The organism is Haloechinothrix aidingensis, from assembly GCF_013450155.1.
Classification (GTDB): Bacteria; Actinomycetota; Actinomycetes; order Mycobacteriales; family Pseudonocardiaceae; genus Haloechinothrix; species Haloechinothrix aidingensis.
This window is the reverse complement of sequence record NZ_JACCKD010000003.1, coordinates 173015-230685: the sequence shown is the minus strand read 5'-3', so window position 1 is coordinate 230685 and position 57671 is coordinate 173015. Positions and strand designations below refer to the sequence as shown.

Here is a 57671-nt window from a genome sequence, read left to right as displayed (position 1 = left end):
CCCCTTTCTCCTCGTTCGGCCTGTGCAGCGGCGCTAGTTTCCCACCTACGCCGATCGCGCCGCACGGCGACTCCCTTGCACCGCGCGGAACGTCTGGAGCACGTACAACACACCGGACCAGACGTAGAGCACTCCGCCCCAGATCATGAGCGCATAGGCCACCGGGCGGGCGAGCTCGGCGATCGCCGATTCCCCCTGGATGAGCAAGAGCAGCGGGAAGGCGTACATCAGCACGAAGGTCGCGCCTTTGCCAATGTAGCTCACCTCCGGCAGCCGGAAACCACGGCTCCGGATGATCAACAACGAGCTCGCGAGCAGGACCTCACGGCTGACCAGGACCACGATGACCCACCAGGGAAGGATGTCGCGGTACAGGAAGGCGAACAGCGTCGTCAGGATGTACAGGCGGTCGGCGGCCGGATCGAGAAACTCGCCGAGCCTGCTCATCTGGTTGAGCCATCGGGCGAGCTTGCCGTCCAGCCAGTCGCTGAACCCCGCGAAGACCAGCACCACGATCGCGAGCTCGTCGTAGCGTGGGCCGAGCAGCAACCACAGGAACACCGGCACCAACGCCAGGCGCACGACCGACAACGCATTGGGGACGGTGAACATCTGCCGGACCAGGGTCAACTCCTGCCGACCCGAATTGAAAGGCGTGCTCACCTGATCACAATACGATCGCCCACCGACGCGGGAGAATAGCCACCGGTGTGACTTCGCCCGCTTACTCGTGCCCGCCCGCTCGTACAGGGCGGCTCATCCCCCATCATCTCTGACCTCCCACGATGCGCCTCGGCCCCGTCGTACACATCACTCGCCGGTGAACTCGGGGGCACGCCGTTCCATGAAGGCCTGCACGGCCTCGCTGAGATCCTTGCTCGGCAGGAACGCCGCGTTCCATGTCGACACGTAGCGCTGGCCCGCCTCGACCTGAGCCTGCGTGTTGACCCCGAGCACCTCCTTGGTTCCCTGCACGACCAGCGGCGGGTTGGCCGCGATCTCGGCGGCCAGTTCCCGTGCCGCGGTGTACATCGACTCCCGGTCCGGATAGACGTCGTTGACCAGCCCGATCCGCTCGGCTCGCGCCGCATCGATGTCACGTCCGGTGAAGGCGAGCTCGCGGGCGTGACCCTCTCCCACGATCGTGCCCAATCGCTGCAGGGTGCCCAGATCCGCCACGATGGCCACCTTGACCTCGCGCACGCTGAACTTCGCTTCGGCACTGGCGAGACGGATGTCGGCCGCGGTGATCACGTCGATGCCGCCCCCGATACACCACCCGGTCACCGCAGCCACGACCGGCTTGCGGGTTCGCGCGATCGAGTTGACAGCCTCCTGCAGCCGCCTGATCTCGTCGAGGAAGGCCGTACGCGGACCCGCCAGCGCATCGCCACCGAGGTACTCGGACCATTGCGGCAACATCGCCTGCAGGTCGAGGCCGTAGGAGAAGTGCTCGCCGCTTCCGGTCAGCACGATCGCCCTGACCTCGGGATCGGCGTCCGCGGCGCGGAAGACCCGCGGCAGCTCGTTCCAGAAGTCCGGCCCCATCGCGTTGCCCTTACCGGGCCCCAGCAGGGTGACCTCGGCCACATGTCCCGTACGCTCCACCCGCAGAGACGCGAGCTCGTCCAGATTGTCGATCATGCGGACCATCCTCGCGCATCGGGCACGGCCCTGACCAATCGTCAACACGTGCATGCCCCGGAGTGCTGTTCACAGGTCGGTGGACGGGGCCTCCCGCATGAGGTTCGCGGCCGCCGACCACGGATGCCAGGCGATGCTCGGCGACGTGCGTGCGGGGAGCCGCCCGAGATATGAACGAGGCGCCCGGAAAACCCGTACCATGCGGGAGGACCGCTACCACCATCGTGTTCGAGCGCGGGTTCGCGCACGGCCCGGCCCGGGAGCGACCCGGTGGCTCCCGCAGGCTGCCCCGTGCCTGACCCGTCCCGCTAGTCGAGTGGAGCCGCGATCATGAATCTACCGGTGGACGAACTCACCCCGGAACCGTCGCCGGGCGCCGCCCGCCCGCACCGTCCCGGGCCTCGTTTCGAGCTGGCAGGCTCGTTCCACCACGACGGGTTCCGGCTGGCCTACACGGAGTACGGCGACGGTGACGCCCTCGTCGTGCTGACGCACGGTCTGCTGATGACCCGCCGGATGCACCAGCCGCTCGCCCGCAGCCTCGCGGACCGGGGTTTCCGGGTCGTCACGCTCGACCTTCTCGGGCACGGTGAGTCCGACCGCCCGCCGGAGTCGTGGCGCTACTCGGTGACCGCGTGCGCCAGCCAGGTACTGGCCTTGCTGGACCACCTCGGCGAGGACAAGGCCGTTGTCGGTGGCACGTCCCTCGGCGCGAACGTCGCTCTGGAGGTCGCCGTGCGCGCCCCGAACCGCCTGCACGGCCTGCTCGTGGAGATGCCCGTGCTGGATAACGCCGTGTTCGCAGGCTTGCTCGCCTTCCCACCCCTGCTGTTCGCCGCCCGGTTCACGCCACCCGTGATCAACGGTGTCGCCACGCTGACGAGGTTGATCCCGCAGCGCAACCAATGGGTCGCCGTGCTCGCCGACACCCTGCGGCAGGAGCCGGCACCCATGGCTGCCGTGCTGCACGGGATCCTGTTCGGAAGGATCGCTCCGCCACGCTCGCTGCGCCAGGAGATCGCCACCCCGACACTGGTCATCGGGCACTCCAACGACCCGGTACACCCGTTCGGCGACGCCGACACGCTCGCCAACGACATGCCGGAGGCCGAGTTCGTTCGGGCGCGCAGCCCCGTGGAGCTCCGCTTCGACCCCGCCCGGCTGACCGAGGCGATCGGGGACTTCCTCACCGACCGCTACTCGGCCGCGGGCTCCCGCATCCCCGCGTAGAGACCGGCGACGGGACCGATCACGATCACGGCAGGCGGGCGTATGCCTTCCGCGGCGACGTCGTCGGCGACGGTCTCGAGTGTGCTGTGCAGCACCCGTTCCCGGCGCGTGCTGCCCTCCTGGATGACCGCGACCGGGGTATCGCCCGGACGACCACCGCCGCGCAGGGTGTCGGCGAACTGCCTGATGCGTTCCACGCCCATCATCAGCACGATCGTGCCGCGTAGCTTGGCGAGCGCGTCCCAGTCGGTGAGCGACTGTTCGTCTCCCGGCGGTACGTGACCGGAGACGACCACGACCTCGTGCGCGACGCCGCGGTGGGTCACGGGCACGTCGCCGAGCGCGGGTGCCGAGAATGCGCTGGTGATGCCGGGAACCACCGACACGGGGACACCGGCCTCGGCACACGCGAGCGCCTCCTCGAACCCGCGCCCGAAGACGTACGGGTCGCCGCCTTTGAGCCGCACGACCGACTTGCCCTCCTTGGCGCGCTCGACCAGCGTGGAGTTGATCACCTCCTGGCTCGCCGCGCGGCCATAGGGGATCTTGGCGGCGTCCACCACCTCGACGTGCGCGGGCAGCTCGTCGAGCAGCTCGCGCGGGGCGAGCCGGTCGGCGACGACCACGTCCGCTCGTGCGAGCAGCTTGCGGCCAGCCACCGTGATCAGCTCCGGGTCCCCCGGCCCGCCACCGACCAGCGTGACCGAACCGTGTCCACCCGCGCCCGAGGGCGTGGCCCCGTCCGCGACCCTGCCCTCGCGCAGCGCCTCGACCAGACCGTCGCGTACCGCTGCCGAGCGCAGCGGGTCACCGCCGGAGAGCACCCCGAGAAGTACACCACCGTGCACCCCGCTCGCTGGGGTGACAGCACTCCCCTCCTCCCCCGCGTCGGCGCGGACACAGAACACCCGTGCCCGCTCGGCATCGGCACACACCGCGGCGTTCACATCGGGATCGTCCGTGCACGCCAGCGCGTACCAGGCATCATCGAGGTCGCCGGGTGTATAGGCGCGGCGATGCCAGACGAGCTCGCCCTCGTCGGCCAGCGCGCTCACGGCGGGAGTCGTGTGGGGTGAGATCAGTTCCACGTGGGCGCCGGCACCGATCAAGCGGGGAAGGCGTCGCTGCGCGACCGTGCCGCCACCCACCACGACCACGCGACGTCCGGCCAGGTCCAGGCCAACCAGGTAGTGCTGCTCTGCCATGCGTATAAGCATGCAGGGTGACCCAGTACACCGCGCCGCCAGGGTGTTCGGACGGGCCGCCGACCCGGCCCTCCGCCAAGGCGGGCACCTCGGACGAGCCGCCGTCGTCCGTGGCCGTCGTCCGTGGCCGCGCTCGCCGGGATCCCCGCATCGGTGTGGGAGCCGAATGTGACATTGCGTTCCATAGAAGAACCAAATGTCACATTCGGCTCCCACACGCTGTCGCCTTTCTCACCGGATCGACTTGCTCACCCCGGGCGGTTCCCGAGCGCGCGAAGTCCTGCTCCACCACCCGCACCCGGTGCGCGAGCCGGAAGGCGAGTTCCCCCGAACCGGTTCCCAGCACAGTGGACGGTGAGCGTAAGCTCGTGCCACGTAGGCTCGTCAGGTACCTTCACGCGATTGGCCGATGACCATGCCCGAAGCCGGTGAGATCTTCCATGCGGCTCACGCCGAGTTCGCCGAGTGGTCGCCGCGACTGTGGCGACCACTCGGCGAGATCACGGCCGCCGTGTCGCGCCCGCAGCCGGGTGAGCGGGTCCTCGACGCATGCTGCGGCTCGGGCGCCTCGGCGCTCCCGGCTGCCCGTGCCGTAGGGGCGGACGGTTCGGTGGACGCGCTCGACCTCGCGGAGAACCTGCTGGTCCAGGGGCGGCGAGAAGCCGAGTGGCGGAAGCTGGCGAACCTGCGCTTCATCAACGGCGACGTGACCACATGGCAGCCGCCCCAACCCTACGACCTGGTCCAATGCTGCTACGGGGTGTTCTTCTTCCCGGATATGGATGCCGGTGCCCGGCACCTGACATCCCTGCTGCGGCCCGGTGGACGGCTCGCGGTGACCACGTGGCTGGAAGGCGGTATGGAGCGGATCGTCCCGCTCGCCAGGGACGCGGTCGGCGAGGTGCGACCGGACCTCACCGAGTCGTTCGACCGGCCGAACTCGAGCGAGCGGGTGAACACCGCCGGCAAGGTCCGGGACTGGCTGGGATCGCTCGGTCTCGAGCGGATCACCGTCGAGACGGCGACCTACCGGCAGCCGCTGCACCCGGACGACGCGTGGACCTTGCTGCTCGGCGCGGCCCTGCGCGGACTGCTCGATCAGCTCTCGCCGGCCGAGCTGTCCGAGGCCCGTCGCCACTTCGAGGGCGGGATGCACAGCACCGCGATGAGCGAGCTCGATGCCAGCTCACTCGTCGCCGTCGGCCACACCGCACGGTGATCGTCCCGGTCTCGCTCGCGCGGGCGGTCACTCGGCCCAGGCACGATCGGCCGTGAACGACACCGTGAGCCACAGCTCGTAGTCCAGGTCGCTGAGCCCGTCGGTGATCTCCCGCCGGATCGCGTCGAGCACCTCGACACTGCGGTCCGGGGTGTGCTCGCCGACGATGTAGTCCACCTCGACCACCAGCTGGCCACCAACCTTCGTGCTGCGCAGGTAGGTGTCGTCGAAGCCGTGCCGCTGCTGGACCTGCCAGACGCACCGCCGGAGGCGCTCCTCCAGCTCTCGCGGCGGGGCCATGAAGAGGACCTCGCGGAAGCCGTGCATCAGCAGCCGCAGCGGCATCGCGAGGAACAGCAGGCAGACGAGCGCGACCATCGTGGGATCGACGTAGGCCGCGAACCGCTCGTAGCCGGTCCGCTCGAGCACCGCGGCCGCGATGAACCCCGCGAGCACCCCCGCGCTCAGCACCGTGTCCATCAGCCACTGTGTGGTCTCCGCGCGGACCAGGTCGGAACGCACCGCGCGCTGCTCCCGGCCGAGATAGGCGGCCACAACGCCACAGCCCACGGTCGCGGCGGCCGCATAGGCCACCGCCCAGCCCGTGTTGACCTCCCGACCACCGGTGAGCAGCTCCATCACCGCGACGCTCAACGCGTAGACGCATAGCGTCCCGATGGCGATGGCCTTGACGATGATCGTCAGCGGCTCCAGCGCGTCCCGGCCGAACGGGAAGCGCTTGCTCTGCCCCTTGCGGATGATACGGAAGCTCAGCAGCGACAGCAGGGACAGCAGCACGCTGATCAGCGAGTAGAGGCCGTCGAAGACGATCATCTGGGACCGCACGGCCAGGCCCCACCCGATCGCCAGAACGGCCCAGAACAGCGCTGCCCACACCGACAGCAGGATCAACCGGCCTGCCGAATTACCCGCGCGACTCATCGTCGATCACTCTAGCCGGGCCGGGGGCGAGCCGAAGGACTCCTCGGGTACCACATGTGTACCGAAGGAGTCCTTGGGCTCGCCCCCGGCTCGCCGTCAGGACACGATCTCGGCGGCCGTGCGCAGGAGCGAGGCGTCGCCGCGCAGCAGCAGGCTGGTCACCACCGTCTCGCGCCAGGCTTGCAGCTCGTCGCGGATCTTCGCCGGTGGGCCGATCAGCGCGATGTCCTCGACGAGCTTGGTCGGGATCGCCGCCGCGGCGTCGTTCTTGTGGCCTGCGAGGTACAGCTCCTGCACCTTGGTCGCGGTTTCCTCGTACCCGAGGCGCGCGAACACGTCGCGGTGGAAGTTCATCTGCTTGGCGCCCATACCGCCGATGTAGAGGGCGAGCGAGGGGCGGATGAGGTCCGCGCACCGTTCCACATCGTCGTCCACGATCAGCGGAACCGAGGCGGGGACCTCGAAGTCCTCCCAGCCGCGCCGTGCACCCGGCCTTGCGAAGCCCTCGGCGAGCGCATCGCGGTAGAACTTGTTGCTGCGCGGCGAGAAGAACATGGGCAGCCACCCGTCGGCGATCTCGGCGGACAGCGCGACGTTCTTCGGCCCCTCGGCAGCCAGGTAGATCGGCAGGTCGGCACGCAGCGGGTGCACGGTCGGCTTCAGGGGTTTTCCGAGCCCCGCCCCACCCTGGTACGGCAGCTGGAAGAACTCACCGTCGTAGGTGACCGGCGCCTCCCTGGCGAGCACCTGCCGCACGATGTCGATGTACTCGCGCGTGCGAGCCAGCGGGCGCGGGTACGGCTGGCCGTACCAGCCCTCCACGACCTGCGGGCCGGAGGCACCCAGTCCCAGCACGAACCGGCCGCCGGACAGGTAGTCCAGGCTCAACGCGCTCATCGCCGTCGCCGTCGGTGTACGTGCCGACATCTGCACGATGTTGGTCCCGAGCCGCACCGTCGAGGTCGACGACCCCCACCATGCCAGCGGCGTGAACGCGTCCGAGCCGTACGCCTCGGCTGTCCACACCGAGTCGAAGCCGAGCCTGTCGGCTTCCCGGATCGCCTCCAATGCCCCGTGCGGTGGACCTGAGGACCAGTACCCGATGTGGTAGCCGAGTTTCATCGCACCTCGCTCACCTGACGTCTCCGGCGGATACGGGCCATCATCGCCTGTAGCCGGCCACGACGCATCCGCACACAACGTGAAACATGTTACAGAAAGCGTCGGGTGAGTCGCGACAGCCCGCGTGAGGCCGGCTCCACCGGCGGGGAGTAGTGCTTCGGGCTGTCCCGCTCGGCACGGGGCGGCAGGTTGCGATAAGGAGTCTCGACCGTTCCGGTAGCCGCCCGTGCGCGCCGCGCCCGTCGCCACGCCGCCCTGGCGCGCGGGTGGTAACGCCACTCGAACGGGACCAGGTTCCAGCAGGCGCTGGTCACCGCGCCGACAACCCGGAAAGCCGCCTCGTCGCCGCGCCCCCACCTGTACCCCAGCCGCGCACGCACCGCGGGGTGGTACAGCCCCACGGTGAGCCAGGTGAACCCGCGCGCGACCGGCCTGCGCAGCACGCGCCACAACGGCTCGGGCAACCACCACAACGCGGGAGGCCTGCTCAGCTCGCTGAGGTCCAGCACGTCGCGGGTGGCGTTGTTGACCTCGAGCACGCTCGTGCACATGTGCTCCCAGTAGCGCTGGAACTCCTCCCAGTCGGCAGGCACGGGGCGCATGCTCATGCCGTACAACCCGTACCACCGCACGCTCTCGTCGTAGAGCGCGCGCTTGGCCTCCTCGGACAGCCCCTCCCCCAGCCGGTCCTGGAAAACGATCATGCCCATGAAGAAGGTGGCGTGTGCCCAGTAGTACGTCTCCGGGGTGAGCGCGTGGTACGCCTGGCCGTGCCGATCGACACCGCTCACCTCCGTGTGATACCCGCGGACCTCCCGCGCTGTGGTCGCCGCCCGCTCGCCGTCGTAGACCACGCCGTAGATCGGGTACAGCGAGCGGAACAACCGCGCGAACCGTTCGGTGAAGAACTGCGAGTGCTCCTCGACACCCGCGCCGAGCTGCGGGTGCATGTTCTGCATCGAGCCCGCCCACAGGGCGAGCAGGATGCCGCGCCAGTCACCGAAGTAGCGCCAGGTCAGCGACTCGGGACCGAGTGGCTCGGGTGCGGCACGCTGCGCGCCCCCACTCGCGCGCGGCCGTGCATCGGCGGGGACGTCGTACTGCACCATCGTGACCTCATCCCTGCTACACAGAAACTGACTACAGCCGTTGTCAGGTTAGGATCGGCGCCGCACGCGGTCAAGAGAGGAGACCTGACATGCCAACGGCAGGCGACGCCACGCAACGGACATGGGCAGGCACCACGCTCGCCGACCGTCGTGCCGCCCGCAGGCAGCAACTGCTCGATGCCGGCCTCGAGCTACTCGGCACCGACGGCACGAGCGCCGTGTCCGTGCGCGCGGTGTGCCGCACGGCCCGCCTGACCGAGCGTTACTTCTACGAGAACTTCGCCGACAGGGACGCGCTACTGGTCGCGGTGTACGAGCACGTCGCGCGGCAGGCGCACCACGCGCTCGTCGACGCGGTACACGGGGCGCGGCCCGACGTGGACGCACGGGCACGCGCGGCGGTGTCGGCCTTCGTCGAGCTGATCCTGGATGACCCGCGCAAGGGAACCGTCCTCCTGCTGGCACCGCAGACCGATCCGGTGCTCGGCAAGCGCGGCAACGAGCTCCTGCCCACCTTCGCCGACCTGGTCCGCGAGCATCTGCCCTCCGGAACGGACCCCGCGGAACGCAAGATGACCGCGCTCGGCCTCGTGGGCGCGCTGGCGAACCTGTTCATCGCCTATCTCGCAGGCTCCCTCGACGTGGCCCGCGACCGCCTCGTCGACCACTGCGTGCGCCTCGTCCGCAACGCGGCATCCGGCTACCCGACAGACCCGGCGCGCTGACGCCGCGCCGTACCCCGACCCGCGCGTGCCGCCCCTCGCCGCGCGACGAGTCGACCGATCTCTCCGCGAAACCGCTGGTCGCGCAATTCCGAATAGCATCGCGAAAAATTACCGGAAAGTAGCTAGAACCTGTTTCTATATGCCCTCGTTGTACCCGGCGACCGACAACGCTGCGATACGAACTATGCCGCACTGAGGCCAGATACAGCCGCACCGTGAAAGGCGCGCCATGGAATCGGGGCAACATAGAACTAGTTACATCACAATTGTCAAGAGACGGCGAGGAACAATCGCGGGCGGGCTGGGCGTCGGGTTACTTCTGAGCGGAGTTCCGGCATCAGCCGCGCCCGCGGCACCCGAAGGATGTCCGGTCCTGGCCTCGGCCCGGGGAGTACAGGTCACCGCCAGCGCGAGCGACAACATCCTGCTGGCGGCCCCGACCGGGGCGGGCGCACCCGTCGCACAGTCCTGTGTGGACTACGAGGTGCAGGACTCCTCCGCCTTCGCCAGCAGCCCGTATCCGGGAGAGACGGTCCTGACACTTCCGGGGATGCTCAGGACCGAGACCGGGCAGGACCTCCCCGACTACCCCGCCTACGTGTCCGCGCGGCATCCCTCCCAAGAGGAGTCCGATGTCGACGAAGAGGGCTACTCCCTGCACGCGCGCAGCACCGCGACGTCGAGCGCTGCCGCCGCCCGCTCGGGCCTCGACGAGGAACAGGGCCGGGCGGGCGTGACCCGTGCGCGCGCGGAGACGGCCGTCGACCCCGACGACCTCTCCTCCGAGGCCACCGCGCGCGCCGACACCCGGCCGCTGACCGTCGACGACGTACTCGAGGTCGGCACCACGCACGCCTCCGCGTCCGCGTCGGTCGACTCCGGCGGCGAGCTCCGGCGCGACTCGGCGCTGCACATCGGGCGCACGACCGTGGCCGATCAGGTCGTCACCATCACGCCGGACGGCGTGCGCGCCGCGGGCCAGGGCGTCGCGCTACCGGAAGCCGACCCCGCGGAGGCTCTCGAGGCAGCGGGAGTGCGGGTGCGCTACCTCGAGGCGGCGGAGACGCAGCGGGGTGTGCTGTCCGCGGGCATCGAGATCGTCGCCGAGCAACACGACCCGGACACCGGCGGGACCTACCGGGTGCGCTACGTCCTCGGCCGCGCGTTCGCCGCCGCGGCGCAGGTCGACGAACCTCCCGGGGACGGTGCCCCGCAGGGCGTCGCTCCGCCCGGCGACCCGGCCCGGGCGGAGCCGGCGGCTACCGCGGATGCCCCATCGGCGGGAGGCGAGGACGCACGCGGCTCCACGAGCGCGGACCCACCCGACGACGCCGGGGCGCCCCGGGCTGCGGGCGTCCCGGAGGCCGCGCCGGAGCACGAGCGGTTACTCGGCAACCCGGTGGACATGGGGATGACCGGTGTCTATCTGGTGATCGTCCTCGGCGCGCTGGCGATGGTCACCAGCGGAAGCCTGCTGCGCATGTTGGGAGTGAAGACCCGATGGACCTCATGACGAAGCTCCGGAGCCAGTGGGACCGTCTGCTGGCCGTAGCCGGCGCCATCGCGGGTGCGGCAACCCTGGTCACCGGCTGGTTCGGGGTGAGCGGTACGCCGTACCCGGCCGAGCAGCTGCCGTACATCATCAGTGGCGGGATCGGTGGCCTGTTCCTGCTCGGGATCTCCGCTGCGTTGTGGCTGTCCGCCGACCTCCACGACGAGTGGCGCAAGCTGGACCGCATCGAACGCGCCATCCGCGAGGCAGAAGCACCAGGCGGCGGCACGGGCACCACGGCCCGTACCGCACCTTCCCCGGAGCCCGAACCGGCACGTGAGCCCACGCGACAGCTACCGGAGGTGGCGGTCGGGGGTGCCTCATGACGGGGCGTACCGGACCCGACTGGCCCTGGCGGGACTCGGACGTGGTGATGGTGTGCCTGACCACGATCGTCGGCGCGGCCGCGTTCGCCGCCGGATGGTTCGGCGCCACCGTGTCGGGCACCGTGCACCACCAGGCGGCATGGCTGAACCTCGCCGTCGGCGGGTTCGCCACCTCGGCGGTCGGGGTGAGCCTGTGGCTGATGCGCGGGCGCAGAGCGGTCGGCGAGCGCCGCGTAGCGCTGGTATCCATCGACCCGCCGGATGCCGAGCCGCGGCCGGCTCCCGGCCGATGGCCGGATGCCGACGGTACGCGGGACCTGGTCCGTGCCGTGGGGATGCAGCGGGTGCACCGGCCGGACTGCCCCCTGGTCGCGGGCAAGCAGCTGGAGCGGGCCGATGAGGACGACGGCCAGCCGTGCGGGGTGTGCCTGCCATGAACGACCTGCTGCCGTTCCTCGTCGTCGGGGTGACGACCGGCTCGATCTACGGGCTGGCCGCGATGGGGCTGGTGCTGACCTACAAGACGTCCGGCATCTTCAACTTCGCGCACGGCGCGATCGCCGCGCTCGCGGCGTACGCCTTCTACGACCTCACCACGCTGCGCGGGCTGCCGTGGCCGGTCGCGCTGCTGCTGGCGGCCGTCGTGCTCCCGCCCGTGCTGGCCGTGTCGCTGGAACGGATGGCACGCGGGCTGGCCGGGGCGAGCGTGACCATGAAAATCGTCGCCACGGTCGGCCTGCAGCTGGCCATCACCGGGGCGCTGATGGCGCACTACGGCGCAGCGGGACTACCGTTCCCGACCTTCCTGCCCGTCGACACCGTCACGGTCTCCGGCGTGCACGTCGGCATCGACCAGCTCATCTCCGCGAGCGTCGCCGCGGCGGGCGCGGCAGCGTTCTTCCTGTTCTTCCGGCTCTCCTCGCTCGGCGTGCGCATGCGGGCGGTCGTGGACGACCCCGATCTGCTGGAGCTGACAGGCACCAGCGCGTTCGCGGTGCGCAGCTGGGCGTGGCTGATCGGGTCCTGGTTCGCCGCGATCTCGGGAATCCTGCTGGCACCCCAGATCGGCCTGGACGCGCTGTTGCTGACCTTGCTGGTGGTACAGGCCTACGGCGCCGCCGCGGTCGGGATGTTCGCCAGCCTGCCGCTCACCTACGCCGGTGGCTTGCTGATCGGCGTGCTCGCCGCGTTCGCGACCACGATCGCGGCCGGCTCACAGGCACTGGCCGGGCTGCCACCGGCGGTCCCGTTCCTGGTGCTGTTCGTGGTGCTGCTCGTGGCGGGACGCAGCAGGCTGGCCGACGCCGGCACCCACCGACCCGCACCGGTCTCCGCACCGCTGCTGACCCCGCGGGCCACCCGCGGGTTCGCTGTGGCGGCGACCGTCCTGGCAGCGGCCGTGCCACTGCTTGCCGGGCCGAGGCTGCCGGTCTATGCCAACGCGTTGGTGTTCCTGCTCATCTTCACCTCCCTCTACCTGCTGGTGCGGATCTCCGGGCAGGTGTCCCTCGCGCACGCGGCACTGGTCGCCGTGGGGTCGGCCACGTTCTCCCATCTGGCCGTCGGGGCGGGCCTGCCGTGGCTGCTCGCCGTGCTGCTCGCGGGGGCGGCCGCGGTACCGGTCGGGGCGGTCGTCGCCATCCCCGCCATCCGGCTGTCCGGGCTGTTCCTCGCGCTGGCCACCTTCGGGTTCGGCCTGCTGCTGGAGCGGCTGCTCTACCGCTCCGGCGTGATGTTCGGCGCCACGGGCACGCTGCCTGCCGCCCGCCCCGAGCACTTCTCCTCCGATACGGCCTTCTACTACGTGCTGCTGGCGTTCGCCGCCGGTGGCATGGTGCTGGTCGCAGCCGTCACCCGCAGCAGGTTGGGCAGGCTGCTGCGCGCGATGGCCGACTCCCCGACGTCCCTGGCCACCCTCGGGGCGGGGATCAACGTGACGCGGGTGACGGTGTTCTGCGTATCGGCGTTCATCGCGGGCATCGCCGGTGCGCTGCACGCCTCGGTCAGCCAGTCCGCCACCGGTACGCCGTTCACCGCGTACGCCTCGCTGACGTGGTTGGCGGTGCTGGTGCTGTTCTCCGTTGCTCGTTCCGCGGCGCCCGTGCTCGCGGCGCTGTTCCTCACGGTCGCGCCCGCCTACAGCTCCAGTGACACCGCGGTGGATTGGATGCCGGTGCTGTTCGGCCTCGGCGCGATGCTCGTGGCCCTGCACGAGGCCTCCGCGCGTCCCCGCACGACCACCGGGGACGGCACGGCTGGGGCATCGAGCCGCGCGCGCGAGCGCATCGGCGCACCGAGCGCGGCACGCGAGCGGCTACAGGCTGCCGCGGGCCGGGCGGGCGGCCGCGCAGGCCCGGACACCGGCCGCCTGCGCGTCGGCAGGCCACGCCAGCAGGGAGACACGCGATGACCTCCAGCGAGCACGACGGCCTGCGAGTGGACGGGCTCACGATCGCCTTCGGCGGCAACACCGCGGTGGACGGCCTGTCGTTCGCCGCGCCGCGCGGCCGGATCACCGGGTTGATCGGACCCAACGGAGCAGGCAAGACGACCACGTTCAACGCCTGCTCCGGGCTGCTGCGCCCGAGCGCAGGCAGTGTGCGGCTGTTCGGCACGGACATCACCGGCCGGGGACCCGCCGCACGCGCGCAGCACGGCCTCGGTCGCACCTTCCAGCGGATGGACCTGTTCGACTCCCTCACCGTCGAGCAGAACATCGCGCTGGGTCTGGAGGCCCGCCTGGCGCGCAGCAACCCGCTCAAGCAACTCCGCTGTCCCCGCCGCGACCGCACGTCCGTACGGGCCGCGACCGAGGCGGTCCTCGAGCTCTGCGACCTCGGTCCACACCGGGGTGATCCGGCCGGCTCGCTGTCGACCGGTCAGCGCCGCCTCGTCGACCTGGGCAGGGTCCTTGCCGGTGGGTTCGACATGCTGCTGCTCGACGAACCCTCGTCCGGGTTGGACAGCGCGGAGACCCGGCGGTTCGGCCGGATCGTGACGCGGGTCGTCGCCGACAGCGGCTGCGGCGTGCTGCTCGTCGAACACGACATGTCGCTGGTCATGTCGATCTGCGAGCACCTTTACGTACTCGACTTCGGAAAGATGATCTTCGAGGGGGATCCCGCCGATGTGCGTGCCAGCGACGCGGTGCGCGCCGCCTATCTCGGATCGGAGGCTGCCTGATGCTGCGGCTCCACGACATCACAGCAGGCTACGGCGACACCACCGTCCTGCGCGACGTCTCACTGCCGGTCCCCCGGCGCTCCGTCGTGGCACTCCTCGGAGCCAACGGCGCGGGCAAGACCACAACGCTGCGGGTGGCTTCCGGCTTGCTCGCACCGGGCTCCGGAACACTGCACCTGGACGGTACGGACCTCACCGGGCGCCGCCCGCACGTGCTGGCACGGCGCGGCGTGTGCCACGTGCCGGAAGGCCGGGGAATCTTCCCGAACCTGTCCGTGCGGGACAACATCGCCGTGCACGCCGCGGGCGCCGACACCGGTGAGGCCGTCGACAGGGCCGTGTCGGCGTTCCCGGTCCTCGGCGAGAAGCTGGGCCAGCAGGCCGGGGCGCTGTCCGGTGGCCAGCAACAGATGCTGGCGCTGAGCCGGGCCTACGTCACCGAACCCAGCTACGTCCTGCTGGACGAGGTGTCCATGGGGTTGGCTCCCGTCGTCGTCGACGAGATCTTCGAGTTCCTCGGCAGGCTCGCCGAGCAGGGCTGCGCGCTCGTGCTCGTCGAGCAGTACGTCGCCAAGGCACTCGAGCTGGCCGACTACGTCTTCCTGCTGGCGCGGGGGCGGCTGGAGTTCGCGGGCGAGCCGGGCGAGCTCGACGCGGCGCAGCTGATGGAGAAGTACATGGGCACCCACACCTAGCACGGCGTCCCGGTAGCCACACCGGCCCGGTACCGGCTCATCCAGCACCGAGGAGGTCACAACCATGCCGAGCCGCCGACGCACCGTCGTTCCCGCCGCACTGTTCACCGCCGCGGCCCTCGTGCTCGCGGCCTGTGGCACCCGGCTCGACCACGACACGATCGAGCGAGCGGCGTCCGGGCCGTTCCCCGGGGCGGAGCAGGACGCCGACGCGGGAGGTATGCCGGACCGGGCCCGCGGTGATTCCGGCGACCCCGACGCGACCGAACGGCAGGGCGACGGCGACCCGGACAGCACCGCGGGCGCCGGTGCGGACGGCCGGGATCGGGGCGCAGGCGGTTCCGACGGCCCTGCGCGCGACCGGAAGGGCTCCGCAGGGGGCGCGCCCATCGTGGTCGGCACGGTCGGCACCTACTCCGGACCGGGCGGCACCGCGTTCGCGCAGGGCGCAAGGGCACTGCAGGCGTGGGCGGCACACACCAACGACAACGGCGGCATCGGCGGCCGCCGCGTCGAGGCGATCGTGATGGACGACGGGGGTGACGCCGGCCGGGCGCGCAGCCAGATGCAGGAGCTCGTCGAGCAGCACGACGCCGTGGCCGTGGTCGCGGCCATGACCATCACCGAGACGCTCAACTCGTGGAAGGGCTACGTGACCGAGCACGAGGTCCCCGTCATCGGCGGCGACTGCGGGCCGCAGTGGTCGGACAGCCCGGTCCTCTTCCGGCAGTGCCCGTCCTCGGCGAGCGCGGTGTTCGGCACGGCCCGTATCGGCGCGCAGCGCGGCGAAAGCACGCGGTTCGGTGCGCTGTTCTGCACCGAGAGCGACTCCTGTGCGCGAGTGGAGAACCAGCTCTTCGACGAGGGCGACGCCGAGCGTGCCGGGCTGGATCCCCGCTACCGGGCCAGGATCTCGCTGACGCAGCCGGACTACACCGCGGAGTGCATCCAGGCGCGTAACGCCGGTGTCGAGCTGCTGATGGTCACCGGTGATCCCGGTACCGTCGCCCGCGTCGCGTCCTCCTGCCAGCGGCAGGACTACGACCCGCAGTTCCTGCAGATCTCCTCGACGGTCCGGGCGGACACGGTGACCAAACAAGGGCTGGGTGACGTGCTCGTCGGCATGCCGGTGTTCCCGTTCGCCGGCCTGAACACGCCTGCGTTCGAGGAGTTCGCGGCCGCATGGGACAGCTACGGCGGCGACAGCGCCCCCGGTCCTTCGGCGGCCCTCGGGTGGTCCTCGGCGAAGGTCTTCGAGGCCGCGGCGGAAGCCGCAGGCGACGACATCACCAGGCAGAGCATCATCGACGCGCTCCGCGGCTTCGACGGCGAACGCTTCGACGGCCTCACCGTGCCGTTGACCTTCGGCCCCGACGGCACATCGGACGTCTCGTGTGCCTACGCCATGCGAGGGACGGACGGCGGGTGGGACGCCCCGGACGGCGACTCCCCCGACTGCTGGTGATCGGGCGGCGGACGATCAGGCGGGACCGGTCACAGGTCCAGCACCACCCGCCCGGTCGCGCGGGAGACACAGATCATCATGGCGCTCTCCCGATCGGGCTCGGACAGCACCCTGTCCCGGTGCTCGACCGTGCCGGAGAGCAGACCGACGGCGCAGGTCCCGCAGTGCCCCTGACGGCAGGAGTACGCCACGTCCGGCACGGCCTCCCGCACCACGTCGAGGGCGCTGCGGTCGGCGGGTACCGGCAGGACCCGGCCGCTGCGCGCGAGCTCGATCTCGAACGGCGCGCCGTCGGTGATGGGCGGCGGGCCGAACCGCTCGAAATGCAGCGAGCCGACCCGGCTGGCGGGCCGGTCCACGCGCAGGCTCGTGATCATCGGTGTGGGGCCGCAGCAGTAGGCGGCTGCGCCGTCCGGCGCGCGCTCCAGCAGCTCCGCCCCGGATGCCGGGATGCCGTACTCGGTGTCCGGCCGGATCCACACCCGTCGAGGATCGATCCGGGTCAGCTCGTCGATGAACGGCATCGACCCGGTGCTGCGGCCGGTGTAGACGAGGCGCCAGTCGGCTCCCCGCGCTGCCGCGGCACGCACCATCGGCAGGATCGGGGTGATCCCGATACCGCCGGCGACGAACAGGTAGGAACGCGCGGGCGCCAGGGGGAACGCGTTGCGCGGACCCCGCACGGTGATCCGGGAGCCGGGCCGCAGCTCCTCGTGCACCTCCCCGGACCCGGTACCGTCCGGCAGGCGGCGCACGGCGATCCGGTACGCCCGCGTGTCGGCCGCGTCGCCGCACAGGGAGTACTGCCGCACGCGCCCGGAGGGCAGCACCACATCCAGGTGCGCGCCGGGCCGCCAGGCGGGCAGCTCGCCGCCGTCGGGTGCCGTCAGGCGCAGGCTCACCACGTCTTCGGCCTCGGTACGCATCCGGTCCACGGCCAGCTCGCGGTCCCGCGAGACCGGGGTCACCGGCCCGCGACGCCTCCCGCTGTACACGCTGATCCGCTGGTACAGCGACACGACCGCGTCGAGCGAGGACATCAGGCGATCCCGCCTCGGCCGCCCCCGCAGGTCGCTCGGGTAGTCCGGAACGCAGCCAGCCATCGGTTCCCCGGTGACGGTCACTGCTGCGCCTCGGCCGCCTGCGCGGCAGGCGAGCTCGCCAGGTACCCGATCGCGCGCTCCGTCGAGCCGTACCGCGAGGGGTGGAACGAGCGGGTGAAGTACGGGCGCACCTCGCCGAGCACCCCGCGCAGCGTGGGCAGCGTGCCCCGTGCGGATGCCGCCCGCAACCGCCGCAGCCGCGCCTTGTCCCGGCCGCCCAGCTGCGGGTCGTTGCGCATCAGGAACCGCGTACCGCGCACGAACAGCCACAGCATCACCGGGGCCACCACGGACATGGCACGTGCCCGGCGGGTGTACCGGCCGTCGAGGTGGCAGAAGAGGTCGTAGGCGACACTGCGGTGTTCGACCTCCTCGGCGCCGTGCCAGCGGAGCAGGTCGAGCATCGTGGGATCGGCACCCGCGGCGTCCAGGCCGGAGGCGTCGAGTATCCACTGCCCGAGGAACGCGGTGAAGTGCTCGATCGCCGCGATGATCGCCAGGCGCTCGACCAGCCACTCCTCGGCGGCCTTGCCGTGCAGGTCGCGGTCACCGAGCAGGCGCCGGAACATCCACTCGACCTGCCGGGTGAACGGGCTCGCGTCGAGGCCGTGCGCGGCGAGGTGGTCGGCCACCCCGCTGTGTGCCTCGGCGTGCAGGGCTTCCTGCCCGATGAACCCCAGGACGTCCGTGCGGAGGCGCTCATCGGCGATCAGCGGCAGGGCTTGCTTGAACACCCGGACGAACCACCGCTCCCCTTCCGGCAGCAGCAGGTGCAGGACGTTGATGGTGTGCGTGGTCTGGGGGTCGCATGGCACCCAGTGCAGGGGCAGGTTCGACCAGTCGAAACGCACCGGCCTCGGATGCAGCACCAACTGCTCCTCGCCGGGCTCGACCTCGTTGTCCGCAGCCATACTCGCCTCCCCGTTGGCATCCCGCTGCCGGCATCCCGCGGACGGCATCCCGATACGGATACTGCCCGCGTCACCGTCCGTACGTGGCCGTCGCCGAACCTGTCGCCGAACCTGTCGCCGATCCTGCAGCCGAACCAGCGCTGCCACCTCGCCCGATCACCCGGTACTCGCTGGGGTCCACCTTGCGCGTCTTCAACCAGTACCGCCAGGTGAAACCGGGCCAGATCGTACGGTTCACGCCCTGGGAGTCCAGGTACCAGCTGGTGCAGCCACCGGTGGTCCACACCCCGTTGTTCAGCTTCCGCTGGATGTCGCTCTGGAACCGTTCCTGGACATCCTTGCGCACGTCCAGCGCCGCCGCATCGTGCGCGTCGGCCAGCCGAACCGCGTCGACCACGTATTTGGCCTGCTGCTCGATCATGAACACGACCGAGTTGTGCCCCAGCGCCGTGTTCGGGCCGAGGAGGAAGAACAGGTTCGGAAAGCCCGCGACGGTGATGCCGTTGTGCGTCTGCATGCCTTCCTCCCGCCACACCTTGGCGAGGTTGCGTCCCTCGGCCCCGGTGATGTCCAGGTAGTCGAACGCATCGGTGACGTGGAAGCCGGTCCCGTAGATGAGCACGTCGGCCGGGTGCTCGACGCCGGCGCTGTCCACGACACTGTGCTCGCGGACCTCGCGCACGCCCTCGGTCACCACGTCCACGTTGTCCCTGGTCAAAGCGGGATAGTAGTCGTTGGAGATCAACACCCGCTTGCACCCCATCGTGTAGTCGGGGGTGAGTTTGGCGCGCAGCTGCGGATCGCTGACGTGTTTGCGGATGTGGCGCTTTGCGAGCAGCTCCCCTGCCTTCATCAGCGCAGGGTGCCCGTTGAAACCGAGCGCGCGCACCTCGAGCATCCAGTACAGCAGGTAGCGGTAGGCCCGCTGCACCCAAGGGACGGACCGGAACAGCGACCTCGTCCATTCCGGCATCGCGTGGTCGGGCTTGGGCATGATCCACGGTGGGGTGCGCTGGAAGACGGTCAGCCCGGCGACGTCCGGTGCGATCCGCGGGACGAACTGGATCGCGCTGGCACCCGTGCCCACCACGGCGACCCTCTTGCCCGTGAGGTCGACGTCGTGGTCCCACCGCGCGGAATGGAACGTCGGGCCGCGGAACCGCTCGATGCCGGGAAGTTCCGGGATCTGCGGGATGTGCAGCCCCCCGACGCCGGAGACGAGGAACTGCCCGACGTACTCGTCGCCGGTGGTGGAGTACACGTACCAGCGGCCCTCGTCCTCGTCCCAGCGGGCTCCCGCCATCTCGACGCCGAAGTGGATCTTCTCGTAGAGGCCGTGCTTGGCGGCGACGCCCCTGAGGTACTCGAAGATCTCCGGCTGCCCGGAGAACGCCCGGGACCACTCCGGGTTCTGCTCGTAGGAGAACGAGTACATGTGCGACTGGATGTCGCACGCACAGCCGGGATACGAGTTGTCCCGCCAGGTGCCGCCGACCTCGTGCGCCTTCTCCAGGATGATGAAATCGGTGATGCCCGCTCGGGTGAGCTGGATCGCTTGACCGAGGCCACCGAAACCCGTCCCCACGATCACGACCTTGGCCTGGGCACGCTGCGCCATGCTCTTCCTCCACGCCATGCTGGGATACACCCGCTGTCCGGTGCGCTGTCGAAACCGCACTGACGTTACCACCAGTAACAGTTACCTTTGAGTAGGATGAGTGAGCGGCCGGTTCGTGTCAAGCAGCGACCCGGATTCACACGTCAGGTGATCGTCGCCTGCGGATTCTCGGCGATCGGGCGGTCGTCGTGCCGCGGGGAGAATCTCCACGAACGGGCGGTACTCACTCGATGCGTCGAATGAGTATCGTTCCACTGGGGTAAGATGGCGGCGCGTGTGTCCAGGTGATGGTCAACCTGACGTGGTATTTCCCACGCAATGGCCACTCGGGTATGCCATTAATCCACTATTCACATTAAAGTGGGAGGACCCGGCGACCCCGGGCACTGCGATACGCACTTGAGGCGCGCAGCCTGGCCTGCGCCAATCCGGGGCCGGGTCCAGCGCCATCCGCACGACGACGTGCGCTTTCGGCTGCACAGCGAGGTGCGGCCACTCGCCCGCACAGGGTCGGCCCGGGCTTCGTGGGCAATCGTCCCGCGGGCCCCACCACCGACCGATCGGCGAGATCTGGGCATCTCGCGTCTGAAGAGCAGACCACCGCGATTCCCGGCAGAGGCAGCGCCCGCCCACACACGTGGAGCGGGCGCGATAGCGCTGCCTGGACGCACCGACACCATGGGAGGGCGGCTAGACGTGACCCGCCACAACGCAAGCTCACTGAGCGCAGCGCAACCCTCGGCGCTGCCCTCTGTCGGGGGGCTGTACGACAAGCAGTACGAGCACGACGCCTGCGGCGTCGCCTTCGTCGCCGACCTCGCCGGTCGCCGCGACAACTCCGTTGTGCGCAAGGCACTGACAGCGCTGCGCAACCTGGAACACCGCGGCGCCCGTGGTGCCGAGGCCGCCACCGGTGACGGCGCCGGGCTGCTGATCCAGATCCCCGATGCGTTCTTCCGCGCGGTCGTCGACTTCGACCTTCCGGAGCCAGGCGGATACGCGGTCGGCACAGCCTTCCTGCCGAGTGCGGAGCGGGAGCGGGACAAGGCCAAGTCCACCATCGAGCGGGTCGCCGCCGAGGAGCACATGCGGGTGATCGGGTGGCGTGACGTGCCGGTCGACACCGACCACGTCGGCCCGACCGCCGCAGGCGTCATGCCCTACTTCGCCCAGGTGTTCCTGGCCCCGAAGGAGACCGGCGCCGAGACCGCCACCGGGCTGGCGCTCGAGCGCATGGCGTACTGCGTGCGCAAGCGCGCCGAACACGCCACCGACGTGTACTTCCCCAGCCTGTCCGCGCGCACCATCGTCTACAAGGGCATGCTGACCGAGCCGCAGCTGGACAGGTTCTTCCTCGACCTCGCCGACGAGCGGGTCACCAGCGCGATCGGTCTCGTGCACTCCCGGTTCTCCACCAACACGTTCCCCTCCTGGCCGCTGGCGCACCCGTACCGGTTCGTCGCGCACAACGGTGAGATCAACACCCTGCGCGGCAACAAGAACTGGATGAACGCGCGCGAGTCGATGCTTCGCTCCGAGCTCATCCCCGGTGAGCTGGAGCGCATTTACCCGATCATCACACCGGATGCCAGCGACTCGGCGACCTTCGACGAGGTGCTCGAACTGCTGCACCTCGGTGGCAGGAGCCTGCCGCACGCGGTGCTGATGATGATCCCCGAGGCGTGGGAGAACCACGACGAGATGGACCCGGACCGCCGGGCCTTCTACGAGTTCCACTCCACACTGATGGAGCCGTGGGACGGGCCCGCCCTGGTCTCGTTCACCGACGGCACCCAGATCGGTGCCGTCCTCGACCGCAACGGGCTGCGCCCCGCGCGCTACTGGGTCACCGAGGACGGTCTCGTGGTCCTGGCCTCCGAGGTCGGCGTCCTCGACCTCGAACCGTCGAGCATCGTGCAGAAGGGCAGGCTCGAGCCCGGCCGGATGTTCCTCGTCGACACCGCCGAGGGGCGGATCATCGACGACGAGGAGATCAAGGGCGAGCTCGTCGCCGAGCACCCCTACTCCGAGTGGATCGAGTCAGGTCGCGTACGCATCGACGAGCTGCCGGAGCGCGAGCGCGAGGTGCCTACGCACGGCTCGCTCGTCCGCCGCCAGCAGGCTTTCGGCTACACCGAGGAGGAGCTGTCTGTCCTGCTCGAGCCCGTTGCCCGTACCGGGGCCGAGCCGATCGGGTCGATGGGCAACGACTCCCCGCTGGCCCCGTTCTCGGGCCGGTCACGTCAGATGTTCGACTACTTCACCCAACTGTTCGCCCAGGTCACCAACCCGCCGTTGGACGCGATCCGGGAGGAGATGGTGACCTCGCTGGAGGCTCAGCTGGGCACCGAGCCCAACCTGCTCGAAGCGGGACCGCAGTCCTGCAGGCGGATCGTGCTGCCGTTTCCCGTGCTGGACAACGACGAGCTGGCCAAGCTCGTGCACGTCAACGACGACGGGGACCTGCCCGAGTTCCAGTCGGCGACCATCGACGGTCGTTACCACGTGCACGGCGGCGGTGAAGCGCTGGTCAAGCGGCTCGAGGAGATCCGGGGCGAGGTCAGCGAGGCGATCGCGGACGGCGCACGCCTGATCGTGCTGTCGGACCGCGGCGCGGACGCCGACCACGCCCCCATCCCGTCGCTGCTGCTGACCGGTGCGGTGCACCACCACCTCGTACGGGAGAAGACCCGCACCCAGGTCGGGCTCGTCGTCGAGTCGGGCGACGCCCGCGAGGTGCACCACATCGCCCTGCTGATCGGCTACGGCGCCGCTGCGGTCAACCCGTACATGGCCATGGCCACCGTCGAGGAGATGGCCGAGCGCGGGCTGATCGAGGGCACGGATGCCAAGCAGGCCACCCGCAACCTCATCAAGGGCCTCGGCAAGGGTGTCCGCAAGACCATGTCCAAGATGGGCGTGTCCACGGTCGCCTCCTACACCGGCGCGCAGATCTTCGAGGCGATCGGCCTCGGCCCCGAGGTCGTCGACGCGTGCTTCACCGGGACGACCTCGCGGATCGGCGGAGTGGACTTCGACGTCATCGCCGAGGAGGTCGCCCAGCGGCACCGCACGGCGTTCCCGGCCGACGGTGTGCGCCCGCACCACCGCGAGCTCGAGTTCGGCGGTGACTACCAGTGGCGTCGCGAAGGCGAGCCGCACCTGTTCAACCCGCATACCGTGTTCAAGCTCCAGCACTCCACGCGGTCCGGCCAGTACGACATCTTCCGCGAGTACACCCGCGGCGTGGACGACCAGGCCGAGGAGCTGATGACGCTGCGCGGCCTGTTCTCCTTCCGGGAGGGCGAGCGCGAGCCGGTGCCGATCGAGGAGGTGGAGCCGGTCTCGGAGATCGTCAAGCGGTTCTCCACCGGCGCGATCTCCTACGGCTCGATCTCCCAGGAGATGCACGAGACCCTGGCGATCGCCATGAACCGCCTCGGCGGCAAGTCCAACACCGGCGAAGGTGGCGAGGACGCCGACCGGCTCTACGACCCGGAGCGCCGTTCGGCCATCAAGCAGGTCGCCAGCGGCCGGTTCGGGGTGACGAGCGAGTACCTGGTCAACTCCGACGACATCCAGATCAAGATGGCCCAGGGCGCCAAGCCCGGTGAGGGTGGCCAGCTACCCGGCACCAAGGTCTACCCGTGGATCGCCAAGACCCGGCACTCCACGGCTGGCGTCGGCCTGATCTCGCCCCCGCCGCACCACGACATCTACTCGATCGAGGACCTCGCACAGCTGATCCACGATCTGAAGAACTCCAACCCGGACGCCAGGATCCACGTCAAGCTGGTCTCCGAGGTCGGGGTCGGAACCGTCGCGGCCGGTGTCTCCAAGGCGCACGCCGACGTGGTGCTCATCTCCGGTCACGACGGCGGAACCGGCGCCTCTCCCCTGTCGTCGATCAAGCACGCGGGCGCGCCGTGGGAGCTCGGCCTGGCCGAGACCCAGCAGACCCTGCTGGCCAACCGGCTGCGTGACCGCATCGTGGTGCAGACCGACGGCCAGCTCAAGACGGGTCGCGACGTCATGATCGCCGCCCTGCTCGGCGCCGAGGAGTTCGGCTTCGCGACGGCCCCGCTGATCGTGTCCGGCTGCATCATGATGCGCGTCTGCCACCTCGACACCTGCCCGGTCGGGGTCGCCACGCAGAACCCGACCCTGCGGGAGAAGTTCTCCGGCAAGGCGGACTACATCGTGAACTTCTTCCAGTTCATCGCGCAGGAGGTTCGCGAGTACCTTGCGGCACTCGGGTTCCGCTCGCTGGACGAGGCGATCGGGCACGCCGAGATGATCGACACCCGCAAGGCCGTCGAGCACTGGAAGGCCGAGGGCCTGGATCTCTCGCCGATCCTGCACGTGCCCGAGCTCGAGCCGCGTGCGGCCCGCCACCAGGTCGTCCAGCAGGATCACGGGCTGGACAAGGCACTGGACAACACGCTGATCCAGCTGGCGGAAGGCGCACTGTCCTCCGGCGACAAGGTGCGTCTCGACCTGCCGGTGCGCAACGTCAACCGCACAGTCGGCACGATGCTCGGCTCCGAGCTCACCAAGCGCTGGGGCGGCGAGGGTCTGCCCGACGACACGATCGACGTCACCTTCACCGGTACCGCTGGCCAGTCCTTCGGTGCCTTCATCCCCAGGGGGATCACCCTGCGGCTGGTCGGGGACGCCAACGACTACGTCGGCAAGGGCCTGTCCGGCGGCCGCATCGTCGTGCGACCGCATCCGGACGCGCCGTTCGCCGCCGAGCACAACCTCATCGCGGGCAACGTCATCGGCTACGGCGCCACCGGCGGCGAGATCTTCCTGCGCGGCAAGGTCGGCGAGCGGTTCTGCGTGCGCAACTCGGGCGCGACCGCCGTCGTGGAGCACGTCGGTGACCACGGGTGCGAGTACATGACCGGCGGCAAGGTCGTCGTTCTCGGCGGGATCGGCCGTAACTTCGCCGCCGGAATGTCCGGTGGTGTCGCGTACGTGCTCGACCTGCCGCACCACAGGGTCAACACCGAGATGGTCGATCTCGACCCGTTGGACGAGGAGGACCTCGAGTTCCTCAAGGGCGCTGTCGAGCGCCACTACGCCGAGACGTCCTCCGAGGTGGCACGGTCGTTGCTCACCGACTGGGACTCCGCCGTCGAGCGGTTCGGCAAGGTAATGCCCAAGGACTTCAAGCGTGTCCTGCAGGCACGCGAAGCCGCGGTCCGCGAAGGCCGCAGTATCGACGAGGCAGTGATGGAGGCCGCACATGGCTGACCCGAAGGGCTTTCTCACCACCCGGCGCGAGGCCGCCAAGCCGCGTCCCGTCGACCTGCGGTTGATGGACTGGCGAGAGGTCTACGACGAGTTCGGCAACAACAAGCTCCAGGAGCAGGCCGGGCGCTGCATGGACTGCGGCATCCCGTTCTGTCACGAGGGCTGCCCGCTGGGCAACCTGATCCCGGACTGGAACACGCTGGCCTGGCGACAGGACTGGGCTGATGCGATCGAGCGCCTGCACGCGACGAACAACTTCCCGGAGTTCACCGGCACGTTGTGCCCCGCACCGTGCGAGGCCGCCTGCGTGCTCGGCATCAACGACGACCCGGTGACGATCAAGCAGGTCGAGATCTCCATCATCGACAAGGCCTGGCAGGAAGGCTGGGTCAAGCCGCAACCGCCGGTCACCAAGACCGGCAAGAAGGTTGCCGTGGTCGGGTCGGGCCCCGCGGGGCTCGCCGCCGCGCAGCAGCTCACCCGGGCCGGTCACGATGTCGTGGTCTACGAGCGCGCCGATGCTGCCGGAGGGCTCCTCCGGTACGGCATCCCCGAGTTCAAGATGGAGAAGTGGCGGCTGGATCGCAGGATCGAGCAGATGCGCGCGGAGGGCACCGAGTTCCGTACCGGGGTCGATGTCGGCGTCGACGTCACAGCCGAGCAGCTGCGTGCCGACTACGACTCCGTCGTGCTGACCGGCGGCGCGACCGCATGGCGCGACCTGCCCGTTCCCGGCCGCGAGCTGGAGGGTGTCTACCAGGCGATGGAGTACCTGCCGCCCGCCAACCGGGTGGCCAGCGGCGAGCTCGACGCATCGCCCATCGACGCCAACGGCAAGGACGTGATCATCATCGGCGGGGGTGACACCGGCGCGGACTGCCTCGGTACGGCCCACCGCCAGGGGGCGCGCTCGGTGACCCAGCTCGAGATCATGCCGAAACCTCCCGAGTCACGCCCGGAGACGCAGCCGTGGCCGACCTACCCGATGGTCTACCGGACCTCCTCGGCGCACGCCGAGGGCGGCGAGCGCGTCTTCTCGGTCAATACGCAGGAGTTCCTGGGTGACGAGGACGGCAAGCTGCGCGCGCTCAAGATCGTGGAGGTCGAGCGCTCCGGCGGGGGATTCGTCCCCGTCGAGGGAACCGAACGCGAGTTGCCCGCGCAGCTGGTCACCCTCGCGATGGGCTTCGTGGGGCCGGAGAAGGGCGCGCTGCTGTCCGACCTCGACGTGGACCTCGACGAGCGTGGCAACGTCGCACGCGGGAACGACTACCAGACCAGCGTCGAGGGCGTGTTCAGCGCAGGCGACATGGGACGCGGCCAGTCGCTGATCGTCTGGGCGATCGCGGAGGGGCGCGCGGCAGCCGCGGGCGTGGACGCCTACCTCACCGGCAGGGATGTGCTGCCCGCTCCCGTCAAGCCGACCGACCGCCCCATCTCCTGAAGCGGTCGCGCACGCACACCAAAGCTGCGGCCTACCGTCAGCGTCGCCGGTAGGCCGCTCCTACCCGTGAGTCACGGGACCGGAGTCACGGAGCCTGCGGGGCCGTCGCGCAGTGCCGGCGCACGACCATCACCGGGCACTCCGCGTGATGCACGAGTGCCTGGCTCGTCGAACCGAGCAACATGCCGCGGAACCCGCCCCTGCCGCGACACCCCACGACGACGAGGTCGGCGGCTGCGCTCCACTCGAGCAATCGCTGTCGAGGCTTCGCGCGCACCAGGTCCCGCTCGACCGGCACGTCCGGGTAACGCTCGGACCATCCCGCCAGCCGCTCGGCGAGCACCCGGTGCTCGGCCTCGGCGAGCGGCTCCCATTCGAACGTCACACGTGACTCGCTGAACAGCTCCTCCGGATCGGAGTCGTTCCACGCGTGCACGGCCACGAGCCTTGCCTCCCGGAAAGCGGCCTGCTCGAACGCGCAACCGAGAGCGTCATCGCTGAGGTCGCTGCCGTCGACCCCGACAACGACCACGCCTGCCGGTGAACGTTCCGCCGGGCCGCGCACCGTGATCACCGGGCAGTGCGCGTGCGCCGCGAGAGCGATCGTCGTCGAACCGAGCAGCGCCCCGGTGAACGCTCCCCTGCCGGACTCGCCGAGCACGACACACCGGGCGTGCGTCGAGTGGTCGATCAGCGTCACCACCGGCGAGTCCGTCAACGACTCGGCCCGGATGGGCACCTCCGGCGCGATACTCTCGGCCAGCTCACGAGCCTCGGCGAGTACCGCATCGCCGTCGCGTTCGAGGAGGTGGAACAGCTCGGTGGACGGCGAGATCGCCCCTCCGGGAAAGAAGTCCGGAACGCCGATGGCGTGCACGATGTGCAGGGGCGCGTGATGGCTGCGCGCCTCGTGTGCGGCCCACTGCACCGCGCGCCCTGCCGCCTCCGAGCCGTCCACGCCCACCACGACCGGTCCCGGCCGGGCGTGCTCGGGACCGTACTCGGACCTGTTCACCGGCCGCCTCCAGCGATCGCGACGAGCTGCTGCGCGGGAGGGATTCTTCCAGAGCTACCGGAGACCGCAAAACGGCACGGACGTACCGTTTCACCTGCTCACCGGCCCGCGGCGGCGGTACCCACGGGCAGGCGCGACACCCGCGTACGCCCGCGGCTCCGGCCCGGCCACGTGGAATCGTCGCGCATGCGATGCGAGAGCTCCGGCCGCAGGACAGCGCGACCGGAGACACGTGATACGTCCGGAATCGGGGTGCACTAGGCTGTGTCGACGGCGCTCGACATGGTGTGGCGCGTGCGCACCGTGCCGTGACCGCGGGGGACGAGAGTGGTGTGCCTCGCGCTGGGAGGGAGGACTCGTACGGATGCTGGGCGAGCCCAACGACGCGCCCGCGGACTCGCGGCAGCCCCCGGTCCGATGGCGCGCACGGCTGTTGTCGGTGATCGCCGGTGCCGCGTGGATTCTCGGGGCCGTATACCTCCTGGATCTGTTCACCTCATCGCAGCAGCTGCCACCTGCCGTATCCGTCGCCGGGGTCGATGTGGGCGGGCTCGGCAAGGAGGCTGCTGTCGAGACGTTGCGCGAGCGACTCCAGCCGCATCTCGACGACCCGGCCCGCGTACGGGCAGGCGACTCGGACCTGACGGTCGACCCCGAGCGGGTCGGGGTCACCGGCGACTGGGAAGCCACGGTCGACGAGGCAGCCGCGCGGCCGTCCTCCCCCGTCGCCTGGTTGACCTCCCTGTTCACGCGGCGAGACGTCGATCCCGTGGTGACCGGTGACGACTCGGCACTCGCCGACGAGCTGGCCGCGCTGCGCGAGGAGGTCCAGCGCGAGCATGTCGAGGGCGACATCGAGTTCGACGGTACTGAGCCGAAAGCGGTACTCCCCGTCTCCGGGCGAGAGCTGGACGTCGACGCGGCCGTGCGGACCGTGTTCGACGACTGGGTGCACGGCGAGGTCATCGCGCTACCCGTCGACGAGCAGCCGACGCGGACCACGGCCGAAGGCGTGCGCACGGCCCTGACCAAGGTCGCGCGGCCGGCCGTAGCCGGGGCCGTGGACCTGGTGGGCGACGGCCACACCGTCACCCTGGAGCCCGCCGAGATCGCGAACCTGCTGTCCTTCGAGCCGGACGGCGAGGGAGGTCTCGCCGCTGACGTCGCGGCGGAGGACCTCGACAGCGTGGTCGGCACCGAGCTCGCCGAGACGGAACAGGAGAGCCGGAACGCGACCATGAGCTTCGACGACGACACGCCTACCGTCGAACCCTCGGTCGACGGGCAGCGCCTCGACTGGGCGGACACCGCGGACGCCCTGCTCGCCACACTGCCCACCGACGGGCGCGACGTCGAGGTCGCCTACCGGGACGAACCGGCCGAGGTGACCACGAGCGAGGCCGGCGAGCTCGGCATCGAGGAAGTCGTCGGCGAGTTCTCCACGAGTGGTTTCGCCCCGGACTCGGGCGTCAACATCCGCACCGTGGCCGAGGAAGTGAACGGGGTGATCATCCCCCCGGGCGAGTCGTTCAGCCTCAACGAGTTCACCGGGCCGCGCGGCACGGATGAGGGCTATGTCTCTGCCGGGATCATCGAACAGGGTCAGCCGTCCCGGGCCGTCGGCGGCGGTATCTCCCAGTTCGCCACGACCCTGTACAACGCGGCGTATTTCGCCGCCATGACCGATGTGGAGCACACCGAGCACAGCTACTACATCAGCAGGTACCCCGTCGCCAGGGAAGCCACGGTGTACCAGAACCCCGATGGCAGCAGCGTGATCGACCTCGAGTTCCGCAACGAGCACCCGACCGGCGTCGCGATCGAGACGGAGTGGACGCCGGAGGAGATCACGGTGCGCATCTGGGGCACCGAGCACTACGAGGTGGAGTCGGTTACCGGCCCGAAAACGAACTTCACCAGCCCGAAGGTCCGCACGATCCCGTACGGCGAGGAGTGCAGCCCGAGTAACGGCTCACGGGGATTCACCGCCACGGACACCCGCATCATCCGTGACCTCGACGGCAATGAGGTGGACCGGGAGGAACGCACGGTCGTCTACAACCCGCAGCCCACCGTGCGCTGCGCACCGCCACCGGAACCCTCGCCGACACCCACTCGCGAGCCGGACGACGGCTCCGATGGCGACAGTGGTGACGAGGACTCCAGTGACGGCGGTTCCGGGGACGACGGCTCCGGCGATGGCGACGACGGCTCCGGCAACGGGGACGACGGCTCCGGCGACGGGGACGGGGACTCCGGTGATAGCAGTGGTGGCGATGGCGACGGCGGCGGGGACGCTGACGACGGCGATGGCGGTGCCGGTGCCGAGGGCGGCGGCGACGGTGACGGCGGCGCCGGAAGCGACTAACGGTTGCTCGGGGGCGAGCCGAAGGACTCCTTCGATACATATGTAGTACCCGAGGAGTCCCTCGGCTCGCCCCGGACACGGCGGGTCGACACGCCCGTCACGGGGCACTCGGCAGCTGCACCGTCACTGACAGCCCGCCGCCGACGACGGGCTCGGCCACCACACTGCCGTGGTGAGCATCGACGGCGGCCCGCACGATCGACAGGCCCAACCCGGAGCTGCCCCGGCCGGTGCGTGCCACGCCCCCACGCCGGAACGGCTCGAACAGCTCGGACACCGCCTGGGGGTCGATCAGCGGCCCCGACGAGCGCACCGTCAACGACGACGTCCTCGACTCGGCCGTGGTACGCACCGATATCCAACCACCGGCGACGTTGTGCCGGACCGCGTTCTCCATCAGGTTGCCGGCGACACGTTCGAGCAACGCCGGGTCCCCGACGGCCGGAGCGGCCGGAGTGTCGAACTCGACGCGCAGCTCACGATGCTCGCCCTCGACCCGTACGGCTTCCCACGCGCTGCGCGCCACCGCGGCCAGGTCGACCGGTTCACGCACAGCCAGCTCCGCGCCGTCCGTCCGGGCCAGCAGCAGCAACGCCCCGACCAGCTGTTCGGCACGCTGGCTCGCCGAGCGCACCACCTCGGCCATCCTGCGTAGCTCGCTGTTGTCGGCGTTCTCATCAGCCAGCGTCACATCCAGCTCCGTGCGCATCACCGTCAGCGGCGTGCGGAGCTCGTGACTGGCGTTGGCCACGAACCGGCGCTGCGCGTCGAACGTCTCCTCGAGCCGGTCCAGCATCTGGTCGATCGTCTCGGCGAGCTCGGCCAGCTCGTCGCGGGGCCGAACGGGCCCGATACGTTCGTTCATCGACTCCGCGGACAACCGTTGTGCCGTGCTCGCGATCTCGCGCAGCGGTCGCAACACATGTGCCGTCAGCGCCCAGGCGAGGATTCCCGCCGCGAGTACCACGCACGAGAACGCGGCGGCACCGACCAGCAGCACCCGGGATTGTGCCTGGTCACGTAGATACTCGGCCAGCGCGGCCGCCTCGACGTCGACCCCGTCGACGCGCACGATCGTTCCCGGCGGCATCTGCGGGACCGCGGCGACCGACTCGCTCACCAGCCGCCACGCCAGCACCAGCAGCACGGCGCTGATCGCGGCCGCCAGCAGCACGGACAGCAGGGTGATACGAGCCCGTAGCCCTTGCACGGGAAGGAGCGTGCGCCCTCTGGTCACTGTGCGTCCCACATCGGCGCCGGATGAGTCAGTTCCCTGTGACAGTAACGTCCTGGTCCGCTTCCGGAACGCGGTACCCGGATCCCACGACGGTCTCGATGATGCCGGGCTCACCCAGCTTCTTCCGCAGCGTCATCACCGTCACGCGAACCGTGGTCGTGAACGGATCGGCATGCTCATCCCAGACGCGTTCGAGTAGTTCCTCGCTGCTGACAACCGATCCCGCCGCCGAAAGCAGCACCTCGAGGACGCCGAACTCCTTGCGGGTCAACTCGATGGGGCCGCTGTCGCGTACGACGGTGCGCCTCGCCGGGTCGAGGCGCACGTCCCCCGCCTGCAGCACGGGTGGCGTCGCCGGGGTGGACCGGCGAGCCAGCGCCCGCACCCGGGCGATCAGCTCGGCGAAGGCGAACGGTTTCGCCAGGTAGTCGTCCGCCCCGAGGGACAGCCCGTCCACGCGGTCCTCGACCGTGCCGCTCGCCGTGAGCATCAGGATCCTGGTCAGCTCGCCGGAGCCGACGATCTCCTCACAGAGCGTGTCACCGGACATACCGGGCAGGTCGCGATCCAGCACCACGACGTCGTAGCGGGTGATCGTCGCCTTCTCGTGCGCGTCATCGCCGTTGAACGCGACGTCGACAGCCATCCCCTCGCGACGCAGTCCCCGAGCCACGGCCTCCGCCAGTGGCTCCTCGTCTTCGACTACCAGAACTCGCACGTCACCAGCGTGCCATACCTTCCTGAGAGGGAGGTGAGCTGTCCTGAGAGGAAGGTGAGTCGTCGAGCTCGGCATCCACCGCACTCTCCCGCGAGCCGAACCGGTCGACCACCCATTCGGTGACCCGGCGCGCGACGTGCTGCGCGGTGAGACCGAACGACGCCAACAGCTCGGACCGCGACGCGTGCTCGTGGTACTCCTGCGGTATCCCGAGGTCGCGGACCGGCACATCGCATTCCGCATCCCGCAGCGCGCCGGCCAGCGCGGACCCGAACCCACCGTGCCTGCCGCTGTCCTCCACGGTCACGACGAGTCGATGCGCGCGGGCCAGGTCCACGACATCGCCGGAGACCGGCAGGATCCATCTCGGGTCCACGACCGTGACCCCGATGCCCTGCGCGGAGAGCTTGTCCGCCGCCGCGAGACCCAGCTCGGCGAACGCCCCGACCGTCACCAGCAACACGTCGCCGGGGCCTGCGCCCTCGGGCTCGCGCAGCACGTCGGCCGTACCGGCTCGGCGGGACGCAGGCACCTCGGCGGAGACGCTGCCCTTGCAGTAGCGCAGCGCGGTCGGGCCGTCCGACACGGCGACGGCCTCGCGCAGCTCCTCGCGCAGGGTTACCGCGTCACGCGGCGCGGCGACCGCCATACCGGGCACCGTGCCCAGCAACGACAGGTCCCACATCCCGTGGTGGCTCGGCCCGTCCGGGCCGGTGATCCCCGCCCTGTCCAGCACGAACGTCACCGGCTGGTGGTGCAGCCCGACATCGAGCAGCATCTGGTCGAACGCCCGGTTGAGGAACGTGGAGTACACCGCCACCACCGGGTGCATTCCTCCCATGGCGAGGCCGCTGGCTGAGGTCACCGCATGTTGTTCGGCGATTCCCACGTCGAAGACACGCTCCGGGTACCGCGCGGACATCTTGTGCAGCCCGGTCGAGTGCAGCATGGCCGCGGTGATACCCACGACGTCCGGACGCTCGTCGGCGATCTCGACGAGGGCGTCACCGAACACCGATGTCCAGCTCGTGCCCTTGGCGGGAGGCGCTCCGGTGTTCGGGTCGATCGCATCCGTCTGATGCATCTGGTCCGTCTCGTCATTCACCGCGGGCGGGTACCCGTAGCCCTTCTGCGTGACCGCGTGCACGACGACCGGGCCCCCGAACGCCTTGGCCTTGGCCATCGCCGTTTCCATCGCCGCGAGGTCGTGGCCGTCCACCGGGCCGATGTACTTCAACCCCAGGTCGGAGAACAGCGCCTGCGGGCTCAGCGCGTCCTTCAGGCCGGCCTTGGCCGCGTGCGCGAAGGCGTACAGCGGCTTACCCACCACCGGTGTGCGCTGCAACAGCTCCTTGCCGCTCTCCAGGACGATCTCGTAACCGGGGCGTAGCCGCAGCGCGGCCAGCCGCTCGGCGATGCCTCCGATGGTCGGCAGGTACGAGCGCCCGTTGTCGTTGACGACGATCACCAGCGGCCGGTGGGACGCGGCGATGTTGTTCAGCGCTTCCCAGGACATACCGCCGGTCAACGCCCCGTCCCCGACGACGGCGACGACGCTACGCCCGCCACCGGTGAGCTCGAACGCCTTCGACAGCCCGTCCGCGTAGGACAGCGCGGTCGACGCGTGGCTGTTCTCCACGAGGTCGTGCTCGCTCTCCTCGCGAGCCGGGTAGCCCGCGATGCCGCCCCGCTGTCTGAGACCGTCGAAGCCGTCCTGCCTTCCGGTGACGAGCTTGTGCACGTAACTCTGGTGCCCCACATCGAAGACGACGGCATCCCGCGGGGAGTCGAACACCCGGTGCAGTGCCAACGTCAGCTCGACCACGCCGAGGTTGGGGCCGAGGTGACCGCCTGTCTTGCGTACCTTCTCCACGAGAAAGGCACGGATCTCGGCCGCGAGCGCCACCAGCTCGTGCCGGTTCATCCGCTTCACGTCGTCCGGCCCTTGCACCGTACTCAGCAACGCCACGGCTCCACCTCGCTTCGATCACCGATCTCGCCCCGCCCCGGAAGGCTTGTGTCAGAAGTCCGGTCGGGCACGGCTGAGCGGGAGCCGTGTTCGACCCAACCGAACGACGAACATCCCCCAGTCTAGTGGGAAGTGCTGCCGTCCCTGTCCATCGCGGCCTGCTCGGTCGTCAGCAGCGCGACACACTCCACATGATGCGTCATGGGGAACGCGTCGAACGCGCGGAGCTCACGCAGGCGGTAACCGGCACCGGCGAAGGTGGCGAGGTCGCGTGCCAGCGCGGCGGGATCGCAGGAGACGTAGACCACCCGGCGTGCCCCGGCTCCGGCGATCGACCGCACCACGCGGGTGCCCGCGCCCTTACGTGGCGGGTCGAGCACGACCACCTCGGGCGCGCGTGCGGGGCGTGCGGCGACGACCCGGTGTACGGCGCCGCGTTTCCAGCGCACCTGCGGCAGGTCGGCCAGGTTGCGCCGCCCGGACTCCACCGCGCCGCGCGCGCTCTCCACCGCGAGCACGCTGCCCGAGTGGCCGACCTGCTCGGCGAGTACCGCGGCGAACAGCCCGACACCGGCGTAGAGGTCCCAGGTGTGCGCACCCGCCGATGCCCCGGCCCACTCCCCGACCACAGCGGCGAGCGTCCCGGCGGCATGGGGGTGGACCTGCCAGAACCCGTGCGCGTCGACGCGCCACTCGCGGCCGGCGGCACGCTCGTGTGCGGTGCCGCCGCGTAGCTGCTGAGGCCGCGCACGCCCACCGGGCCCCTCGCTCGCGCTGATGTGCGTCTCGCCCGTGGAGTCCCTGGTCACCGCGACCTCGGTGCCCGGTCGCCAGCTCCGTCCGAGCACCTCGTCCACGGATCCGGGCACGGCGATCCGGCAGCCGTGTTCCTCGACCGGCACCACCCGGTGGCTGCGGTATGCGCGGAAACCGAGCCCGCCATCGGAGCCCGCAACCAGCCGCAGCCTGCTGCGCCACCCGAGTGTCCCGCCAGGCAGCTCCTCGACCTCGACCGCGCGGTCGATCCCGGCGAGCCTGCTGAGCTGCTCGCGCACCACATCGGCCTTGAGGCGCCGTTGCGTCGGCGCGTCCGCGTGCTGCCAGTCACACCCACCGCACCCGGCGGGGACAGCCAGCGGGCAGGGCGGCTGCACGCGTCCCGGCGCCGCACGCAGCACCTCGACAGCCTCGGCACGGCAGAACGACCCCCCGCGGTCCTCGGTGACCTCCGCGATGACCAGCTCACCCGGAAGCGCGTGCCGTACGAACACGACCCGCCCCTCGTACCGCCCCACGCAGTGGCCGCCGTGCGCCACGGCATCCACCTCGAGCTCGAGACGCTGCCCCGTCCAGTCGCCGCTCAACCGTTCACTCCCTCTCCGCCGTCCGACCGGGCCCGCATGCGCGTAGCGACGCCCGTAGCGTGCACGGCAGGCAACTGTGCGATCGCGGGAGGGCCGACTCCCGCACCAGCCGCACGGTATCCAGCACGCGGGGCACCGGGACCGAACAGTAGCCTGAACGTGAGCGGCACCACCACGACAGGAGGCATCGGCGTGCACGTGGTCATCATGGGATGCGGACGGGTCGGCGCGTCGCTGGCGAACGCTCTCGAACGGCTCGAGCACAGCGTCTCCGTCATCGACAAGGACCTCGACGCGTTCCGCAGGCTGAGCACGGACTTTCACGGCGACCAGATCCTCGGCAACGGCTTCAGCAAGGAGACGTTGCGGGAGGCGGGCATCGGCGAGGCCGGGGCGTTCGCGGCCGTCTCGAGCGGGGACAACTCCAACATCATCTCGGCGCGGGTGGCCCGGGAGACGTTCCACGTGGCGCACGTGGTGGCCCGCATCTACGACCAGAAGCGAGCCGCCGTGTACGAGCGGCTGGGCATACCGACGGTGGCGACCGTGCCCTGGACGACGGATCGATTCCTGCACACGCTCCTCGCGGACGGCGCGGCGCCCGCCTGGCGCGACCCGTCCGGCCAGGTGTCCCTGCTGCAGGTGCGGCCGCACGACGCGTGGGCGGGCCACACGGTCGGCCAGCTGCAGGAGGCCAGCGGCGCCCGGGTGGCGTTCCTGCACCGCTCCACCGCGCCGGTGCTGCCCGGCCACGACGAGCGGCTACTCGAGGGCGACTCGGTATACGTCGTCACGGTTTCCGAGCGCTCGCACACGGTGTCGAAGGTCATCGAGCAGGGGCCGAACGCAGGCTCGCGCGGGGAGGTGCGCTGATGTACGTGGTCATCGCCGGGGCAGGTGCCGTCGGGCGGTCGATCGCCAAGGAGCTCGTGGAGGTCAGGCACCACGTCATGCTGCTGGAACGGAGCCCGAAGAACTTCGCCCCGGAGAGCGTGGAGGAGGCCGACTGGGTACTCGGCGACGCCTGTGAGGTCGCCACGCTGGAGGAGTCCGGCCTCCTCGGCTGCGACGTGGTCATCGCGGCGACCGGCGACGACAAGGTCAACCTGGTCATCTCGCTGCTCGCCAAGACCGAGTTCTCCGTCCGCCGGGTGGTGGCCAGGGTCAACGACCCGGACAACGAGTGGCTGTTCGACGACAGCTGGGGCGTCGACGTCGCGGTGTCCACCCCGCGCATGCTCGCGGCCATGGTGGAGGAGGCTGTCGGCGTGGAGGACCTCGTACGGCTGATGACGTTCCGCCGCGGCCAGGCCAACCTCGTCGAGATCACCCTGCCGCCCGGAAGCGCCCTCGCCGGCCGTTCGGCGGGCGAGCTGCCGTTACCGTCCAACACCGCCCTCGTGGCCGTGCTGCGCGGCGACACCGTGATCACACCGCGCGGCGACGAGACGTTCAGCCACGGCGACGAACTGCTCTTCCTGGCCAACGACGAGGCCGAGGACACGATCCGGCAGATGGTGAAGAACCCCGACGGCAAGTAGCGCCTGCCCCACGACGATGCGGCGCCAGGAGAGGGTGGGCGCCGCGTATCGCCGCCACCCCGCGTGCGGTGCGAGCCGAAGGGGCCCTCCGGTACGTATGTGGTACCCAAGGAGTCCTTCGGCTCGCCATACGCGGTACCCGCGATAGGCGAAGCGATCGTGTCGGCCCCGTCCCGGCGCTAGTCCGGGCCGCTGTACTTCTCGCGGAGGCGCTGCTCGATCTCGGCGTCGGTCTCCTCGGCCTCGGTCTCGGCCTCGATCACCCGCAGGCGCTTGGTCGAACGCCGGATGGCCCAGATGGTCACCAGCAGCGCCAGGGCGAACAGCGGGAAGCCCATCGCGATACGTGCCACCGCGAGCATGCCCGTCTCGTCCTCGAGGTACAGCCAGTTCTGCACCACGAACCGCGCGGCGAAGACCACGGCGAACGACAGAGTGGCGATGTCGTAGGCGTGCAGCGAGGGCTTGTCCCTGCGCCAGGCCCGCCCCGTGCCGTTGAGGAAGTTCCAGATCACGCCGACAAGCGGCCACCGAACCGCGACCGAGACCACGAAGATCCCGCAGTACAGCAGGCTCATCCAGATGCCGTACAGGAAGAAACCCCTGGCCTCGCCCGTACGGTAGGCGATGAAGGCAGCGATGCCGGTACCGAACAGCCCGGCGACAGCCGGCTGCAGGGTTTCCTTCCGGATCGCGCGGGCCACCCCGATCACGGCGGCCGACCCGACAGCGCTCCAGATCGCCGGGATCAGCCCGAACGCGGAGTTGGCGACCACGAACACCACGATCGGCACGGCCGAGAACAGCATCCCGTACACGCCGCCGAGCTGCTCGAGAAGGGTCTGCTCGTTCAGTGCGCGCCCGGTACCGCTCCGGTGCTCATCCGGTTCCCTGGGCAGTTCACCTTCGGACTCGTCGCGTGCTCGTTCGGTTGGTTCGACCACGATCACCCTGTACTCGTCTGGACCTGTGCTCGTCCGCGCAGGTCGGATCCGGCTGGCATGGGCCGCGACAGCGTCGTCGCGCCTCGTCACCGCGTGTGCGGTCACCGCGCACCGCCCGTGCGGACGACCCGGCCACCGCCCGGTGACGAACGTTCTCGTCGCGTCTCCCCAGAGTATCTGTCGCGGCCACGGCAGTCCCGCACTGACTCGTCGGTCCGCTAGAGTTCGTGCGCGCACGGCCCGCGTACACGTTCACCCCGGCCCGTCCAGGAGCATCTCATCACCATCGAGCTCACCCTGCCGTCGAGCACAGCGGTCCTGCTGCCCGGTACCGGCTCGGACGATGCGTTCGTCCGCGCCGCCTTCGAGCGGCCGCTGCGCCTGATGGGCATCCGGTTGCTCGCCCCGTTCCCCACACCGGGTGCCGGTATCGTCGAGAACGCCTTCGCCGCGCTGGACCGCGCCGCGGAACGGTCGTCGGCTCCCCTGGTCGTCGGCGGCGTCTCCTTCGGAGCCCATATCGCCGCCGCATGGTCGCTGCGCAACCCGCGACGGTGTGCCGGGCTGCTGATCGCGCTACCGGCCTGGTCGGGAGAGCCGGACGGCGCGCCCGCGGCCCGTGCCGCGCACCTGTCGGCCCGCTGGGTCAGGGAGGACGGCCTGGACAGCGCACTGACGCAGGCGACACGCGATGTCCGGCCGTGGCTGGCACGCGAGCTGCACCGTACGTGGCGCAGGCACGGCGCCGACCTGGCCGACGGTCTGGACGCGGCAGCCAGGCACCCGGCGCCGGAACTCGCCGAACTGCGCGCGCTCGACGTGCCGGCGGGGATAGCGACCTGCACCGACGACGCCGTGCATCCCACGAGCGTCGCCGAGGACTGGGCACGCGCGCTACCCGCCGCCGACGTACGGCGCAGCACGCTCGACGCGCTGGAACACGGGCGGGACCCGCTCGGACGGGCGGCGCTGCTGGCACTCCTGCGGGCCGTCTCGCGACGGTGAACGACGTACCGCGCGGCGCGCTCAGCCGCCTTGCTGCCCTCGGCGCTCCGCGATGTGCTGGGCCACCTTCTCCGGCAGTTTGATGGGCAGCGGGTTGCGGACGGGCATGGGACCCTCACCACGCACGACGATCGTGTCCCGCATGAGTTTGCGCAGCGTCTCCGGTGCCCGCTCGGCGAGCTGTCCGGACCCGGCGATCACGCCGCGCAGCATCCAACGCGGCCCGTCCACGCCGACGAAGTGCAACGAGTTCTTGCCCATCTGCACAGCCAGCTCGGGCCCCCACGGGCCGGTGGAGCGCACCACCGTGGCGCCGTCGGTGCGTAGCTGCTGGCCCAGTTCCTCGCTGACGTCGGGCCACAGGGCATCGGTACGAGGAGCGGCATAGGCACTGATCGTCACCTGCCCGTGCGGCGTCACCACGTGCACGGCCCGTACCTTGCCGCTGGACTGGTCCATCTCGACCTGGATCTGGGCGCCGTCCGGGACCGGAACCCGCACGGACCCGAGATCCATCCGGGGAATCTCGTCCTCCGGAGCCTCGTCCACGTCGAACGGCCCCTCGCGCGGGGCGTCCTCCGGCTCGTCACGGTACCCCTGCCCGGCATCCGGCTCGACGTCCGCGCCAGCGGCGACGTCCTGGTCCGCGGGCAAGGCATGTCGCCCTCCGCGGGACTTCGCGCCACGACTCCTGCGTCCGAAAATCCCCACTAGCTCACGTCTCCGTTACTCGCGCGCCGCACCGTCTCGTCCACCCACCAGTGTCTCGTACCGCGTGGCCGGATCATGCATCGCGCCCCGCCTGCCATCCGCCGGTCGAACCGTAGCCCGCGGTTCCCCGAGCCGAGTGCTCCAACGTCTCGACCTCGACGAACCGCGCCTGCTCCACCCGCTGCACGATCAGCTGCGCGATACGGTCACCGCGGTTGAGCACGATCGGTTCGACGGGATCGTGGTTGATCAGGCAAACCTTGATCTCACCGCGGTAGCCCGCGTCGATCGTGCCCGGGCTGTTGACGATCGACAGACCCGCCCGAGCCGCGAGGCCCGAACGCGGGTGCACGAAAGCCGCGTAGCCGACCGGCAACGCGATCGCGATGCCGGTACCGAGCACCTCCCGCTGACCGGGCGCGAGCACCGCATCGGTCGTCGTCGCGAGATCAGCCCCCGCATCGCCCGGCTGGGCGTAGTGCGGGACGGGCATACCGGGGTCGATTCGAGTCAGCGCTACCTGAACAGTGGACACGGCCGATCAGGCTACCCTTGGGACATGGACGAGAGCACAGCAGCTGGCGGAACGGGGCATGGCGACCGCGGGTCGCCGCGTTACCAGGAACGCCTCTACCTCGCGTGGTGGGCCTGGCCGGTTCCCCTCGTGCTCGGTACCTCGCTTGCGGTGACGATCCATCTCGGTTACCCGGGACTGCGCGCCTGGCTTCCGTACGTACTCGTCCTCGGCATCGTGACCGCGGGGCTCGTCCTGCTCAGCCGCACCAAGGTCGCCGTCCGGCCGACGGAGTCAGGTGCCGTCCTCCAGGTCGCCGGCGCGACGTTGCCGGTGCGCTACATCTCCGGCGTGGACGTCATCGATCGCGCCCACAAGCGAAAGGCGCTCGGCCCCGAACTCGACCCGGCGGCACACATCGTCCACCGCGGATGGGTCGGCCCGGTACTTCGCGTGCACCTGGATGATCCGGACGATCCCACCCCGTACTGGCTGTTCAGCACACGCAGGCCCGGACGGCTCGCCGAGCTGCTCCGCGCGGCCACGCAGCCCGGCACGCACGCCGACGAACCCCTGCACCCGGGGCCTGCCTGACGTCCGGTGCCGGTACCGCGACGGGCCACCGGCTGTGCACTCGACGCCACCGTCGCCGCACGCCGCGCGACGCGTGCGCACGGCGTGCCGTGCCGCACTGTCAGGCACAGTCCTGGCAGATGTTGCGTCCGCCCGCGTCTTCGGCCAGACGGGTCCTGTGATGCACCAGGAAGCACACCGAACAAGTGAACTCGTCGGACTGTTTCGGAACCACCTTCACCGTGAGGTCCTCGCCGGAAAGGCCGGAGAGGTCCGCACCGGGAAGCTCGAAGTTGTCCGAAGCCGTGGCGTCGTCGTCGACGTCCACCACACCCGACTGAGTCTCGTTGCGACGCGCCTTCAGCTCCTCGAGCGAGTCCTCCGCCATCTCTTCGGCCTCGCTACGGCGCGGTGCGTCGTAGTCGGTCGCCATGTCCTTCACCCCTGCGCTCGACATCGTGTTCTCGGTCAGGTGGATGCCCGGCGAAGCCGCACATCCACACGTACTCAGCTCGCGTGCGCGCTCGACTCAGCCGCACGCGCACATGTATATGTGCCTGTGTCGCTGGACAACGATCCAGCCCCCCAGTTTGTGCCCGGAAACGCCATGAAATTGCCCGCGCCACACTCGGAATCGATCTCGATCAGCGCCCGGAGCGCGGAGAGCGTAGCTCATCCGCAGCCCGCGAAGACAACGACGCGCCCGGTAGTGCAATACAGATCACCCTACTTTTAACCCTGACGGGGTATACCCCGAGATGGCGGGCAGGTAACGCCTCGATCGCGTGTCCTTGCCCTGTTCAGCTCGACCATGGTGCTATCAAGAACGAAGGTCCCCAGCAGGGATCCCCGCCAGCGACCCAGCAGGGGCTCGTGACCGGCCTGGACCAAGTCCACCTTCTGGGGGATTTTGGGACGTTTAGGGCCGATCCCTGTAACACCGGGACTCATCGGCAACGACCTATGATTCGGGAGCCCGCGGATCACCAGCGCCTGCGGGGCCAACCGGAAGGGACTCAGTGAGGTGGCGTCGGGGAGCATGTTCAGAGTTCGGCGAGCACGCCCGTACCGCCGGTACCGCCCGGTACCGGCGCTGGTCGTGTTCACGCTGCTCGGGCTGGTCTCCGGCTACATCTGGATCTCGGTACTGACCGGCGACGCCAACATCGACCAGGCCGTCCGGTGCGAGCCACGCGCTTCCGAGCTCTCCGACGAGGAGCTCGAGTCCGTCGGTCACGACGCCCTCGACCACGTCACGCCGCTACCACCGGACAAGATCTCGGTGCAGGTCCTCAACGCGGGCAGCGTGCGAGGGCAGGCCATGCTCACGACCGACACCCTGCGCAAGATGGGATTCACCGAGGCAGGACAGCCCGCCAACGATGCGATCTACGCGGACGAGTCCGCCAACTGCCGTGGTCAGCTGCGTTACGGCGGTAACGGCGAGCGGGCGGCTCGCACGCTGAGCCTGCTCGTACCGTGCTTCGAGCTGGTGCGCGACGGCCGCGAGGACGCGAGCGTGGACTTCGTCATCGGATCCGGTTTCGGCAACATCCTCGCGCGCCCGGAGGCACACACGGCCCTCGAACAGCTCGCGGAGTTCTCGGCTCGCCAGGCGGGCACCGGCGACAACGAGCTGTCCGCCGGCCAGGCCGAGCCGGACATCGACGAGGAGCTGCTCAGCGAAGCACGCTCGGCCAGCTGCTGACGCCACCCTTGACGGCTCCTGCGGCGCTCATACCCGCCCGGCCCCGCAGGAGACGAGCAGCTCCCGCAGCCCATCAGCGATCGAGGGGGATGCGGCGAGGGTGGCGTCGGCACCGAGCGCGGTGTCCGCGCCCGGCGGGCTGACGAGTGCGCCCGCCTCCCTGGCGATCAGCGCGCCGGCAGCCCAGTCCCACGGGGAGAGCCCGTGCTCGTAGTAGGCATCGACCCAGCCAGCGGCCACCGCGCACAGGTCGAGCGCCGCCGATCCGGAACGCCTGATGTCCCGCACGCTGCCCAGCACGGCGCCAGCCAGTTCGCCCTGCCGGGCACGTCGCCGCGCATCGTAGGCGAAGCCCGTCGCCAGCAGCGTGAGCTCGATCCGCTTCGGATCGGACACGCGCAGCGGAGTGTCGCCCAACCACGCACCGTGACCCTTGCCCGCCGTCCAGCACCGCCCGCTGACGGGTTCGACCACGGCCCCGGCCACCGACTCGCCACCGACCCGCGCGGCCACGGACACCGCGAACGCCGGGTAGCCGTAGAGAAAGTTGACCGTCCCGTCGATGGGGTCGACCACCCAGGTCACACCGTCCTCGGAGCCGGCTGCCGCGTCTGCTTCCCGCACGCCGGTGCCGGTGTCCTCCTCGCCGAGCATCGGCTCGCCCGGGCGCAACCGCGCGAGCCGGTCGCGGATGCAGGCCTCCGACTCGCGGTCGACAGCGGTCACCAGGTCGGTCTGGCTGGACTTGGTGGCCACGTCCACCGTCCGTCCGGCCGTCATGTCCAGGCGCGCCGCTCGCACGAGCTCAGCCGCCTCGGACGCGACACGCGCTGCCACTTCGGTCAGCGCCGGGTAGTCGGTGGTCACCTCGTCATGGGATCACAGCGGCGCGGGCTCGCGCCCACGTGCCCTCAGCCCGGACAACCACCCGTGGCTGTGGCGGCGGCCACGCTCGCGGGCTCTAGAGTGGCCTACATCCACCACCGCGGGCGAACGCACGTCGAAGGGACATACCGCATGACCGAACTCACATTCGGAATCGACATCGGTGGCAGTGGTGTCAAGGGGGCACTCGTCGACCTCGGCGCAGGTGCCCTGCACGGCGACAAGCTACGGATGCCGACGCCGCAGCCCTCCACTCCGGAGGCGGTCGCCGAGGTCGTCACCGAGGTCGTGCAAACGCTGGACTGGGACGGCCCCGTCGGGGTCACCTTCCCCGGGGTCGTGATCGATGGTGTGGTGCACACCGCGCCGAACGTCGACGACTCGTGGATCGGCACGGACGCGCGCGAGCTGTTCGCCAAGCACCTCGGCAAGGACACCGCCGAGGTCACGGTGCTCAACGACGCCGATGCCGCTGGTATCGCGGAGGTGCGGTTCGGCGACCGGCGCGGGCGCAAGGGCTGCGTCCTGGTGCTGACGTTCGGCACGGGGATCGGCAGCGCCCTGTTCGTCGACGGCAGGCTGGTACCCAATACGGAGTTCGGGCACATCGAGGTCGACGGCCAGATCGGCGAGCGTGGCGCGGCCGCATCCGTACGCGAGTCCGCTCACCTGAGCTACCCGGAATGGGCAGGGCGCGTGTCGCGTTACCTCGGTGTGCTGGAACGGTCGATCTGGCCGGAGCTGATCATCCTGGGCGGCGGCGTGAGCCAGGACGCCGAGGACTGGGTTCCGCTGCTCGAGGCCCGCACGCCACTGTCGGTGGCCTCGCTGCAGAACACCGCCGGGATCGTGGGAGCGGCGACCGCGGTGGCCGAGGAACGCGGCGGGTAGCAGCCTCCTGCCCCCGCGACTGCTCCCGCGACGCGGCCCACCGGACTACCGCGCTCGGCGCACCTTGAGCAGCGCCATGAGCAGCGCCATGACCTGAGGCGCGGGGTAGAGCGTACAGTGGAACGCAGTGGGAGCGCCGCCACGTGCCTGGTCCACCGGCTGTGCCACTGTCGGTGCGTACCGGCCGGGCATTGATCGTGGGGTAGCATCCTCGCCTACGAACGCGCAGTAAGCCACGATCGCTTCGCCGGCTTGCTGAACATCGCCGTTACAATGGAACAAGTCCGCGCTTCCCAGTTACCACAGCTGAGGGCCGGAGGGTCATTCCCGAACTTGAGGCAGCCGGGATGCAGGCGTCTCGGCGTAAGTGATCACGAACCTGCGAAAGGGCGTACGTGGCAGCCGCAAAGACCGCAACGCGACGCGGGACCAAGACTTCGAGCGTTGACGAGACCGCCGACCCCGCGTCGGATGTCACGGATGCAGAGTCCACCGACGTAGCCGAGCCGCCCACTACGGGTGACGAGAAGGCATCGGCCGGGGATAAGGCGGGTAACGCGAAGTCCCGCGCGAAGGACGATGACGAGCCCGTCCTCGAGGACGACGTGGACCTCGGCGAGATCGAGGACGAAGCGTCCGAGATCGCGGACCTGGACAGCGTCGAGGTCGATGTCGTCGACGCGACGGTGACCGAGGAGGACGAGGAGACCGAGGAGTCCGCCGAGGCCAAGGCGCAGGCGGCCAAGGCCAAGGGCGAGCCGGACTTCATCTGGGACGAGGAAGAGTCCGAGGCCCTCCGGCAGGCTCGCAAGGATGCCGAGCTGACGGCCTCTGCCGACTCGGTGCGCGCCTACCTCAAGCAGATCGGCAAGGTCGCCCTGCTCAACGCGGCCGAAGAGGTGGAGCTGGCCAAGCGCATCGAGGCCGGCCTCTACGCCGCCGAGCGGGTCCGCGCGGCCGAGGAGGACGGCGAGCAGCTCGCCACCCAGATGCGCCGCGACCTGAAGTGGATCGTGCGTGACGGTGAGCGCGCCAAGAGCCACCTCCTGGAGGCCAACCTCAGGCTGGTGGTGTCGCTGGCCAAGCGCTACACCGGTCGCGGCATGGCCTTCCTCGACCTGATCCAGGAGGGCAACCTGGGGCTGATCCGCGCGGTCGAGAAGTTCGACTACACCAAGGGCTACAAGTTCTCCACCTACGCCACCTGGTGGATCCGCCAGGCGATCACCAGGGCGATGGCCGACCAGGCTCGAACCATCCGTATCCCGGTGCACATGGTCGAGGTCATCAACAAGCTCGGCCGCATCCAGCGGGAGCTCCTGCAGGACCTCGGGCGCGAGCCCACTCCGGAGGAGCTGGCCAAGGAGATGGACATCTCCCCGGAGAAGGTCCTGGAGATCCAGCAGTACGCCCGCGAACCGATCTCGCTGGACCAGACCATCGGCGACGAGGGCGACTCCCAGCTCGGCGACTTCATCGAGGACTCCGAAGCCGTGGTCGCCGTGGACGCGGTGTCGTTCACGCTGCTGCAGGACCAGCTCCAGTCGGTGCTGCAGACGTTGTCCGAACGCGAGGCAGGCGTGGTGCGCCTGCGGTTCGGCCTCACCGACGGGCAGCCCCGCACCCTCGACGAGATCGGCCAGGTGTACGGCGTCACGCGCGAGCGCATCAGGCAGATCGAGTCCAAGACGATGTCCAAGCTCCGCCACCCGTCCCGGTCGCAGGTGCTGCGCGACTACCTGGACTGAGCGCGGTCGAAGCGCGGCGGTGCCGGTCCTGACGGGTCCGGCACCGCCGCGCTTTACTGTCCCGCTTACCAGTCCGGGCGCAGCGGCATCCCGGACCGCGCGTCGTCCAGCCGCACGCCGAGCACCTGGTGCAGCTGGATGTTGTTGCGCTCGAAGCCCAGCCGGGACGCGTTCAGGTACAGGCGCCAGGTTCGCGCGCGCTCGATACCGACCTCGGCTACCGCGTCGTCCCAGTTGGCGTCGAGGTTGCTCGCCCACGCGTTGAGCGTGCGCGCGTAGTGCTCCCGGAAGTTCTCCTCGTGCCGCACCTCGAAGCCGCGGTCGTGCATCGTCGAGATGATGTACCCGGGGCTGAGCAGCTCGCCGTCCGGGAAGATGTAGCGGTTGAAGAAGCCACGCACCCGGGACGGCCGCGAGTTGTCGGCGCGCGTGATGCAGTGGTTGAGCAGCCTGCCACCCGGCCGCAGCTTGGCGTAGAGCTCGTCGAAGTAGCTGCCGAGCTGTGCCTTGCCGACGTGCTCGGTCAGGCCGATCGAGCTGATGGCGTCGAACTCGTCCTCGGCGACCGCCCGGTAGTCGAGGTGGCGCACCTCGGCCAGATCCCCGAGACCTTCCGCGGCGATTTGTTTCTGCGCCCACTCGGCCTGCATCCGGGACAGCGTCACGCCGAGCGCCCGCACTCCGTAGCGTTTCGCGGCGTGCATCACCATGCCGCCCCAGCCACACCCCACGTCCAGCAGGCGCATCCCCGGGGTGAGGCCGAGCTTGCGGGCGACCAGGTCGTGCTTCTCGAACTGCGCGTCTGCCAGGCTCGCGTCCTCGGTCGGGTAGACGGCGCACGTGTAGGTCATCGACGGCCCGAGAATCCACTCGTAGAAGCGGTTCGACACGTCGTAGTGATGCGCGATCGCGGCCTGGTCCCGTGACCGCGAGTGCCTGAATCCGTGCACACGCGCCTCGACCTGCGGGCGCCTGGCAGGCCACCGCGCGAGCGACCACGCCAGCTGCGCGGCGACACGAGCCCGCAACGCCGGGGACAGCCGCCCGAACGCGACGTTCTGCAGCCGCAGCAACGCCGTGTACAGGTCCCCGACCACGTCGAGGCACCCGGTGATGTACGCACGGCTGAGGCCGAGCTCACCGGGCGCGGAAGCCAGGTACGACACCGCGAGCGGGGAGCGTACCTCGATCGCGACCGACGCCGACCGCGGTCCGGCGCGACTACCGTCATAGGCGCGGAACTCCACGTCGGCGCCCTCCCCCACCATGCGCATGAACACATCGGCCAGACGCATCGGAACGCTCCCTTCGTCACCTCTGCCCTATTCGCGTATCGGACGACTCACCAAGCGAGCACGCCACCGGCACGGCTCTCGCACGCGGATCGGTCGCGCTGGATCGGGTCGTCGGTAGTACTCCTAACGCTCCTGCACGCATTTCTCGTAGAGATCCGGTAGCCGTCCTTCGGGATCGTATGCACGTTTGAGCTTCCCGTAGTCATACCCGTTGTACAGCTCCCAGAACTCAGGCTCGTCGAAAAACGACGTCGAGTACAGGGACTTGTGTCCACCGAGCTCGACCACTGCCCGCTCGATCTTCCGGTTGGCGGTACCGTGCTCTGCTCCGTCCGGAGCAGGGACCGTCGACCAGAACCCGACGTTGACATAGAGCGTCTCCGGATCGAGCGGGTACAGGGTCCACCGAACCGGATGGCGCTGCCGCAACGGGCAGACCCAGATGGGACTAATGCCGATCTCGCGATGGAAGAAGTCGAGGAACTCCGCGACCCTGTCGACAGGTACCTCGACGTCCTGGATGACCGGCTCGCGCGGCGGCGCGCCGCGCGCGGCCCGGACCCGGTCGCTGAGCCCGTGCCTGCGGTCGAAGGCGACGATCGAGCGGTAGACGTCCGATCGCAGGTAACGGCGCGGCCACACGGCACGGATCAGCGGGTTCTGCGCGCCGAGCGCGCGGGAGCACCAGAACCAGTCGGTGTCCCAGCGCCACAGGTAGTCGTGCACGCTGAGGGTATCGGTGGCTCTCCGGCGCAGCGAGCGGTAGAAGACCCGCGCACCCGTGTAGTCGCTGAGCTCGCCTGCCGCGTCGGTGAACGAACCGAGCGTGAGGTAGTGCTCGCCGCGGCTGAACACGGTCCCGTCCACGAAGTCGACGGGCAGTCCATCGTAGTGCCCGTCCTCGCACGCCGTGCGCATCGCCGATACGTAGCCGGGCGTGTCCGGGAAGTGCAGGTGCCGCAGCAGCACGGCCGGGCGCACCGGTTCGAGGGCCAGCCGGACCCGCAGCACGTATCCCAGGGTTCCGTACGAGTTCGGGAACCCGTGGAAGAGCGCGCTGTGCTCGTTGTCCGGCCTCGCGCACACCACACGCCCGTCACCGGTGAGGATCTCCATCTCCTGCACCGCCTCGTGTGGCAGGCCGTTACGGAACGAGGTCGACTCGATACCCAACCCGGCGATGGCCCCACCCACGGTGATCGTCTTCAGCTGGGGAACGACCGACGGCATCAAGCCGTGCGGCAGTGTCGCGTCCACCAGGTCCTCGTAGGTGGTCATCCCCCCGACCTCGGCTGTTCGTCCCGCAGCATCGATCTCGAGGACGCTGCCGAAGCCGCGCACGTCAAGCGAGTCACCCGAGTGGCCCGAGCGGAACCGGAACAGGTTGGACGTCGGCTTGTCCAACCGCACGGGAACGCCCGGTGGCACCTCGGCGTACCGCGCCCGGAGCGCCGCCACCGCCCGGTCATAGGCCGCGTACCCGGTCGTGGGCGCCTCATCGCCGACCGGCCGATCGCGAAGCATGCTCATACCTGCCGATGGTAAGCCGAATCACCGTGTCTGTCCGGCTACGGCGGTTCTTCCGGCGAGCGCGCGCCGCGCCGGGGTCCCTCCCCGGACCGCAAAGCCACCCCGCACACCACCGCGAGGATGCCGATCATCTCGACGGTAGTGGGCACCTGCCCGAGCGCGACGAACCCCACGACCGCGGCCGTCGCCGGGAGCAGCGCAAGCAGCAGCGCGAACCGGGCGCGGCCGACCTTGCCGAGCACGATCTGGTCAAGCGTGTAGGGGATCACGGTGGACAGCAGCCCCACGCCCACGCCGAGCAGCAACAGCCACGCCGAGCCCCATACCGGACCGGTGCCGAGCGCGAGCGGGGACAGCAGCACGGTGGCAACGACGAACCCGACAGCCAGGCTGTCGAAGCCCGACACGCCGGTGTCGGCGAGGGCGACGCGTTTGCCGAGCAGGATGTAGCCCGCCCAGGCCATCGCGGCCAGCAGCGCGAACAGCACGCCGAGCGGGCTGCCTGCCAGTTGCACGTCGGCGATGAGCAGGACACCGAAGGCCACGGTCAGCAACGCGAGCAGGTCACGTTTGCCCCGCGAGCCGATGGCGGCCACGGCCACGGGGCCCACGAACTCCAGCGCGACCGCCGTTCCGAGCGGCAGGCGCGCGATGGCCTCGTAGAACACCACGTTCATGCCGGCCGTGACGACCCCGAACGTCCCCGCAAGCAGCAGCGCCTTGCCGCGCCAGGCCCGCTTGGGCGGTCGCCGCCACGCCAGCAGGACCAGCGCCGCACCGAGGCAGCGCATCCACGCCACGCCCGAGGGAGTGGCGTGGTCGAACAACCCCACCGCCAGCGCCGCACCGAGGTACATGGAAATTCCGCTGAGAACGAACAGTGCGGGCGCCGGAAGGCTCGCCAGCCGCGTTCGGGTACGTAGTTCAGGCACGCGTTCATCCTGCAGCAGCACGCGTTGCGGTGTCCTCCTGCCCCGCCGACCTGCACGAACGATGATCTCGTCCCACGAAATGGGAGCGCTGCCTGCCTGCGGGCGCGACACGGCGTGATACAACTCGCAGATGAGCGGGAACATTTGCGCCAGGCCGATCGTCTGCAACAGTAGAGGCAGCGGCCATGCACGGTCGGCGGGCAGCGGGCTCGTCGGTGGCCGTGGTGGACGCCGCACGATCGAAGGCATCGACACTCCAGGATGCCGGGACGGAGGGAGACTCCCATGACGACCACGCTCACCCGCCCCGAACTCACAGCCGCTGACCGCTGCGACCGGTGCAGTGCGGCTGCCAAGATCCGCGCAGTACTCCCGGCCGGTGGAGAGCTACTCTTCTGCGGTCACCATGCCCGCGAGCACAAGGCCAAGCTCGCCGAACTCGATGCCGAGATCCAGCAAGACGACGACTCCCTGCTGACCTGACGCTCTCGCCAACGAGCCGAGGGGCTCCTTCGGTGCCTGTTGTGCACTGAAGGAGCCCCTCGGCTCGTCAGGATCACCTCACCAGGACCGCAGTGTCGCGATCCGCTCCTCCAGCTGCTCGACGGTCGCCATCGCTGTCGGCGGGCCACCGCAGGTCTTGCGCAACTCGTTGTGGATCGCGGCGTGCGGCTTGCGCGTGCGGTGGTGGTACATCCCGACCAGCGCGTTGAGTTCCTTGCGTAACGCGGTACGACGTTCGGTCACGCTGGCGTTGCCACTCGCACGCTGCGGCGGGCCCTGGGGCTCGGACCCGCCCGCCGGGCTGTCCCGGGCCGCGGAGTCCCGCGACCGGTTCTCCAGCTGCTCCTCTTGCCGCTTGCGCAGCAGGGCACGAACCTGATCCGGTTCGAGGAGGCCGGGCAGCCCCAGGTAGTCCTGCTCTTCCTCGGTCTGCGCCAGCGCGGCGGTGCCGAACGAGTCGCCATCATAGATGACCTGATCCAGTTCCGCGGAGGCGCGTAACGACGTGAACGGCTTCTCGTCCTCGGTCTGCTCGTCCTTGGTCTTGTTGGCGTCGGCGAGCAGCTCGTCGTCGAGCCCGTCCTTCTCCCGGTCCGGCTTGCCGAGCACGTGGTCGCGCTGCGCCTCCAGCTCGCTGGCCAGTTCGAGCAGGATGGGAACGCTCGGCAGGAACACGCTCGCGGTCTCGCCTTCCTGACGGGACCGCACGAACCGGCCGATCACCTGCGCGAAGAACAGTGGCGTCGAGGCGCTCGTCGCGTACACACCGACGGCGAGCCGCGGCACGTCCACCCCTTCGGACACCATGCGCACCGCGACCATCCAGCGGTCGGTGGAGTCGGCGAACTCCCCGATCCGCTTGCTCGACCCCGGATCGTCGGACAGCACCACGGTGGGTTGCTCACCGGTGATGCCGTGCAGGATCTTGGCGTACGCGCGGGCGGACTCCTGATCCGAGGCGACTACGAGGCCACCGGCGTCGGGTACTCCGCCGTCGCGCAGCTGCTGCAGGCGCACGTCCGCGGAGTGCAGCACCGAGGGGATCCACTCGCCTGCCGGGTCCAGCGCGGTACGCCAGGCGCGCGCAGTCTGCTCCGCGGTCAGCGGCTCGCCCAGCCGCGCGGTGAACTCGTCCCCGGCGCTGGTACGCCACGAAGCCTCCCCCGAGTAGGCCAGGAACACCACCGGCCGCACCACCCCGTCGGCCAGCGCGTCCGAGTAGCCGTAGGAGTAGTCCGCCGCGCTGCGCCAGCTACCGTCGGGGTCCTCGGTATAGGTCACGAACGGGATCGGCGAGTCGTCGCTGCGGAAGGGCGTACCGGTCAGCGCGAGCCTGCGAGTCGCGGGCGTGAACGCCTCCTGGACGGCATCGCCCCACGACTTGGCGTCCCCCGCGTGGTGGATCTCGTCCAGGACGACCAGTGTCTTGCGGCGCTCGGTGCGCACCCTGTGCAAGGTGGGATGCGCCGCGACCTGCGCGTAGGTCATCGCGACCCCGCGATAGTCCGCCGAGGTCGTGCCGGCCGCGTTGCTGAAGTTCGAGTCGATCGCAATCCCGGCCAGGTTCGCGGCCTCGGCCCACTGGTGCTTGAGGTGCTCGGTCGGCGTTACCACCGTGATCTGGTCGACAGTGCGATCGGACAGCAGCTCGGCGGCCACCCGCAGGGCGAACACCGTCTTACCGGCACCGGGTGTGGCCACCGCGAGGAAGTCGCGTGGCCTGCTCCGCAGGTACTGCGTCAATGCCCTGCGCTGCCAGGTACGCAGCGGCTTGGCGGTAGCGTCGTCCACGGGTTCGGGCGCCGTCACGGTCTCGTCCGACACGGTAAGAGCCAGCTCCTCTCCCCGACTGCACACGAAAACCCTCACCGAACTTCGTGCCTGCCCCTCTCGACTCGGCACTGGCGCCGGTCCGATGGTCACGCCTACGACCGGCCGGACGCGGTGAGGGCCGGTACAAAGCGTACCTGTCCCTGACCGCTTCCCCGGACGGCGACGTGGTGTGCGATGTGCCGCACCATCGGACGGCGACACATCGGCGAACCACGAGCGAGATCGGCGCCGATGCAGCATGCTGAGAAGTACCATGAGCACCGCACCCGACAGGCCGGCCGCACAGCAGGCCCGCACACCACCACAGGCTCGCGGGTGGCTCCGGCGCGGCTCGCTGGTCGTCAGCCGCATGTGGCAGCGCAGTCACATGCCCGTGGCCGCCGGCCGCGCGGCCTACGTCCAGCTACCCCGCAGGACCATCGTCCGCGCGTGGCAGGGCAACGTGTTCTCGGAAGCCGCGAAGACGGCCTTCTGGCAGACCCTGTCGCTGCCGCCGCTGCTCCTCGCACTGCTCGGCAGCCTCGGGTACATGGGTGACTGGTTCAGCCCCCGGGTCGTGGACGACGCGCTCGACGAGATCATCCGGCTCAGCCGCACCATCTTCAGTGAGCGGGTGGTCACCGATTTCATCGAGCCGACCGTCGCCGACATCTTGACCGTCGGTCAGGCCCACATCGTCTCCACTGGCTTCGTCATCGCCCTGTTCGCCGGATCCGCGGCGACCTCGGCGTTCGTCGACGCCATCACCGAGGCACACGGCCAGCAGGGAGTCCGCAACGAGGCGTGGCAACGGCTGCTGTCCCTGCTGCTCTACATCGCCAGCCTCGCCCTGCTGATCGTCGTGCTTCCCGTCATCGCCGTCGGGCCCGACGTGCTGTCCAGGGGCATTCCGGACGACTGGCGCCCGTTCCTCGCCGACTGGGTCGGCCAGCTCTACTACCCCACGCTCGGCCTACTGCTCGTCCTGGGGCTGGCGACGCTGTACAAGCTCGCGCTACCACGAAAGCTGCCCTGGCACCGCGGGCTGCCCGGCGCGGTCCTCGCGATGCTGATCTTCCTGCTTTCCAGCTCGATCCTGCGGCAGTACCTCTCCGGTGCCACCGCGACCGGCTACACCTACGGTGCCGTCGCCACCCCGATCGCGTTCCTGCTGTTCGTGTTCTTCATCGGGCTCGCCGTGATCGGAGGCGCTCACTTCAACAGTGCCATCGAGGAACTGTGGCCTGCCCAGCCCAGCCGCAGGCAGCGTGGCAGGTGGCACCGGCTCGAACGGGAGCGGGAGAAGGACCGGACGGGAGCAGGCACACGACAAGACGGCGGTGGTGCTTCCGCCGAGGTGGCGACACCACCGCGGGACCATCGCACCCGAGCGGATCCGCGCTGAGGGCCGGCTACTCCTCCCCGCCGGAGGGGAGGTTCTCGAAGATGCGCTTGCAGTCCGGGCACACCGGCGAACCGGGCTTGGCCTGCTTCGTGACAGGGAAAACCTGCCCACACAGCGCGACCACGTACTCACCGGTGACCGCGCTTTCCACGATCTTGTTCTTGCGCACGTAGTGGAACACTTCCGGCGCGTCGTCGTCGGAAGCCTCAGTGCCCTCCGGGCGCGTATCCTGCTCGGGTAAGACCTGGGTACTCACACCCCCATGATGCCTGATCGCGGTCGAGCCGCGCGCGCGAGGTGCGCACAGGCACCGCTCGGGTCAGACGTCGATCACCCGGTACTCACGTTCCTCGAGCTGGTGACGCTCGCGCCGGAACGTACTCGCCTTCTCGGCCTTGCGCGCGGGCCGATCGTTGGCGATCAACACCGCGACCCACGGCAGCGGGACCGACATCGCGATGAACGCGAAGGCCAGCCACGGGATCTGGTACGACAGCCCCGCCGCGATCAGGCACGGGAAGCGCAGCGCCATCATCCAGAGGTACTTGCGCTTGCGGGCCGCGAACTCGTCGTCGTACGACGGTGCGGCCTCCGTGATCAGCACAGCCGATTCCGAGGCATGGGTGCCGTGTTCCGACCTCGTCACTGCCGAACACCTCCAACTCCCATGCTCCCACCCCCGGCAATGCCGTCGCCGGGGACGATCCGGGGACAATGCTGCCACACCGCCTGTGCTCGAGATCCGCGCAGCGGCGGGAGCGCACGGCAGGCGTGGTCCGCGGCCCGGTGGCGGGCGCCACGTGCACTGCGACGCGCTGGTTCCCGTCACCGGCGCACCGCGAGGCGCGCGCCGTGCGAGGATATCCGTCGTGACCGACCCACTCCCCCGGTTCTCGACGGACCTGTGCGAGCGGCTGCGCGAGGCGTTCGCCGCGGCGCGTTACGACGCGGACGGCGTGGTCGGCGTGCTCGGCACGGCCGCACACGCCGCGCTCGGCCGGGACGAGCCGGAGCCCGCCTACGAGGCGACGGCCGATGCCGGCCCGCTCGGCACCTTGGTGCGGCTGTTCCTGCTCGGTTCGGCCGAGTCCGGCACCGCGGTCTCCCGCGCGTTGGCGCCTGCCACCGTCGACCAGGCCCTCGACGCGGGGCTGCTGCGCCCGGACGGGGACCAGCTGCGTGCCGCGCTGGATATCCGGCCACACGCCGATGAGCATGGTTCCTGGTGGGTGGTCAGCGATATCGACACCGTCCGGGACTCGCCTGCGGGCCGGGAGTACGTGGGCGGCGTGGGGCAAGCGGCCATGAGCCTCGTCCGGGCGACGAGCCGCAGCCCGGTGGAGTCCCTCTGCGACATCGGGACAGGAAGCGGAGTGCAAGCCCTGCACGCGAGCAGGCACGCGCGTTCCATCACGGCCACCGACGTCTCCCCGCGCGCACTCGCGCTGGCCGAGGGCACCTTCCTGCTCAACAAGGTGAACGTGGAGCTGCTGCGGGGATCCTGGTTCTCGCCGGTCGCGCGCAGGCGTTTTGACCGGATCGTGTGCAATCCCCCCTTCGTCGTCGGGCCCGCTCGCGTCGACTACACCTACCGCGACTCGGGCCTCGCCGGTGACGAGGCGAGCGCGCTCGTCGTCCGGCAGCTCCCGTCCTTCCTGGCCAACGGCGGCACCGGACACGTACTCGGCGCCTGGTTGCACACCGCGGAGCACGACTGGGAGGAGCGTGTACGCGGCTGGCTCCCGCCGGGCACGGATGCCTGGTTCGTGCAGCGCGACGTGGCGGACCCGCCCCTCTACGTCGGGACCTGGATACGCGACGCGGGCATCGACCCGGCGTCGCCGGAGGGCAGGCACATCGCACGTGAATGGCTCGACTGGTTCGCCTCGGCGGGTGTGGAAGGAATCGGGTTCGGGTTCGTCACGCTGCGCCGGATCGACGAGGCGGACCAGCCGACCGTGGTCTGCGAGGATCTCCGGCACGCCTACGACGACCCGCTTGGTGCCGAGGCGCAGGACTGGCTGCGGCGCGTCGACTGGCTGCGCACGCACCCGGACCTGCGCGCGGAAACCTACACGGTGCCGCCCACCGTGGTTCTCGAGCAGATCAACGCACAGGGCGAGAACGGCTGGGAACCTCGGATCCGCAGGCTGCACCGTACCGACGGGCCGGGGTGGCAGCACGAGCTCGACGAGCTCGCCAGCGCGCTGCTCGCCGGGTGCCAGGGTCACCTCCCCCTCGCCGACCTGCTCGACCTGCTCGCGGCGGCGCACGGTGAGCCGACCGACGCCCTCGTCGAGACCGCGCTACCGATCGTCAGGGAGCTGGTGCTGCACGGGATGCTGCTGCCAGCGGAGCTCGCCCCCACGGACGGGGTGCGCTCATGAAGGCGGTCGTATCGCGCGTCACCGAGGCGAGCGTGACCGTGCACGGCGAGACGGTCGGCGCCATCGACGAACCGGGGGTGCTCGCGCTCGTCGGGGTCCATGCCGACGACGGGGACACCGCGGCGGCGACGATGGCGCGCAAGCTGCACGAGATTCGAGTGCTACGTGACGAGCACTCGTGTGCCACGGCCGGCGCTCCGCTTCTGGTGATCAGCCAGTTCACCCTGTACGGCGACACCAGGAAAGGCAGGCGGCCGTCCTGGACCGCCGCGGCGCGCCCCGAGGTGGCCGAGCCGCTGATCGACAAGCTCGTGGCCGAGCTACGCGCGCGGGGCGCGCGGGTGGCCACCGGCCGGTTCGGCGCGCAGATGCAGGTGCACAGCGTCAATGACGGTCCGTTCACGATCCTGCTCGAGGTGTGACCGCCCCGGCCGCGTCCCACCCGCCCTGGTCGAGGCCGTGTCCGTACCCCGACGGCCCGCTGGTTGGCACGGTCGTACCGCAATTCGTGGGGCAGCTCACCCGTGGATTCTCGGCGCAACTGGGAACGATTTGCGGCGAGTAGGCGTTGACCTGGGTGTCCGACCATGAAACGAGTCGGACGTGTGCGGCGGGTCACCCCAGCGCACACAACGTAGCTCCGGCACGCCGACGGTGCCGGACTGCCCCAGGGGAGGCTGAGCATGTCCGTACAAACACTCGACCGAGACCTCCACACGGCATCCGACGATGGCACAGCCGGTACCGCTGACACCGGGGCCGTGGACGCCGCGGCGCCAGAGCTTCCCGCACAGCCGACGCCGAGCACCGAGGGCGACCTCGATATGCAGGGCCCCGCGGCTGACCTGGTCCGTGTCTACCTCAACGGGATCGGCAAGACCGCACTGCTCAGTGCGGCCGAGGAGGTCGACCTCGCCAAGAGGATCGAGGCCGGAGTGTTCGCCCAGCACATCTTGGACACCGAGGAGGGCCTCTCGCCGCAGCGCCGGTCCGACCTGGCCACCGTGGTCCGCGACGGCGAGCGCGCCAAGCAACACTTGCTCAGGGCCAACCTGCGCCTCGTGGTGTCGCTGGCCAAGCGTTACACCGGCAGGGGGATGCCGCTCCTCGACCTGATCCAGGAGGGCAACCTGGGGCTGATCCGCGCGGTGGAGAAGTTCGACTACGCCAAGGGCTTCAAGTTCTCCACCTACGCCACCTGGTGGATCCGCCAGGCGATCACGCGCGGCATGGCCGATCAAGGCCGCACCATCCGGCTGCCCGTGCATCTCGTCGAGCAGGTCAACAAGCTGAGCAGGGTCAAGCGTGACCTGCATCAGCGACTCGGCCGGGAGGCCACGCACGGGGAGATGGCCGAGGAGTCCGGCATCCCCGAGGCGAAGGTCGCCCAGCTGCTCGACCACGCGCGCGACCCGGTCAGCCTGGACATGCCGGTGGGTACCGAGGAGGACGCACCCCTCGGTGACTTCATCGAGGACGGCGAGGCCGCCGACGCCGAAGGCACGGTCATCTCCGGGATGCTGCACGACGACCTGCGGCGCGTGCTGTCGACGCTGGACGACAGGGAGCAGCACGTGATCAGGCTCCGCTACGGCATCGACGACGGGCAGCCGCGCACGCTCGACCAGATCGGCAGGGCCTTCGGCCTGTCACGCGAGCGGGTCCGGCAGATCGAGCGGGAGGTCATGGTCAAGCTGCGGCAGGGTGACCGCGCCGACAGGCTGCGCGCGTACGCGAGCTGACCCGCACCGCGGCGGCGCCGCATCCGGTTTCCCGGGTTGTCCACTGGCCTATCGGCAGGCGAGGGCGCCACGGGGATTGAGCACCGTCACGGTGTCCAGGGAGGCCACACGGCACCCGCGG

Annotated in this window: 50 protein-coding genes; 25 read left to right on the top strand and 25 right to left on the bottom strand. The window is 69.9% G+C overall.

Annotated elements, in window-relative coordinates; genetic code table 11:
- Positions 1 to 45 precede the first annotated feature (45 nt).
- Positions 46 to 663, bottom strand: coding sequence for a cardiolipin synthase ClsA (gene clsA / locus H0B56_RS09415; RefSeq protein ID WP_425484518.1), 618 nt, complete (start codon positions 661 to 663; stop codon positions 46 to 48).
- 147 nt (positions 664 to 810) lie between these two features.
- Positions 811 to 1644 (bottom strand): crotonase/enoyl-CoA hydratase family protein, encoded by an 834-nt coding sequence (locus H0B56_RS09410; protein WP_425484516.1) that lies wholly within the window; start codon positions 1642 to 1644, stop codon positions 811 to 813.
- Positions 1645 to 1974: 330 nt separating this feature from the next.
- Between H0B56_RS09410 and H0B56_RS09405 the strand changes: the two genes are divergently transcribed.
- The gene (locus H0B56_RS09405) at positions 1975 to 2874 is read left to right on the top strand and encodes an alpha/beta fold hydrolase (protein WP_180892601.1); all 900 of its coding nucleotides are present in this window, start codon (positions 1975 to 1977) and stop codon (positions 2872 to 2874) included.
- On the opposite strand, the gene cobA is transcribed toward H0B56_RS09405, so the two are convergent.
- On the bottom strand, positions 2841 to 4079 hold the full coding sequence (cobA, locus tag H0B56_RS09400; RefSeq protein WP_180892600.1) for a uroporphyrinogen-III C-methyltransferase: 1239 nt from the start codon (positions 4077 to 4079) through the stop codon (positions 2841 to 2843). The genes H0B56_RS09405 and cobA overlap by 34 nt on opposite strands.
- Before the next feature lie 409 nt (positions 4080 to 4488).
- Here cobA and H0B56_RS09395 point away from each other — a divergent pair, with 409 nt between their 5' ends.
- A complete protein-coding gene (locus H0B56_RS09395; RefSeq protein WP_180892599.1) occupies positions 4489 to 5298 on the top strand; it encodes a class I SAM-dependent methyltransferase in 810 nt (269 codons plus the stop codon).
- A 27-nt stretch (positions 5299 to 5325) separates the two neighbouring features.
- Here H0B56_RS09395 and H0B56_RS09390 read toward each other — a convergent pair whose 3' ends face one another.
- The 3 genes from H0B56_RS09390 to H0B56_RS09380 form a co-directional block, all read right to left on the bottom strand.
- Positions 5326 to 6240, bottom strand: a complete 915-nt coding sequence (locus tag H0B56_RS09390; protein WP_180892598.1) for a cation diffusion facilitator family transporter — start codon at positions 6238 to 6240, stop codon at positions 5326 to 5328.
- A gap of 96 nt (positions 6241 to 6336) precedes the next feature.
- Entirely contained in the window at positions 6337 to 7362 is a 1026-nt protein-coding gene (locus tag H0B56_RS09385; RefSeq protein WP_180892597.1) for an LLM class F420-dependent oxidoreductase, read from the bottom strand.
- A gap of 89 nt (positions 7363 to 7451) precedes the next feature.
- Complete coding sequence (locus tag H0B56_RS09380) at positions 7452 to 8471, bottom strand: oxygenase MpaB family protein (RefSeq protein WP_180892596.1); 1020 nt, start codon at positions 8469 to 8471, stop codon at positions 7452 to 7454.
- Between the two features lie 89 nt (positions 8472 to 8560).
- Here H0B56_RS09380 and H0B56_RS09375 point away from each other — a divergent pair, with 89 nt between their 5' ends.
- The 8 genes from H0B56_RS09375 to H0B56_RS09340 all read left to right on the top strand — a co-directional run bounded on the left by H0B56_RS09375 (position 8561) and on the right by H0B56_RS09340 (position 16417).
- The gene (locus H0B56_RS09375) at positions 8561 to 9196 is read left to right on the top strand and encodes a TetR/AcrR family transcriptional regulator (RefSeq protein WP_180892595.1); all 636 of its coding nucleotides are present in this window, start codon (positions 8561 to 8563) and stop codon (positions 9194 to 9196) included.
- Between the two features lie 472 nt (positions 9197 to 9668).
- On the top strand, positions 9669 to 10709 hold the full coding sequence (locus H0B56_RS09370) for a hypothetical protein (protein WP_180892594.1): 1041 nt from the start codon (positions 9669 to 9671) through the stop codon (positions 10707 to 10709).
- Positions 10706 to 11074 carry a hypothetical protein gene (locus H0B56_RS09365; protein ID WP_180892593.1) on the top strand — a complete coding sequence of 123 codons (369 nt, stop codon included), beginning with the start codon at positions 10706 to 10708 and terminating at the stop codon, positions 11072 to 11074. The genes H0B56_RS09370 and H0B56_RS09365 overlap by 4 nt, the downstream gene beginning before the upstream one ends.
- A complete protein-coding gene (locus tag H0B56_RS09360; protein ID WP_180892592.1) occupies positions 11071 to 11511 on the top strand; it encodes a hypothetical protein in 441 nt (146 codons plus the stop codon). The genes H0B56_RS09365 and H0B56_RS09360 overlap by 4 nt, the downstream gene beginning before the upstream one ends.
- Complete coding sequence (locus tag H0B56_RS09355; protein WP_180892591.1) at positions 11508 to 13484, top strand: branched-chain amino acid ABC transporter permease; 1977 nt, start codon at positions 11508 to 11510, stop codon at positions 13482 to 13484. Before H0B56_RS09360 ends, H0B56_RS09355 begins: the two co-directional genes overlap by 4 nt.
- Positions 13481 to 14257: an ABC transporter ATP-binding protein gene (locus H0B56_RS09350; protein WP_180892590.1), complete on the top strand. Its 777-nt coding sequence runs from the start codon at positions 13481 to 13483 to the stop codon at positions 14255 to 14257. The genes H0B56_RS09355 and H0B56_RS09350 overlap by 4 nt, the downstream gene beginning before the upstream one ends.
- Positions 14257 to 14952 (top strand): ABC transporter ATP-binding protein, encoded by a 696-nt coding sequence (locus H0B56_RS09345; protein ID WP_180892589.1) that lies wholly within the window; start codon positions 14257 to 14259, stop codon positions 14950 to 14952. Before H0B56_RS09350 ends, H0B56_RS09345 begins: the two co-directional genes overlap by 1 nt.
- A gap of 64 nt (positions 14953 to 15016) precedes the next feature.
- Positions 15017 to 16417: an ABC transporter substrate-binding protein gene (locus tag H0B56_RS09340; RefSeq protein ID WP_180892588.1), complete on the top strand. Its 1401-nt coding sequence runs from the start codon at positions 15017 to 15019 to the stop codon at positions 16415 to 16417.
- Positions 16418 to 16446: 29 nt separating this feature from the next.
- Here H0B56_RS09340 and H0B56_RS09335 read toward each other — a convergent pair whose 3' ends face one another.
- The 3 genes from H0B56_RS09335 to H0B56_RS09325 form a co-directional block, all read right to left on the bottom strand.
- Entirely contained in the window at positions 16447 to 17457 is a 1011-nt protein-coding gene (locus H0B56_RS09335; protein WP_246361015.1) for a PDR/VanB family oxidoreductase, read from the bottom strand.
- Between the two features lie 80 nt (positions 17458 to 17537).
- Positions 17538 to 18431, bottom strand: a complete 894-nt coding sequence (locus H0B56_RS09330; RefSeq protein WP_180892586.1) for a metal-dependent hydrolase — start codon at positions 18429 to 18431, stop codon at positions 17538 to 17540.
- Between the two features lie 70 nt (positions 18432 to 18501).
- Positions 18502 to 20049: a flavin-containing monooxygenase gene (locus H0B56_RS09325; RefSeq protein ID WP_180892585.1), complete on the bottom strand. Its 1548-nt coding sequence runs from the start codon at positions 20047 to 20049 to the stop codon at positions 18502 to 18504.
- Positions 20050 to 20727: 678 nt separating this feature from the next.
- Between H0B56_RS09325 and gltB the strand changes: the two genes are divergently transcribed.
- Positions 20728 to 25308: a glutamate synthase large subunit gene (gltB, locus tag H0B56_RS09320; RefSeq protein WP_180892584.1), complete on the top strand. Its 4581-nt coding sequence runs from the start codon at positions 20728 to 20730 to the stop codon at positions 25306 to 25308.
- Complete coding sequence (locus tag H0B56_RS09315; protein WP_180892583.1) at positions 25301 to 26752, top strand: glutamate synthase subunit beta; 1452 nt, start codon at positions 25301 to 25303, stop codon at positions 26750 to 26752. The genes gltB and H0B56_RS09315 overlap by 8 nt, the downstream gene beginning before the upstream one ends.
- Before the next feature lie 85 nt (positions 26753 to 26837).
- On the opposite strand, the gene H0B56_RS09310 is transcribed toward H0B56_RS09315, so the two are convergent.
- Positions 26838 to 27767, bottom strand: a complete 930-nt coding sequence (locus H0B56_RS09310) for a universal stress protein (RefSeq protein WP_180892582.1) — start codon at positions 27765 to 27767, stop codon at positions 26838 to 26840.
- Positions 27768 to 28131: 364 nt separating this feature from the next.
- Here H0B56_RS09310 and H0B56_RS09305 point away from each other — a divergent pair, with 364 nt between their 5' ends.
- Positions 28132 to 30135 (top strand): VanW family protein, encoded by a 2004-nt coding sequence (locus H0B56_RS09305; RefSeq protein WP_180892581.1) that lies wholly within the window; start codon positions 28132 to 28134, stop codon positions 30133 to 30135.
- Between the two features lie 97 nt (positions 30136 to 30232).
- On the opposite strand, the gene H0B56_RS09300 is transcribed toward H0B56_RS09305, so the two are convergent.
- The 4 genes from H0B56_RS09300 to H0B56_RS09285 all read right to left on the bottom strand — a co-directional run bounded on the left by H0B56_RS09300 (position 30233) and on the right by H0B56_RS09285 (position 35423).
- The gene (locus H0B56_RS09300) at positions 30233 to 31345 is read right to left on the bottom strand and encodes a sensor histidine kinase (protein WP_343063822.1); all 1113 of its coding nucleotides are present in this window, start codon (positions 31343 to 31345) and stop codon (positions 30233 to 30235) included.
- Between the two features lie 55 nt (positions 31346 to 31400).
- Positions 31401 to 32090 carry a response regulator gene (locus H0B56_RS09295; protein WP_180892579.1) on the bottom strand — a complete coding sequence of 230 codons (690 nt, stop codon included), beginning with the start codon at positions 32088 to 32090 and terminating at the stop codon, positions 31401 to 31403.
- 1 nt (position 32091) lies between these two features.
- Complete coding sequence (gene dxs, locus H0B56_RS09290; RefSeq protein WP_180892578.1) at positions 32092 to 34059, bottom strand: 1-deoxy-D-xylulose-5-phosphate synthase; 1968 nt, start codon at positions 34057 to 34059, stop codon at positions 32092 to 32094.
- A gap of 122 nt (positions 34060 to 34181) precedes the next feature.
- Positions 34182 to 35423 carry a class I SAM-dependent RNA methyltransferase gene (locus H0B56_RS09285; RefSeq protein WP_180892577.1) on the bottom strand — a complete coding sequence of 414 codons (1242 nt, stop codon included), beginning with the start codon at positions 35421 to 35423 and terminating at the stop codon, positions 34182 to 34184.
- A 192-nt stretch (positions 35424 to 35615) separates the two neighbouring features.
- Here H0B56_RS09285 and H0B56_RS09280 point away from each other — a divergent pair, with 192 nt between their 5' ends.
- Together H0B56_RS09280 and H0B56_RS09275 are read left to right on the top strand one after the other, a co-directional pair.
- A complete protein-coding gene (locus tag H0B56_RS09280) occupies positions 35616 to 36296 on the top strand; it encodes an NAD-binding protein (protein ID WP_180892938.1) in 681 nt (226 codons plus the stop codon).
- A complete protein-coding gene (locus H0B56_RS09275; RefSeq protein WP_180892576.1) occupies positions 36296 to 36964 on the top strand; it encodes a potassium channel family protein in 669 nt (222 codons plus the stop codon). Before H0B56_RS09280 ends, H0B56_RS09275 begins: the two co-directional genes overlap by 1 nt.
- Before the next feature lie 179 nt (positions 36965 to 37143).
- On the opposite strand, the gene H0B56_RS09270 is transcribed toward H0B56_RS09275, so the two are convergent.
- Positions 37144 to 37863 (bottom strand): DUF3159 domain-containing protein, encoded by a 720-nt coding sequence (locus H0B56_RS09270; protein ID WP_246361054.1) that lies wholly within the window; start codon positions 37861 to 37863, stop codon positions 37144 to 37146.
- 429 nt (positions 37864 to 38292) lie between these two features.
- Here H0B56_RS09270 and H0B56_RS09265 point away from each other — a divergent pair, with 429 nt between their 5' ends.
- On the top strand, positions 38293 to 38913 hold the full coding sequence (locus H0B56_RS09265) for a serine aminopeptidase domain-containing protein (protein WP_246361014.1): 621 nt from the start codon (positions 38293 to 38295) through the stop codon (positions 38911 to 38913).
- Positions 38914 to 38934: 21 nt separating this feature from the next.
- Here the strand turns inward: H0B56_RS09265 and H0B56_RS09260 are convergent, their stop codons facing one another.
- Together H0B56_RS09260 and dut are read right to left on the bottom strand one after the other, a co-directional pair.
- Positions 38935 to 39624: a DUF3710 domain-containing protein gene (locus tag H0B56_RS09260; protein ID WP_180892575.1), complete on the bottom strand. Its 690-nt coding sequence runs from the start codon at positions 39622 to 39624 to the stop codon at positions 38935 to 38937.
- 73 nt (positions 39625 to 39697) lie between these two features.
- The gene (dut, locus tag H0B56_RS09255; RefSeq protein WP_180892574.1) at positions 39698 to 40159 is read right to left on the bottom strand and encodes a dUTP diphosphatase; all 462 of its coding nucleotides are present in this window, start codon (positions 40157 to 40159) and stop codon (positions 39698 to 39700) included.
- 24 nt (positions 40160 to 40183) lie between these two features.
- Between dut and H0B56_RS09250 the strand changes: the two genes are divergently transcribed.
- Entirely contained in the window at positions 40184 to 40732 is a 549-nt protein-coding gene (locus H0B56_RS09250; RefSeq protein ID WP_180892573.1) for a DUF3093 domain-containing protein, read from the top strand.
- 100 nt (positions 40733 to 40832) lie between these two features.
- Here the strand turns inward: H0B56_RS09250 and H0B56_RS09245 are convergent, their stop codons facing one another.
- Positions 40833 to 41144 (bottom strand): DUF4193 domain-containing protein, encoded by a 312-nt coding sequence (locus H0B56_RS09245; protein WP_180892572.1) that lies wholly within the window; start codon positions 41142 to 41144, stop codon positions 40833 to 40835.
- Positions 41145 to 41750: 606 nt separating this feature from the next.
- Between H0B56_RS09245 and cei the strand changes: the two genes are divergently transcribed.
- The gene (cei, locus tag H0B56_RS09240) at positions 41751 to 42419 is read left to right on the top strand and encodes an envelope integrity protein Cei (RefSeq protein WP_180892571.1); all 669 of its coding nucleotides are present in this window, start codon (positions 41751 to 41753) and stop codon (positions 42417 to 42419) included.
- A gap of 27 nt (positions 42420 to 42446) precedes the next feature.
- Here cei and H0B56_RS09235 read toward each other — a convergent pair whose 3' ends face one another.
- Positions 42447 to 43286 (bottom strand): inositol monophosphatase family protein, encoded by an 840-nt coding sequence (locus tag H0B56_RS09235; protein ID WP_343063821.1) that lies wholly within the window; start codon positions 43284 to 43286, stop codon positions 42447 to 42449.
- Between the two features lie 150 nt (positions 43287 to 43436).
- Between H0B56_RS09235 and ppgK the strand changes: the two genes are divergently transcribed.
- Positions 43437 to 44195, top strand: a complete 759-nt coding sequence (gene ppgK / locus H0B56_RS09230; protein ID WP_180892570.1) for a polyphosphate--glucose phosphotransferase — start codon at positions 43437 to 43439, stop codon at positions 44193 to 44195.
- 395 nt (positions 44196 to 44590) lie between these two features.
- Entirely contained in the window at positions 44591 to 45943 is a 1353-nt protein-coding gene (locus tag H0B56_RS09225; RefSeq protein WP_180892569.1) for an RNA polymerase sigma factor, read from the top strand.
- Positions 45944 to 46008: 65 nt separating this feature from the next.
- On the opposite strand, the gene H0B56_RS09220 is transcribed toward H0B56_RS09225, so the two are convergent.
- From H0B56_RS09220 to H0B56_RS09210, 3 genes are all read right to left on the bottom strand, one after another.
- Complete coding sequence (locus tag H0B56_RS09220) at positions 46009 to 47238, bottom strand: SAM-dependent methyltransferase (RefSeq protein WP_180892568.1); 1230 nt, start codon at positions 47236 to 47238, stop codon at positions 46009 to 46011.
- A 123-nt stretch (positions 47239 to 47361) separates the two neighbouring features.
- Positions 47362 to 48768 carry an FAD-binding oxidoreductase gene (locus tag H0B56_RS09215; protein WP_425484515.1) on the bottom strand — a complete coding sequence of 469 codons (1407 nt, stop codon included), beginning with the start codon at positions 48766 to 48768 and terminating at the stop codon, positions 47362 to 47364.
- A gap of 38 nt (positions 48769 to 48806) precedes the next feature.
- A complete protein-coding gene (locus tag H0B56_RS09210; protein WP_180892933.1) occupies positions 48807 to 49625 on the bottom strand; it encodes an EamA family transporter in 819 nt (272 codons plus the stop codon).
- Positions 49626 to 49985: 360 nt separating this feature from the next.
- On the opposite strand from H0B56_RS09210, the gene H0B56_RS09205 reads away from it, so the two are divergent.
- Complete coding sequence (locus H0B56_RS09205) at positions 49986 to 50183, top strand: DUF7455 domain-containing protein (RefSeq protein WP_089301347.1); 198 nt, start codon at positions 49986 to 49988, stop codon at positions 50181 to 50183.
- A gap of 78 nt (positions 50184 to 50261) precedes the next feature.
- On the opposite strand, the gene H0B56_RS09200 is transcribed toward H0B56_RS09205, so the two are convergent.
- Positions 50262 to 52028, bottom strand: coding sequence for a DEAD/DEAH box helicase (locus tag H0B56_RS09200; RefSeq protein ID WP_343063820.1), 1767 nt, complete (start codon positions 52026 to 52028; stop codon positions 50262 to 50264).
- A 376-nt stretch (positions 52029 to 52404) separates the two neighbouring features.
- Here H0B56_RS09200 and H0B56_RS09195 point away from each other — a divergent pair, with 376 nt between their 5' ends.
- Positions 52405 to 53421 carry a YihY/virulence factor BrkB family protein gene (locus H0B56_RS09195; protein WP_246361052.1) on the top strand — a complete coding sequence of 339 codons (1017 nt, stop codon included), beginning with the start codon at positions 52405 to 52407 and terminating at the stop codon, positions 53419 to 53421.
- A 7-nt stretch (positions 53422 to 53428) separates the two neighbouring features.
- On the opposite strand, the gene H0B56_RS09190 is transcribed toward H0B56_RS09195, so the two are convergent.
- Positions 53429 to 53677, bottom strand: a complete 249-nt coding sequence (locus H0B56_RS09190; protein ID WP_180892567.1) for a DUF3039 domain-containing protein — start codon at positions 53675 to 53677, stop codon at positions 53429 to 53431.
- 63 nt (positions 53678 to 53740) lie between these two features.
- On the bottom strand, positions 53741 to 54067 hold the full coding sequence (locus tag H0B56_RS09185) for a DUF3099 domain-containing protein (RefSeq protein ID WP_180892566.1): 327 nt from the start codon (positions 54065 to 54067) through the stop codon (positions 53741 to 53743).
- A gap of 223 nt (positions 54068 to 54290) precedes the next feature.
- Here H0B56_RS09185 and H0B56_RS09180 point away from each other — a divergent pair, with 223 nt between their 5' ends.
- From H0B56_RS09180 to H0B56_RS09170, 3 genes are all read left to right on the top strand, one after another.
- Positions 54291 to 55808 carry a DUF7782 domain-containing protein gene (locus H0B56_RS09180; protein ID WP_180892565.1) on the top strand — a complete coding sequence of 506 codons (1518 nt, stop codon included), beginning with the start codon at positions 54291 to 54293 and terminating at the stop codon, positions 55806 to 55808.
- Entirely contained in the window at positions 55805 to 56230 is a 426-nt protein-coding gene (dtd, locus tag H0B56_RS09175) for a D-aminoacyl-tRNA deacylase (RefSeq protein ID WP_180892564.1), read from the top strand. The genes H0B56_RS09180 and dtd overlap by 4 nt, the downstream gene beginning before the upstream one ends.
- 402 nt (positions 56231 to 56632) lie before the next feature.
- Complete coding sequence (locus tag H0B56_RS09170) at positions 56633 to 57550, top strand: sigma-70 family RNA polymerase sigma factor (RefSeq protein WP_246361049.1); 918 nt, start codon at positions 56633 to 56635, stop codon at positions 57548 to 57550.
- Positions 57551 to 57671: the final 121 nt, after the last annotated feature.

What these genes read in the sequence shown, in the direction of transcription:
- H0B56_RS09305 (WP_180892581.1), top strand. Translation starts at nt 28,132, where the DNA reads ATGCTGGGCGAGCCCAACGACGCGCCCGCGGACTCGCGGCAGCCCCCG.
- H0B56_RS09410 (WP_425484516.1), bottom strand. Translation starts at nt 1,644, where the DNA reads ATGATCGACAATCTGGACGAGCTCGCGTCTCTGCGGGTGGAGCGTACG.
- H0B56_RS09170 (WP_246361049.1), top strand. Translation starts at nt 56,633, where the DNA reads ATGCAGGGCCCCGCGGCTGACCTGGTCCGTGTCTACCTCAACGGGATC.
- H0B56_RS09405 (WP_180892601.1), top strand. Translation starts at nt 1,975, where the DNA reads ATGAATCTACCGGTGGACGAACTCACCCCGGAACCGTCGCCGGGCGCC.
- dtd (WP_180892564.1), top strand. Translation starts at nt 55,805, where the DNA reads ATGAAGGCGGTCGTATCGCGCGTCACCGAGGCGAGCGTGACCGTGCAC.
- H0B56_RS09215 (WP_425484515.1), bottom strand. Translation starts at nt 48,768, where the DNA reads ATGAGCATGCTTCGCGATCGGCCGGTCGGCGATGAGGCGCCCACGACC.
- H0B56_RS09355 (WP_180892591.1), top strand. Translation starts at nt 11,508, where the DNA reads ATGAACGACCTGCTGCCGTTCCTCGTCGTCGGGGTGACGACCGGCTCG.
- H0B56_RS09350 (WP_180892590.1), top strand. Translation starts at nt 13,481, where the DNA reads ATGACCTCCAGCGAGCACGACGGCCTGCGAGTGGACGGGCTCACGATC.
- ppgK (WP_180892570.1), top strand. Translation starts at nt 43,437, where the DNA reads ATGACCGAACTCACATTCGGAATCGACATCGGTGGCAGTGGTGTCAAG.
- H0B56_RS09220 (WP_180892568.1), bottom strand. Translation starts at nt 47,238, where the DNA reads ATGCGTCTGGCCGATGTGTTCATGCGCATGGTGGGGGAGGGCGCCGAC.
- gltB (WP_180892584.1), top strand. Translation starts at nt 20,728, where the DNA reads ATGGGAGGGCGGCTAGACGTGACCCGCCACAACGCAAGCTCACTGAGC.
- H0B56_RS09365 (WP_180892593.1), top strand. Translation starts at nt 10,706, where the DNA reads ATGACGAAGCTCCGGAGCCAGTGGGACCGTCTGCTGGCCGTAGCCGGC.
- H0B56_RS09385 (WP_180892597.1), bottom strand. Translation starts at nt 7,362, where the DNA reads ATGAAACTCGGCTACCACATCGGGTACTGGTCCTCAGGTCCACCGCAC.
- H0B56_RS09195 (WP_246361052.1), top strand. Translation starts at nt 52,405, where the DNA reads ATGCCCGTGGCCGCCGGCCGCGCGGCCTACGTCCAGCTACCCCGCAGG.
- H0B56_RS09245 (WP_180892572.1), bottom strand. Translation starts at nt 41,144, where the DNA reads ATGGCGACCGACTACGACGCACCGCGCCGTAGCGAGGCCGAAGAGATG.
- H0B56_RS09330 (WP_180892586.1), bottom strand. Translation starts at nt 18,431, where the DNA reads ATGGCTGCGGACAACGAGGTCGAGCCCGGCGAGGAGCAGTTGGTGCTG.
- H0B56_RS09315 (WP_180892583.1), top strand. Translation starts at nt 25,301, where the DNA reads ATGGCTGACCCGAAGGGCTTTCTCACCACCCGGCGCGAGGCCGCCAAG.
- H0B56_RS09335 (WP_246361015.1), bottom strand. Translation starts at nt 17,457, where the DNA reads ATGTCCTCGCTCGACGCGGTCGTGTCGCTGTACCAGCGGATCAGCGTG.
- H0B56_RS09250 (WP_180892573.1), top strand. Translation starts at nt 40,184, where the DNA reads ATGGACGAGAGCACAGCAGCTGGCGGAACGGGGCATGGCGACCGCGGG.
- H0B56_RS09395 (WP_180892599.1), top strand. Translation starts at nt 4,489, where the DNA reads ATGACCATGCCCGAAGCCGGTGAGATCTTCCATGCGGCTCACGCCGAG.
- H0B56_RS09380 (WP_180892596.1), bottom strand. Translation starts at nt 8,471, where the DNA reads ATGGTGCAGTACGACGTCCCCGCCGATGCACGGCCGCGCGCGAGTGGG.
- H0B56_RS09205 (WP_089301347.1), top strand. Translation starts at nt 49,986, where the DNA reads ATGACGACCACGCTCACCCGCCCCGAACTCACAGCCGCTGACCGCTGC.
- H0B56_RS09375 (WP_180892595.1), top strand. Translation starts at nt 8,561, where the DNA reads ATGCCAACGGCAGGCGACGCCACGCAACGGACATGGGCAGGCACCACG.
- H0B56_RS09360 (WP_180892592.1), top strand. Translation starts at nt 11,071, where the DNA reads ATGACGGGGCGTACCGGACCCGACTGGCCCTGGCGGGACTCGGACGTG.
- H0B56_RS09275 (WP_180892576.1), top strand. Translation starts at nt 36,296, where the DNA reads ATGTACGTGGTCATCGCCGGGGCAGGTGCCGTCGGGCGGTCGATCGCC.
- H0B56_RS09210 (WP_180892933.1), bottom strand. Translation starts at nt 49,625, where the DNA reads ATGTACCTCGGTGCGGCGCTGGCGGTGGGGTTGTTCGACCACGCCACT.
- cobA (WP_180892600.1), bottom strand. Translation starts at nt 4,079, where the DNA reads ATGGCAGAGCAGCACTACCTGGTTGGCCTGGACCTGGCCGGACGTCGC.
- H0B56_RS09340 (WP_180892588.1), top strand. Translation starts at nt 15,017, where the DNA reads ATGCCGAGCCGCCGACGCACCGTCGTTCCCGCCGCACTGTTCACCGCC.
- H0B56_RS09345 (WP_180892589.1), top strand. Translation starts at nt 14,257, where the DNA reads ATGCTGCGGCTCCACGACATCACAGCAGGCTACGGCGACACCACCGTC.
- H0B56_RS09325 (WP_180892585.1), bottom strand. Translation starts at nt 20,049, where the DNA reads ATGGCGCAGCGTGCCCAGGCCAAGGTCGTGATCGTGGGGACGGGTTTC.
- H0B56_RS09390 (WP_180892598.1), bottom strand. Translation starts at nt 6,240, where the DNA reads ATGAGTCGCGCGGGTAATTCGGCAGGCCGGTTGATCCTGCTGTCGGTG.
- H0B56_RS09265 (WP_246361014.1), top strand. Translation starts at nt 38,293, where the DNA reads ATGGGCATCCGGTTGCTCGCCCCGTTCCCCACACCGGGTGCCGGTATC.
- cei (WP_180892571.1), top strand. Translation starts at nt 41,751, where the DNA reads ATGTTCAGAGTTCGGCGAGCACGCCCGTACCGCCGGTACCGCCCGGTA.